51 protein-coding genes and 1 riboswitch (1 of these 52 running past the window's edge) are annotated in these 57671 nt (G+C 44.9%); of the genes, 36 read left to right on the top strand and 15 right to left on the bottom strand.

Going from position 1 to position 57671, the window contains the following annotated elements; genetic code table 11:
- The 3 genes from J7545_RS02490 to mutL form a co-directional block, all read right to left on the bottom strand.
- Positions 1 to 804, bottom strand: the 5' portion of a protein-coding gene (locus J7545_RS02490) for a serine/threonine-protein kinase (RefSeq protein ID WP_318700529.1). The gene continues 510 nt to the left of window position 1, outside the view; 804 of the gene's 1314 nt are visible here — the first part of the coding sequence; its start codon is at positions 802 to 804; its stop codon lies off the left edge, out of view.
- Positions 805 to 1121: 317 nt separating this feature from the next.
- Positions 1122 to 1904, bottom strand: a complete 783-nt coding sequence (locus J7545_RS02485; RefSeq protein ID WP_318719090.1) for a calcium-binding protein — start codon at positions 1902 to 1904, stop codon at positions 1122 to 1124.
- 121 nt (positions 1905 to 2025) lie between these two features.
- Positions 2026 to 3705 (bottom strand): DNA mismatch repair endonuclease MutL, encoded by a 1680-nt coding sequence (gene mutL / locus J7545_RS02480; protein ID WP_413038677.1) that lies wholly within the window; start codon positions 3703 to 3705, stop codon positions 2026 to 2028.
- Positions 3706 to 3919: 214 nt separating this feature from the next.
- Here mutL and hisG point away from each other — a divergent pair, with 214 nt between their 5' ends.
- From hisG to J7545_RS02460, 4 genes are all read left to right on the top strand, one after another.
- On the top strand, positions 3920 to 4567 hold the full coding sequence (hisG, locus tag J7545_RS02475) for an ATP phosphoribosyltransferase (RefSeq protein ID WP_318700527.1): 648 nt from the start codon (positions 3920 to 3922) through the stop codon (positions 4565 to 4567).
- Between the two features lie 268 nt (positions 4568 to 4835).
- A complete protein-coding gene (locus tag J7545_RS02470) occupies positions 4836 to 6239 on the top strand; it encodes a BCD family MFS transporter (RefSeq protein ID WP_318700526.1) in 1404 nt (467 codons plus the stop codon).
- A gap of 108 nt (positions 6240 to 6347) precedes the next feature.
- Positions 6348 to 6575 (top strand): hypothetical protein, encoded by a 228-nt coding sequence (locus J7545_RS02465; RefSeq protein ID WP_318700525.1) that lies wholly within the window; start codon positions 6348 to 6350, stop codon positions 6573 to 6575.
- The gene (locus J7545_RS02460) at positions 6572 to 6844 is read left to right on the top strand and encodes a putative toxin-antitoxin system toxin component, PIN family (protein WP_318700524.1); all 273 of its coding nucleotides are present in this window, start codon (positions 6572 to 6574) and stop codon (positions 6842 to 6844) included. Before J7545_RS02465 ends, J7545_RS02460 begins: the two co-directional genes overlap by 4 nt.
- A 263-nt stretch (positions 6845 to 7107) precedes the next feature.
- Here the strand turns inward: J7545_RS02460 and J7545_RS02455 are convergent, their stop codons facing one another.
- Entirely contained in the window at positions 7108 to 7731 is a 624-nt protein-coding gene (locus tag J7545_RS02455) for a type I restriction enzyme HsdR N-terminal domain-containing protein (protein ID WP_318699147.1), read from the bottom strand.
- A gap of 194 nt (positions 7732 to 7925) precedes the next feature.
- On the opposite strand from J7545_RS02455, the gene pruA reads away from it, so the two are divergent.
- Complete coding sequence (gene pruA / locus J7545_RS02450; protein ID WP_318719088.1) at positions 7926 to 10913, top strand: L-glutamate gamma-semialdehyde dehydrogenase; 2988 nt, start codon at positions 7926 to 7928, stop codon at positions 10911 to 10913.
- A 111-nt stretch (positions 10914 to 11024) separates the two neighbouring features.
- Here the strand turns inward: pruA and J7545_RS02445 are convergent, their stop codons facing one another.
- Positions 11025 to 12656 carry a DUF6930 domain-containing protein gene (locus J7545_RS02445; protein WP_318699149.1) on the bottom strand — a complete coding sequence of 544 codons (1632 nt, stop codon included), beginning with the start codon at positions 12654 to 12656 and terminating at the stop codon, positions 11025 to 11027.
- Positions 12657 to 12853: 197 nt separating this feature from the next.
- On the opposite strand from J7545_RS02445, the gene J7545_RS02440 reads away from it, so the two are divergent.
- The 3 genes from J7545_RS02440 to J7545_RS02430 all read left to right on the top strand — a co-directional run bounded on the left by J7545_RS02440 (position 12854) and on the right by J7545_RS02430 (position 14145).
- Positions 12854 to 13210 carry an iron-sulfur cluster assembly accessory protein gene (locus tag J7545_RS02440; RefSeq protein ID WP_318719087.1) on the top strand — a complete coding sequence of 119 codons (357 nt, stop codon included), beginning with the start codon at positions 12854 to 12856 and terminating at the stop codon, positions 13208 to 13210.
- Between the two features lie 100 nt (positions 13211 to 13310).
- Positions 13311 to 13733, top strand: coding sequence for a tetratricopeptide repeat protein (locus J7545_RS02435; RefSeq protein WP_318719086.1), 423 nt, complete (start codon positions 13311 to 13313; stop codon positions 13731 to 13733).
- Positions 13734 to 13947: 214 nt separating this feature from the next.
- A complete protein-coding gene (locus tag J7545_RS02430; RefSeq protein WP_271936591.1) occupies positions 13948 to 14145 on the top strand; it encodes a hypothetical protein in 198 nt (65 codons plus the stop codon).
- 169 nt (positions 14146 to 14314) lie between these two features.
- On the opposite strand, the gene J7545_RS02425 is transcribed toward J7545_RS02430, so the two are convergent.
- The gene (locus J7545_RS02425; protein ID WP_318719085.1) at positions 14315 to 14638 is read right to left on the bottom strand and encodes a GIY-YIG nuclease family protein; all 324 of its coding nucleotides are present in this window, start codon (positions 14636 to 14638) and stop codon (positions 14315 to 14317) included.
- Between the two features lie 249 nt (positions 14639 to 14887).
- On the opposite strand from J7545_RS02425, the gene J7545_RS02420 reads away from it, so the two are divergent.
- The 5 genes from J7545_RS02420 to J7545_RS02400 all read left to right on the top strand — a co-directional run bounded on the left by J7545_RS02420 (position 14888) and on the right by J7545_RS02400 (position 21007).
- Positions 14888 to 18088, top strand: a complete 3201-nt coding sequence (locus tag J7545_RS02420; protein ID WP_318719084.1) for an NACHT domain-containing protein — start codon at positions 14888 to 14890, stop codon at positions 18086 to 18088.
- 33 nt (positions 18089 to 18121) lie between these two features.
- A complete protein-coding gene (locus J7545_RS02415) occupies positions 18122 to 18349 on the top strand; it encodes a hypothetical protein (RefSeq protein ID WP_318719083.1) in 228 nt (75 codons plus the stop codon).
- A gap of 135 nt (positions 18350 to 18484) precedes the next feature.
- Positions 18485 to 18736, top strand: a complete 252-nt coding sequence (locus J7545_RS02410; protein ID WP_318719082.1) for a hypothetical protein — start codon at positions 18485 to 18487, stop codon at positions 18734 to 18736.
- 3 nt (positions 18737 to 18739) lie between these two features.
- A complete protein-coding gene (gene cobA / locus J7545_RS02405) occupies positions 18740 to 20242 on the top strand; it encodes a uroporphyrinogen-III C-methyltransferase (RefSeq protein ID WP_318719081.1) in 1503 nt (500 codons plus the stop codon).
- A 108-nt stretch (positions 20243 to 20350) separates the two neighbouring features.
- Complete coding sequence (locus J7545_RS02400) at positions 20351 to 21007, top strand: hypothetical protein (RefSeq protein ID WP_318702264.1); 657 nt, start codon at positions 20351 to 20353, stop codon at positions 21005 to 21007.
- A gap of 307 nt (positions 21008 to 21314) precedes the next feature.
- On the opposite strand, the gene J7545_RS02395 is transcribed toward J7545_RS02400, so the two are convergent.
- Together J7545_RS02395 and J7545_RS02390 are read right to left on the bottom strand one after the other, a co-directional pair.
- Positions 21315 to 21647 carry a DUF86 domain-containing protein gene (locus tag J7545_RS02395; protein ID WP_318702266.1) on the bottom strand — a complete coding sequence of 111 codons (333 nt, stop codon included), beginning with the start codon at positions 21645 to 21647 and terminating at the stop codon, positions 21315 to 21317.
- 165 nt (positions 21648 to 21812) lie between these two features.
- On the bottom strand, positions 21813 to 22193 hold the full coding sequence (locus J7545_RS02390; RefSeq protein WP_318702268.1) for a nucleotidyltransferase family protein: 381 nt from the start codon (positions 22191 to 22193) through the stop codon (positions 21813 to 21815).
- A 172-nt stretch (positions 22194 to 22365) separates the two neighbouring features.
- Here J7545_RS02390 and J7545_RS02385 point away from each other — a divergent pair, with 172 nt between their 5' ends.
- From J7545_RS02385 to J7545_RS02370, 4 genes are all read left to right on the top strand, one after another.
- A complete protein-coding gene (locus tag J7545_RS02385; protein ID WP_318719080.1) occupies positions 22366 to 23844 on the top strand; it encodes a TldD/PmbA family protein in 1479 nt (492 codons plus the stop codon).
- Positions 23845 to 23983: 139 nt separating this feature from the next.
- Positions 23984 to 25324 (top strand): TldD/PmbA family protein, encoded by a 1341-nt coding sequence (locus J7545_RS02380; RefSeq protein ID WP_318719079.1) that lies wholly within the window; start codon positions 23984 to 23986, stop codon positions 25322 to 25324.
- A 222-nt stretch (positions 25325 to 25546) separates the two neighbouring features.
- On the top strand, positions 25547 to 26341 hold the full coding sequence (locus J7545_RS02375; RefSeq protein WP_318702273.1) for an alpha/beta hydrolase: 795 nt from the start codon (positions 25547 to 25549) through the stop codon (positions 26339 to 26341).
- A 31-nt stretch (positions 26342 to 26372) separates the two neighbouring features.
- A complete protein-coding gene (locus J7545_RS02370) occupies positions 26373 to 27005 on the top strand; it encodes an alpha/beta hydrolase (RefSeq protein WP_318702275.1) in 633 nt (210 codons plus the stop codon).
- A gap of 149 nt (positions 27006 to 27154) precedes the next feature.
- Here J7545_RS02370 and J7545_RS02365 read toward each other — a convergent pair whose 3' ends face one another.
- Positions 27155 to 27523, bottom strand: coding sequence for a hypothetical protein (locus J7545_RS02365; protein WP_318702276.1), 369 nt, complete (start codon positions 27521 to 27523; stop codon positions 27155 to 27157).
- A 316-nt stretch (positions 27524 to 27839) separates the two neighbouring features.
- Between J7545_RS02365 and J7545_RS02360 the strand changes: the two genes are divergently transcribed.
- The 6 genes from J7545_RS02360 (at position 27840) to J7545_RS02335 (ending at position 34837) form a co-directional block, all read left to right on the top strand.
- Positions 27840 to 29030: a tetratricopeptide repeat protein gene (locus tag J7545_RS02360; RefSeq protein WP_318702277.1), complete on the top strand. Its 1191-nt coding sequence runs from the start codon at positions 27840 to 27842 to the stop codon at positions 29028 to 29030.
- A gap of 108 nt (positions 29031 to 29138) precedes the next feature.
- Positions 29139 to 30353 carry an ABC transporter substrate-binding protein gene (locus J7545_RS02355; RefSeq protein ID WP_318702279.1) on the top strand — a complete coding sequence of 405 codons (1215 nt, stop codon included), beginning with the start codon at positions 29139 to 29141 and terminating at the stop codon, positions 30351 to 30353.
- 14 nt (positions 30354 to 30367) lie between these two features.
- Positions 30368 to 32410, top strand: a complete 2043-nt coding sequence (locus J7545_RS02350) for an ATP-binding protein (RefSeq protein ID WP_318702281.1) — start codon at positions 30368 to 30370, stop codon at positions 32408 to 32410.
- A 95-nt stretch (positions 32411 to 32505) separates the two neighbouring features.
- A complete protein-coding gene (psbP, locus tag J7545_RS02345; protein WP_318702283.1) occupies positions 32506 to 33048 on the top strand; it encodes a photosystem II reaction center PsbP in 543 nt (180 codons plus the stop codon).
- 2 nt (positions 33049 to 33050) lie between these two features.
- Positions 33051 to 33668 carry a Maf family protein gene (locus J7545_RS02340; protein WP_318719078.1) on the top strand — a complete coding sequence of 206 codons (618 nt, stop codon included), beginning with the start codon at positions 33051 to 33053 and terminating at the stop codon, positions 33666 to 33668.
- 77 nt (positions 33669 to 33745) lie between these two features.
- Positions 33746 to 34837 carry a serine/threonine-protein kinase gene (locus J7545_RS02335; RefSeq protein ID WP_318702286.1) on the top strand — a complete coding sequence of 364 codons (1092 nt, stop codon included), beginning with the start codon at positions 33746 to 33748 and terminating at the stop codon, positions 34835 to 34837.
- A 246-nt stretch (positions 34838 to 35083) separates the two neighbouring features.
- On the opposite strand, the gene J7545_RS02330 is transcribed toward J7545_RS02335, so the two are convergent.
- Together J7545_RS02330 and J7545_RS02325 are read right to left on the bottom strand one after the other, a co-directional pair.
- Positions 35084 to 35500 carry a DUF4278 domain-containing protein gene (locus tag J7545_RS02330; RefSeq protein WP_318702287.1) on the bottom strand — a complete coding sequence of 139 codons (417 nt, stop codon included), beginning with the start codon at positions 35498 to 35500 and terminating at the stop codon, positions 35084 to 35086.
- A 244-nt stretch (positions 35501 to 35744) separates the two neighbouring features.
- Complete coding sequence (locus J7545_RS02325; RefSeq protein WP_318719077.1) at positions 35745 to 38354, bottom strand: M1 family metallopeptidase; 2610 nt, start codon at positions 38352 to 38354, stop codon at positions 35745 to 35747.
- A gap of 1111 nt (positions 38355 to 39465) precedes the next feature.
- Between J7545_RS02325 and J7545_RS02320 the strand changes: the two genes are divergently transcribed.
- Both J7545_RS02320 and J7545_RS02315 read left to right on the top strand, forming a co-directional pair.
- Positions 39466 to 41550, top strand: a complete 2085-nt coding sequence (locus J7545_RS02320; RefSeq protein WP_318719076.1) for an Rne/Rng family ribonuclease — start codon at positions 39466 to 39468, stop codon at positions 41548 to 41550.
- A 12-nt stretch (positions 41551 to 41562) separates the two neighbouring features.
- The gene (locus J7545_RS02315; RefSeq protein WP_318702293.1) at positions 41563 to 42150 is read left to right on the top strand and encodes a ribonuclease HII; all 588 of its coding nucleotides are present in this window, start codon (positions 41563 to 41565) and stop codon (positions 42148 to 42150) included.
- 102 nt (positions 42151 to 42252) lie between these two features.
- On the opposite strand, the gene J7545_RS02310 is transcribed toward J7545_RS02315, so the two are convergent.
- Together J7545_RS02310 and metE are read right to left on the bottom strand one after the other, a co-directional pair.
- Positions 42253 to 42690 carry a hypothetical protein gene (locus J7545_RS02310; protein WP_318702295.1) on the bottom strand — a complete coding sequence of 146 codons (438 nt, stop codon included), beginning with the start codon at positions 42688 to 42690 and terminating at the stop codon, positions 42253 to 42255.
- A 161-nt stretch (positions 42691 to 42851) separates the two neighbouring features.
- Entirely contained in the window at positions 42852 to 45098 is a 2247-nt protein-coding gene (gene metE, locus J7545_RS02305) for a 5-methyltetrahydropteroyltriglutamate--homocysteine S-methyltransferase (protein WP_318702297.1), read from the bottom strand.
- 351 nt (positions 45099 to 45449) lie between these two features.
- Here metE and J7545_RS02300 point away from each other — a divergent pair, with 351 nt between their 5' ends.
- The 5 genes from J7545_RS02300 to J7545_RS02280 all read left to right on the top strand — a co-directional run bounded on the left by J7545_RS02300 (position 45450) and on the right by J7545_RS02280 (position 50636).
- Entirely contained in the window at positions 45450 to 45620 is a 171-nt protein-coding gene (locus J7545_RS02300) for a hypothetical protein (RefSeq protein WP_318719075.1), read from the top strand.
- Positions 45620 to 45767, bottom strand: a riboswitch (cobalamin riboswitch). It overlaps the preceding gene by 1 nt.
- A 285-nt stretch (positions 45768 to 46052) precedes the next feature.
- Positions 46053 to 47552 (top strand): hypothetical protein, encoded by a 1500-nt coding sequence (locus J7545_RS02295; protein WP_318702299.1) that lies wholly within the window; start codon positions 46053 to 46055, stop codon positions 47550 to 47552.
- Between the two features lie 315 nt (positions 47553 to 47867).
- Positions 47868 to 48260, top strand: coding sequence for a PhnD/SsuA/transferrin family substrate-binding protein (locus J7545_RS02290; protein ID WP_318702301.1), 393 nt, complete (start codon positions 47868 to 47870; stop codon positions 48258 to 48260).
- 156 nt (positions 48261 to 48416) lie between these two features.
- A complete protein-coding gene (locus J7545_RS02285) occupies positions 48417 to 50090 on the top strand; it encodes an ATP-binding protein (RefSeq protein ID WP_318702303.1) in 1674 nt (557 codons plus the stop codon).
- A gap of 66 nt (positions 50091 to 50156) precedes the next feature.
- Complete coding sequence (locus J7545_RS02280; RefSeq protein WP_318702305.1) at positions 50157 to 50636, top strand: DUF1824 family protein; 480 nt, start codon at positions 50157 to 50159, stop codon at positions 50634 to 50636.
- 130 nt (positions 50637 to 50766) lie between these two features.
- Here the strand turns inward: J7545_RS02280 and J7545_RS02275 are convergent, their stop codons facing one another.
- Positions 50767 to 50913 carry a hypothetical protein gene (locus J7545_RS02275; RefSeq protein ID WP_318702307.1) on the bottom strand — a complete coding sequence of 49 codons (147 nt, stop codon included), beginning with the start codon at positions 50911 to 50913 and terminating at the stop codon, positions 50767 to 50769.
- Positions 50914 to 51347: 434 nt separating this feature from the next.
- On the opposite strand from J7545_RS02275, the gene J7545_RS02270 reads away from it, so the two are divergent.
- The 6 genes from J7545_RS02270 to J7545_RS02245 all read left to right on the top strand — a co-directional run bounded on the left by J7545_RS02270 (position 51348) and on the right by J7545_RS02245 (position 57348).
- Positions 51348 to 52691 (top strand): nicotinate phosphoribosyltransferase, encoded by a 1344-nt coding sequence (locus J7545_RS02270; protein WP_413038692.1) that lies wholly within the window; start codon positions 51348 to 51350, stop codon positions 52689 to 52691.
- 55 nt (positions 52692 to 52746) lie between these two features.
- Positions 52747 to 53355: a nicotinate-nucleotide adenylyltransferase gene (locus J7545_RS02265; RefSeq protein WP_318719073.1), complete on the top strand. Its 609-nt coding sequence runs from the start codon at positions 52747 to 52749 to the stop codon at positions 53353 to 53355.
- On the top strand, positions 53309 to 54043 hold the full coding sequence (locus J7545_RS02260) for an NUDIX hydrolase (protein ID WP_318702313.1): 735 nt from the start codon (positions 53309 to 53311) through the stop codon (positions 54041 to 54043). Before J7545_RS02265 ends, J7545_RS02260 begins: the two co-directional genes overlap by 47 nt.
- Before the next feature lie 13 nt (positions 54044 to 54056).
- The gene (locus tag J7545_RS02255) at positions 54057 to 54785 is read left to right on the top strand and encodes a hypothetical protein (protein WP_318702315.1); all 729 of its coding nucleotides are present in this window, start codon (positions 54057 to 54059) and stop codon (positions 54783 to 54785) included.
- 105 nt (positions 54786 to 54890) lie between these two features.
- On the top strand, positions 54891 to 56588 hold the full coding sequence (locus tag J7545_RS02250; protein ID WP_318702317.1) for an NAD+ synthase: 1698 nt from the start codon (positions 54891 to 54893) through the stop codon (positions 56586 to 56588).
- Between the two features lie 34 nt (positions 56589 to 56622).
- The gene (locus tag J7545_RS02245) at positions 56623 to 57348 is read left to right on the top strand and encodes a Uma2 family endonuclease (protein ID WP_318719072.1); all 726 of its coding nucleotides are present in this window, start codon (positions 56623 to 56625) and stop codon (positions 57346 to 57348) included.
- Between the two features lie 15 nt (positions 57349 to 57363).
- Here the strand turns inward: J7545_RS02245 and J7545_RS02240 are convergent, their stop codons facing one another.
- Positions 57364 to 57528 (bottom strand): hypothetical protein, encoded by a 165-nt coding sequence (locus J7545_RS02240; protein ID WP_318702320.1) that lies wholly within the window; start codon positions 57526 to 57528, stop codon positions 57364 to 57366.
- Positions 57529 to 57671 lie beyond the last annotated feature (143 nt).

The following is a 57671-nucleotide window of genomic DNA, read 5'->3' as shown; positions in this document are numbered from 1 at the left end:
TTGTTCGATGGACTGGGGCCGGTCTTCGGGTTCGAGGGCCATGCCGGCTAAGATAGCGGTATTGATGCGATCGCTAATTACTGGGTTAATGTCCTGGGGAGGAATGAGGGGATCGCTTTGCTTGCGAGCCACGCGGCGATCGCGGTTAGTTGCCGACTCTGGCACTTCTTCGGTTAACAGTGCATAGAGGGTCGCTGCTAACGCGTAGACATCGGTGTAAGGGCCTCGAAAGGATTGCCAGTCATACTGTTCGATGGGCGCAAAGCCTCGGCTCACATAGGTGGTATGACCTTGAACTAAATTAGGCATAAATTTACGAGCCATGCCAAAGTCGATCAGTGTGGTTGAAGCTTCACCCTTGCGCCGTAAAATATTTAGCGGTTTAATATCCCGATGCAAAAACCCTTGATGATGGACGGTATTGAGAGCATCCCCAATTTGTTGGATATAGTGGAGGGCTTCGGCTTCAGGTAAGGCTCCTTCGGTATCTACTAGAGTACCCAAATTGGTTCCTTCAATGTACTCTAGTACGATACACCATAAGCGATCTTCCTGGATCAACTCTTCAACGCGAACAATATGGGGATGGGACGATTTGGCAATCCATAGAGCTTCATTGAGAAAGTCTTGTTGACATTTCTCGAAGTTTTTGTGATTGCGGATCTTCTCGTTGAGCGTTTTAATCACTACATTTTCGCCGGTTTGAGTTTGGGCGAGATAGGTGATCCCAAATCCACCTTCACCGAGTTTTCTCGCGATCGTATATTGACCATCTTGGAGTTGATGTCCCGTTTGCCACACCATATTGTTTGTTTCTTCCAGACCAACACAGAGGTTTGATTTTGGTATTATTTTAGTCGATTGGCGTTGGTAATTTGGAGGGGAGAATAAGAGCATACATACACCTAGCTAGTCGCGTTTAACGGGACATCACTTTAAGTTATGTCGATACCCCTCCTACAACTTCACTTTTTGGGATTACGGATTTTATTAAAAAACTTCAAATCAGGCGATATAAATTTCCGATTTGAGTGGTTCAAATCGGTAGATCGTAGAAAATCAGACCAGTGAATTTTCTTTGATCAAAGAATTTTATTGTGAACTCTACCTTTTTAGAACTATCAAGTCAATCCCACATCCACTTCTAGAAATCTTACTTGGTTGTTGAAGATTAAACTCGACTCGATACCATAGATTGAAGCAATCACTGCACCGGTGCTAATTCGATCGATTCTGGCTTCAAAACGACCGGTTCGGGTGACTGAAACATCATTAGCACTAATTCCTGCTAAACCAATGATATCATTTTCTTCATAGCCAAAAATTAGGGGTATATTTCTTGGGTCAGTTGCTAGAGAAGCCCGTAAAATATAAACATCAGCACCTGGCCCCCCACTCAAAATTCCGCCACCGCGATCGCCACTGAGGGTATCATTCCCTTCTCCTCCATCAATCATATCGTTGACTATACTTTGTCCACCCCAGATAAAATCATTACCTGCACCTCCGGTTAGCGAATCATCTCCTTGACCCCCTAAAATCAAATCATTCCCATCACCCCCTTGAATAGTATCGTTCCCTTCACCGCCAAAAAAGTAATCATTGCCGCGATCGCCATTTAGGATATCATTGCCCAAATCTCCATAGAGAAAATCATTTCCATCATTGCCACTGATAAGATCATCATTTTGTCCGCCATAACAGAGATCGTTACCCTCACCACCTATAATCGAATCATTACCCGTATTACCACTGAGTAAATCTCGTCCCCCTGCACCAGTTAAACAATCATTTCCTTCTAAACCAAACAAGTAGTCATTTCCTTCTTTTCCTAGGATTTCATCATTGTCTGCCGTTCCCAATAAGATGGCATCTCGGTCATCGGGTGCAATAATCGCTACCATGATCGGTTCTCCTTTTTTGTAGGGATTCTCAGTTAAAACTGTTGCGTTATGGACTATGGTAGGCCATTTTGCCTAAAAATAGAGGAATTCCAGTGCGATCGCCTCAATTTTAGTGTAATTCTTAACACTCTTGAATGCCATGACTTTTACCAATCACCCAATGGCGGCGGAAAAATCGGGCTAGGGAGGTTTCCTCTAGAGAGAGGTATATGGGACGACCATGGGGGCAGGTGTGGGGGTTGCGGGTTCGTTGCCACCGATCTAATATATCTTGCATTTCAGGTATCGTCAGAGGTGTACCGTTGCGTATGGCACTGCGGCAGGCTGTAGCAACTTGAGCGGTTTCTAGGTCTCCTCCGGCGGCAAGTTCTCGTAGAGCTTCGGCGCAATCCTCCCGTTGCTGGAGGAGTTGGGGAGCGTTGCGAATGGCGTGCAGACCTTCGCCAAAGGGGTCTACGTCTAAACCGATACGGATGAGTTGTTCGACTTCTTTGGGGGTGAGGTGGTTGAGGATGATGGGGGGATCGAGGGGAACGAGTTGCCAGCGATCGCACAATTCCTCGTATAAAATCCGCTCGTGGGCAATATGTTGCTCGACTAACCATAATCCCCCTGGATGCTCGGCGACGATATAGGTTTGGCGGATTTGGGCAACTGCCTTGAGTTCTAGGGGCGTGGGGGCATTGTTTTTGGGGGAAACTTGATAGGAACCCGACTTTTCCGAGGCTTTAAGCAGTTGACCGACGCGCTCTTGGTGGACGGCTTGAGGCAGGGTAATATCACTGAGTTTCAGAGCATCAGAAATGGCTTGCTGCACGGCTTCTTGGAGCGGTTTGAGGGGGTGCAGATAGATTTGAGATTTAGCGGGATGACGGTTCCAGTCGATGCGATCGCAGGATAGGTGCAAATGGAGAAAGAACACGGGGTAGCGTTTGTTGGGTACGGTGCGACTCATGGCGGCGATCGCCGTATTTTCCAGTTCCGGACATTGCACCAAACGCCCATTGACGGCAATTTTAACCCAATCGGGTTTACCGCGATGACAGCGATCGGGTAAGCCTAAGACTAATTCTAAGTTATCTGATTCTGGGTTCAATCCCTCCTGCTCTAGGGCAAGTTGCCGAAAGCAGAGATCGTTCACCTGTACATCCCGCAGCAGTTGGGGCAGAATGGATTGGGCATTCTTTCCTGGACTAATGGTAAACCAGGGGCGCGAGTCTTGGCTGACTTTCCAGGTAATGTCGGGATGACAGAGGGCGATATCTTGAATTAGGGTTTGAATGGCTCGCAGTTGTTGAGGAGGGGAGGGAAACCCTTGACGACGCAGTGCCCAAGTTTCAAACAGATGGGAAACTTCTACGATTGTACCCGAGGCGATCGCCACGGCATCAATGATATCCAGTTCCCCCAAAGCATTATACTTTACCCGCCATCCTTCCCCTGCACTGCCCCGACTCCAGATTTCCAGTTGCGAAAGTTGGGCTAAACTATGGAGCGCTTCGCCGCGAAAGCCTAAACTGGTAATGCGATCCAGGTCAGTGATGGTATGAATTTTACTGGTAGTATGCGATCGCGCCGCTTGAATGAGATCTTCTCGATTCATTCCCTCACCATTATCAGCTACTCTGACACGCCATTGTTGCGGCCAAATCTCGATTTCCAGACGCGTTGCACCCGCATCGAGGGCATTTTCCGCTAATTCTCGAACCACGGCGGCGATCGAGTCAATCACCTCACCCGCAGCGATCCGATGTACCACATCTGGCGGTAAGGATTGGATGGTAGAGACAGGAGAATCGATAATGGATCGGGAAATCTAAACACCTTCCCTATTTTCGCATATGGCGCTACAGGCTGGAATCAAGGGTGAGGCGATCGCTCGTTCTTATAGAGTTTAATCCCTAGGCTTCTAGCGTGTGTAGGATAGATGGTAAACTGCTGAGGCACAGAAAGAGACAGGGAGAATAGGCAATAGAGTCTTATCCTCCCATTCCCCCACTCCCCCAAACCCAACCATGCTTACCGTTGCCATCCCCAAAGGGGCATTACTCAAAGAAACGATTCAACTGCTCCAGCAAGTGGGCCTCGATTTTAGTGCCTTTCTGGACTCCAGTAACCGTCAACTGCAAATTGTCGATCCGACGGGAACGATGAAAGGGCTATTGGTTCGTGCCCAAGATGTGCCTGTTTATGTCGAATATGGGCAAGCCCAATTGGGCATTGTGGGCTATGATGTGCTGCGCGAAAAGAAATCAGCCGTTGCCCAACTTGCCGATCTCGGTTTTGGCTATTGCCGCATGTCTGTGGCAGTGAAACAGTCGAGTCCCTATCAAGATGTACTCGATTTACCTGCCCATTGCCGAGTTGCGTCTAAATCGGTTAATTGTGCCAAGGAATATTTCCATGGCTTAGACTTACCTGTAGAGATCATCCCGTTATATGGTTCAGTAGAATTGGGCCCGATTACTGATATGTCAGAGGCAATCGTCGATTTAGTCTCTACGGGCAAAACTTTAAAGGAAAACGGGTTAGTGGAAATTAAGAAGTTATTTGATAGTACGGCTTATCTAATTGCCCATCCCCTTAGTTATCGCCTGAATGTAGAAGATATCGATCGTTGGATGACCCAATTACGGGGCACGGCAATGAATACTTATAATTAAACGATTCTAATTAAGCGATTCGGGGTGCGGGTTGATAAAGGTGATGGCTTGATCTGCTGATGGGTTGCAGAACTTGCCCCCACATCAACTCCCCAGTCAATTGCTGATCATAGGGAATCGTCTGGAGAACAAAAGGCATCGCACAGTGCCGAAATTCTGTATCCTAAGCATAGGAGAACTAGTCTAAGTGTCCATTGGCGCTCATTGGCATAGCTTCTCATATATTTGTGCCCGATTGAAAGTCTTAAGGTTTAAAAGGTCAACCCGTATGATGGCAACAGGTGAGTCCAAATCCCAAATTAATCTATTGACCATGTTCCGCTTGGGACTCTTTCAAATGGGTTTAGGGATTATGTCCCTGCTCACGTTGGGTGTGATTAATCGGGTGATGATTGATGAGCTGAAAGTGCCCGCTTTGATTGCATCAGGGGCGATCGCCGCCCATCAGTTTGTTTCTCCTGCACGCATCTGGTTTGGCCAACTTTCGGATGCGAAACCGATCGCCGGTTACCATCGTACGGGCTATGTTTGGATGGGCACTCTACTGTTTACCACGACTTCATTTATTGCCCTGCAAGTGGTTTGGCAACTGGGCAATAGTGCCGCTACCCTGGGATGGACTCTCCCTACCTACACTTGGGCGGCTTTGTTGGCGCTCGTCTTTGTTTTCTATGGATTAGCCTTAAGTGCCAGTTCTACGCCGTTTGCGGCACTCTTATTTGATGTTTCTGATGACCGGAATCGATCGAAATTAGTCAGTATTGTCTGGTCTATGTTAATGGTGGGGATTGTCGTTGGGGCGATCATTAGTAGTAGTTTATTAAAACAGTTAGGCTTAGATGCTCCTCCGGAAGACCTGCAAGCATCGATTAATCGTCTGTTTATTATTGTGCCAGCTTTGGTGTGCTTTCTGACCGTTGTCGGAACCCTAGGAATCGAGAAAAAATACTCGCTTTATGGCGATCGCTCCAGCGCCGCGAACCGAGAAGATCAAATTACCTTGGGCAATGCCTTAAAAATCCTGACTGCCAGTCGCCAAACCGGGATTTTCTTCACCTTTCTCCTGTTCATGAGCATTAGCTTGTTTATGCAAGATCCCGTCTTGGAACCCTACGGCGGGGAAGTCTTCCAGATGCCCATCTCAGAAACCGCTCGACTCAATGCCTTTTTTGGTATGGGAACTTTGATTGGTATTGCTTCAACCGGTTTTTTAATTACCCCTCACTTAGGCAAACAACGCACCTGTTTTAGCGGCTGTGTGGCAACAGCATTTTGTTCGGGATTCCTCTTATTTTCTGGGTTTACCGGCAATCCTCAAGCCCTAATGTTGAGCCTATTTCTATTTGGCTTAAGCTCTGGAGTCTTAACAGCCGGAGCAGTCGGTTTAATGCTCGATTTAACTGCTGCGGAAACTGCCGGAACGTTTATTGGCGCTTGGGGGTTAGCCCAGGCAATGGCACGAGGAGGCGCAACCGTGTTAGGAGGAGCCGTATTAGATCTGGGAAAAGCCCTGTTTTCTGAGCCGGTATTGTCCTACGGTTTGGTGTTTGTAGTGCAAGCGGGGGGCTTGATTGCCGCCACCTGGCTCTTGAACCGGGTGAATATCCGCGAGTTCCAGGAAAATACGAAGGAGGCGATCGCTCTAGTCATGGAAGGAGATTTAGACGGATAGTAGCGCTCAAAACATCATTGTAAGTTGTATTAACCATAGCAATTGTTGGATCGAATACGCTAGTCTTGCAACGCTCAAGTCCCGTTTCAGGTTAGGAAACTCTCAAAAATGCCCAATAAGTTTTGGTCGGATGTCAATAGCTTTGCCAAGGTTATTCCTGGTTATGCTAAAGTCGAAGGCATGGTAGATGAGCATCTACGTGCCCATGTTCAGCCCATACGCGGTTCCATATTTGACGAAGAGATGGTCATGACATCGAATACCTATCAACTCCCTTTAACGTTTGAACAAATAGTCATTTTAGTTCAACAACTGAAGGACGAGAAGATTTCTTGAGAGTTGTCAAATCCCATAGTCACTTTGTCAAGGTGGAATCTCAAGTTGAAATTTGTCGAGATGTCGATGACAATAAATTTTTAGAATTAGCGATTGATTCTAGCGCCGTATTTCTGATTACTGGAGATCGAGATTTATTATCCTTAAAAGCTCAGATTGAATATCAAGAAATAATTGTTACTCCTAGAGATTTTTTGGAGATGATGGCGATGAGGGGCCGAAAAATGTACCCATACAGAGCTTCGCGCTGCTATGAGGTGCATTGTTGATCATAGATGTGAGTTGTCATTGCGACCGCAGGGAAGCAATCGCCAAGATTGGGGGATTTTGCGATTGCTTCATTCCACTTCGTTCCATTCGCAATGACTGATCTCAATGAGACTGTATTCCGTTACAGCGCTTTGCGCTGTATCTTAGAGCTGCTCTGAATTGTATTGTGATTGTATTGGCTCGACAAGCTTAAGAGCGTAGGGTGGGCAAGGTGTAGTGTAGAAATTGAGGTTTTCACCAAGATGCTTGCCTACACCTACAGCTAAAAAACTTGGCTTAAACGCTTCAGAATGGCTAAAACATCATACAGTTCATTGTCGGGATTAATTAAGGAGAACAGTTTAGAGGTTCTGTACTGGACTGTGGGAGTATGAGAGGCTTTGAGAAAGAGAAATTCATTGCCATTGGTAATCATGCCAAATGTGGGGTGTTGCAGTTCCGGGTTGCCTAACAGATAGCTTAAGGTTTGAGGAATGGCACGGGTAACGGCAAAATCACTGCGTTTGGATTCAATTACAACGAGCCACAATCGGTTTTTAACGACGAGGATATCTATTCTGCCTCGAATCATGAGTCCTTCGTCTTCTAGTTCAATTTCGATGCTGGTTTCTGTTTCGATGCGAAAAGGACGACGGTAAAATCCAGCACAATCGAGCAAGGGAGCGAGGATGACCATTTTAACGGTGTTTTCCAGTAACGGGGGGTCGTCCATCAAGTCTTGAAAATTGGCTTTCACGCGATCGAGCGTTTGTTGTTCAATCTCCGTTAAAGAAGGAAGGGGTTCTGACCATTCGGTAAAAAATTCGCTATCTTTAGCGACTTGCAGTCCCAAGGTTTGTTTGAGAGTTCCCAGGGTAATGTTTTGTGCAGAAAGAGTTTGAGCCATAATCAGTCATGAATAATGAGTCATTTGACTTACTCAGTGATGACACGCCAAATCGTATTACGAGAACTAATATTTTGGAGTTTAAACAAAACTATTATAGTACCGTATTTTCGAGATATATTGGAAAAATACACAAAAAATCAAGATAAAACCTCGATGTATATCAACCCATTTATATGGAGGGGGGAAAATCCGTGGTAGCACAAGTCGAAAATCCAACGTATGAGAGCCAAACCCAGGCGATCGCCAAACAACTTCTCGCAGCGCAAGGGGAAAAACGCTCCATCTTTGCCCAGATGCGAGACCAAATGCGCTGGGATGATAAGCTTCTAGACTGGGCCATGAGTAACCCAGGGCTGCGGGTGCAATTGTTCCGGTTTATTGATTGTTTACCTGCATTGCGCTCTAAGGCAGAAGTGGCGCGGCATTTGCAGGAATATATGACAACTGAGGCGGTCGAATTACCTGGCGCATTGAAGGGGATTCTTAATTTTACCAATGCTGATTCGATGCCGGGACAAGTGGCAGCAACAACTGTATCGACTGCGGTAGAAACCTTGGCGCGGAAATACATTGCTGGGGAAACTGCGGGGCAGGTGCTGAAAACTGTAGAAAATCTTCGCAAAGAGAAGATGGCATTTACCCTAGATTTACTGGGGGAAGCGGTGATTACGGAAACGGAAGCCAAAGCCTATCTGCAAGGCTATATCGATCTGATCGATCGCCTCACGGAAGCTGCGGCACGCTGGAAAACAATCCCCGAAATTGATGAAGCAGATGGGGAACCCTTGCCCAAGGTGCAAGTTTCCGTGAAGCTGACAGCGTTTTATTCTCAGTTCGATCCCTTGGATGCTGAGGGGTCTAAGCAACGGGTTATGGAGCGTATTCGCACCCTCCTGCGCCATGCCCAAGAAAAGGAGGCTGCTATCCATTTCGATATGGAGCAGTATGTCTATAAAGATATTACCCTGGCGATTCTTAAGGAACTGTTACTCGAAGAGGAATTTAAAACCCGTACTGATATCGGGGTAACGCTACAAGCTTATCTACGCGAGTCAGAAGCAGACTTAAACGATCTGATTGCTTGGGCTAAACAACGGGGAAATCCGATTACCATTCGCTTGGTGAAAGGGGCATATTGGGATCAGGAAACCATTCAAGCGGTGCAACATAACTGGCCGCAACCCGTGTTTGATGATAAAGTTGCTACCGATGCTAACTTTGAATTGCTCACGCGCCTGCTGTTGGAAAACCATGAAGTTCTCAATGCTGCCATTGGTTCCCATAATGTGCGATCGCAAGCTAGGGCGATCGCCATTGCCGAAACCCTGAACATTCCTCGCCGTCGCATTGAATACCAAGTGCTGTATGGAATGGGCGATCGCCTCGCTAAAGCAATGGTTAACCGAGGGTTGCGAGTGCGGATGTATGCTCCCTACGGCAGTCTCCTCCCCGGTATGGCGTATTTGATTCGCCGCTTACTGGAAAATACCGCAAACAGTTCCTTCTTACGGCAAAGTCAAGAAGACCGCCCCATTGAAGAATTAATCGCGCCTCCAGTGGTTCAAACTACGGGATCTCGACCCCAGAAAACCACAGTGTTTAAGAATGCGGCAGATACGGACTACGCCCAAGTTGCTAACCGGGAACGGGCACAAGCCGCTTTAAACACGGTACGTCCGCAGCTCGGAAAAACCATTCTGCCTTATATTAATGGCGAGTTTGTCCAAACAGCAGAGAGTGTTAATTCTGTCAATCCCTCTGACCCCACGGAGTTAGTGGCCAAAATTGGTTTGGCTTCCGTGGAACAAGCGGAAGCAGCACTTAATGCCGCTAAAGCAGCGTTTCCCGGTTGGAAAGCGACTCCCGCAGCAGAACGGGCGCGAATTCTGCGAAAAGCAGCCGATCTGATGGAAGAGCGCCGCGCAGAACTGTCGGTTTGGGTGATGCTGGAAGTGGGAAAAGCGCTGCAACAGGTGGATGCAGAGGTTTCCGAGGCGATCGATTTTTGTCGCTATTATGCTGATGAAATGGAACGGCTCGATCGCGGCCATAATTATGATATTGCTGGGGAAAATAACCGCCTGACGTATCAACCGCGAGGCATCGCCCTAGTGATTTCCCCCTGGAATTTCCCGATCGCCATTACCACAGGGATGACAGTAGCAGCGCTGGTAACGGGTAACTGCGTGATTCTCAAGCCTGCGGAGGTGAGTAGCGCGATCGCCGCCCAACTGATGGAAGCTCTAATTGAAGCCGGAATTCCCAAAGGAGTATTTCAATTTTTACCTGCCAAAGGCTCAACGGTTGGGGCACATTTGGTCAAACACAAGGATGTGCATATGATTGCCTTTACCGGTTCCCAGGAAGTCGGCTGTAAAATCTATGCCGATGCTGCCCTTCTGCAACCGGGACAAAAACACATGAAGCGTGTCATTGCCGAGATGGGCGGTAAGAATGCCGTTATTGTCGATGAGAGTTGTGATTTAGACCAAGCCGTGCAAGGGGTAGTGGATTCTGCCTTTGGCTATAGCGGTCAAAAATGTTCGGCTTGTTCGCGGGCGATCGTTCTGGAACCGGTGTATGATACCTTCTTAGAGCGGTTTGTAGAAGCGACCAAATCCTTGAATGTAGGGCCAGCCCACTATCCGGGTACGAAGGTGGGCCCCGTAGTCGATGAAACCTCGATGAAGCGGATTCAGGAATATATTGCCATTGGCAAACAAGAAGCCAAAGTTGCCCTAGAAATGCTCGCGCCCAATGTTTCCAATGCCAAAGAGGGCTATTATGTCGGCCCCACGATCTTCCAGGATGTGTCCCCGACGGCTAGAATTGCCCAGGAAGAGATTTTTGGCCCCGTAGTTGCGGTGATTAAGGCTAAAACCTTCCAGGACGCTCTAGACATTGCCAATAATACCAATTTTGCCCTTACGGGAGGTCTCTATTCCCGTACGCCAAGCCATATTGACCAAGCCATGGCCGAGTTTGAAGTGGGCAACTTGTATATTAACCGCAATACGACCGGGGCGATCGTTTCCCGGCAACCCTTTGGCGGCTTCAAGCTCTCCGGAGTCGGTTCTAAAGCGGGTGGCCCGGATTACCTGATCCAGTTCTTAGAACCCCGCGCAATTACGGAAAACGTGCAGCGTCAAGGGTTCGCCCCCATCGAAGGAAACGAGTAAGTTACTGAATAATTAATAATTCCGGTTAAAAACCTGCTCTTTAGCACCAACCCTCTCTCTAAAAGGGAGAGGTAATTATTGATTATTAATGGTTAATTGCTGAAGCGATTTCTAGAAGGAAAATCGAGTTTTTTGCAAAATTCCCAATTTCAAATCCTCAATCGACAAAAATTTTGCCTCAAACAAGGCTAACATATCTTTAGGCTTAGGATTACCACGGGATTCTCCCCTCATTCCCATGGCAATCAGTAAAGCACAATAGCCTTGAGTTTTACGACACTGATCGTCCCAGTTTTGCCGATTTTTCTGGTATGTAGAAGTGACTTCAAATTCATCAAACAAGTATAAGTCTCCATCTCCAGTTTGAATAATTCCCAGATCAAATGTTGTTTCTGTATAGGGATCTTCTCCCACATGAAATCCAATTCCCTCCAATCCATCAAAAGCTTCTAAATCTCGGATTAAGGTCTTGGCATTCCGTTTACTGGTTTGAACGATCGCCACCGGTAATCCAGCTCCAACCCCTCGGATATCTTCCGGTGCAGCCGGGTAAAATTGAACCTGTTCGCGAATCTGTTCCCAAGTTGCCCAACTGAGAATATCGAGGCGACAGAGGGCATTGTCAGGAATCAAATCATAGTGGAGAAAGGGGCCATCAAGATCTTCCTCCTCTTCTTCATCTTCTTCTAAACCATTCATCATGGCATCAAGTTCTAGGGAAACTTCTGGCAGGGTTTCTACTTTAACCAAAAGGGAAGATTTTGATTCTTCAGCCGTTTTGGGCAAAGAAATACGGTAGCGTTGGCTAAGGCTTTCAAAAGACTCTGTATCGAGAGAGTTACGAGTGGATTTGAAAAATCGATGTAACGCTTCTAACGCTACCATCATGGCTACTGGTTCTCGATCGTATAAGGTAGTGCGTAAGCCTTCGAGGGGATGAATTACGCCGAAAGAGGCTTCAATTTCTGACCAAGGGAGCAGCTCAAGGATACATTCTTCTTCAGCTAGATCGCTTAAGGGAGAATCGGGTTTTAGCTCGAAGGTCAGAAAAAAACAGTCTTGATGGAAGAGGGCACTTTCAATATCTTCCATGGTGGTATGGTCGAGCAAAGCTTGACGAAATTGTTTGAGAGAGTCTAGGGAACGGTAGAGCAAAATTCCATATTCTTCACCGAGCATTCCTAGAATAGAGACATAAAATTTCTCAATGTCCCATTGATTTAATTGCACGGAAATAATTTGATGTTCAGCTAGATTTTGCCACGGTTGAACTTGCCAAATTTTTTCAGCACTTTTAGATAGGAATGTGAGATATTTGGGCGCAACATGAGGCGTTTGTTGGATTACTTCTTCGGCCATTTGTTGAAAGAGATGCTCGATGAGGGGTAACTGGGGCCGATATTCAATATCAATGTCTAGGTCTTGTAATACCCCTCGCAGATAAAATTGAATTTCGCGATCGCACACTACAATTTTTTTGGGCCGACTCGGTTGACTTGGAGCAGGCGGCGCTTCCATTGCCTTGAGGAGCGCTCGGACAAGGGCCTCCGGGCCAGTTTGAGGATTCACCATTTCCATCGATCGCACCACCCCTTCTGAGCCATCTACCCATAAAATACATTCAGGCTGAAATCCTTCCTTTAGGGCGATCGGTATGATTCTTCGGTCTGCTTCCCAAATACTCTCTCCTGGTTGAGGTAGCTGTTGAAGACGGCGACAGGTGGAGGGGGTTAGGGTGATCATAGGATTGTGTCTAGCAATAGTATCAGTTCCAGGGTCTACATGGACTCTAGATCCTGATTTTAATCGCGATCGCGTGGCTCCTGGCCATTAAGTTTATGATTACCAGTGTAGCTTTCTCTGCTGCAAGGGGAGTTGACTCGATACAATAAGGATTAAGTTAAGGATTAAGTTGACATCAGGAGTTCAGGTATACAGCTATGACCCAAACTATGGAGAGTTCTAAACGCGGCATCATGATGACCGATGCTGCTCTCGAGCAGGTGCAATCTTTACGAGAAAAGCAAGGCAACGATCTCTGCTTGCGTGTGGGGGTTCGCCAAGGGGGATGCTCCGGTCTGTCTTATACGATGGATTTTGAAACCGTCGATCGGATTAAAGACAATGATGAGGTCTTTGATTATGATGGCTTTAAGGTGATTTGCGATCCCAAGAGTATGCTCTATCTCTATGGATTGGTTCTCGATTACAGTAATGCTCTGATTGGGGGCGGGTTTCAGTTTACCAATCCCAATGCCACTCAATCCTGTGGTTGTGGTAGCTCTTTTTCTGCCTAGAGTTTAAGTGCCCATTTTCTGTTAAACTGTGTGGTTGGTCAAATTCAGGTGCAGTTAAGCCTGAATTTGACCCAATTAATGTTTTGCACCTAAGCCGGTTATGACTCAGACAGCAGAAGACTTGTTTAATGAAGGGATTGAACGCTACAAGAAGGGAGAAAGTCCCGCCACGTTGATTCCCTTATTTAAGGATATTTGCGATCGCTCCCCCAAACAAAGTACCGCCTGGACTTGTTTGGCTTGGTTATACTTACTCGAAGATAAACCCAAATCGGCTTATAAAGCAGCTCAAAAAGCGGTTAAACTCAATCCTGAAGACCCCCAAGCGAGAGTAAATATGGCAGCCGCGATGCTGGAAACGAATAAAAGTGGAGTCCGCGAACATATTGATATAGCCCAGCGTTTGATTATGGCAGTCTCGGAATATCGCCAGGAAATTGAAGAGAATTGTAAAGAAGGATTAAATAGAAAACCCGACTGGCAAAACCTCCAGAGAATATATGATTGGCTATTTTTGAGTTAAATCAAGGCTTGTGGGATTTATCAACAGCAATGATTAGGTAATTATTCTGATTGAATAATCGTATAAAACTTCATGATTATATACAGAATTTAACCCAATTTCCCGATTTCTAATGATAAGATTTGATGAACTCAGACATAAGGTTAATATATAAACCAGTCTGAGGGCGTATATTTTTTAACATGAAGTCAATTAAGAAAGGAGTCAGGATATTATGCCAGTTGATAGTAAAGTAGCCATTAAACCCGAAACCCGTAACCACAAAGGGTTCTTTGTCCAAGAAGCTGAATATAAGCTGATGGGAATTGCTGATTCTGGATGGGCACTTATTTGTCTGGATGATGCCGTTTGTCATTATGTTGACCCCGATGATTTACAAGCCCTCATCGATGCGAATGGTGGATTAGAATAAGCTCATTCTCTGTTTTGTGAGTATCGAATAGTCAGGATGACTGTACTGCTGAATGAGTGCAGTCTATTTTTTTGTTTCTCGTGGTTTCAAAACTGCTGATTTCCACTGCTGGTTTCGACTCCGCTCAACCAGCAGTGGAAACCAGCAGCAGAAGCGATCGAGTACGATCCTAACTCTCCCTTTCGTTCTCGATCGCCAAATTCTGGTAATGCGAATCATTTTGACACTCAGCTAAAATATGGAGTCGATCCCAATCACTATTGATCAAAGCCATTTTTTTAGCTCGACTCCATCCCTGAACTTGCTTTTCTCGATAAAAAGCATCATCCACACGGTCATAATGTTGGGCATAGACAAGTTTTACAGGTAAACGCTTACTGGTATAGTTTGCCCCTAAACCATTTTCATGTTCCCAAAGACGCAGAGGTAAGTTGTTGGTACTTCCTGTGTAGAAAGAATTATCACAACATTCCAGAATATATACATAAGCCATAGATTTAGATAGTGGATAAAAGTTCATGAGTTCCCTTCGACTCCGCTCAGGGAACTTGCCTGTGCAAATATATCAGGGTTATAGCTGTACTCCATAGAAGAGAGAAGCACAAGTAATAAAATCCAGAAGTGTTGAATCTGGATATAAAATTTTACATTTAACCGAACAAGGTTTCCAGAGAACTCTGTTTGGCCATCTGGGCGGAATTGGCGATTACAATGAAGTGGCCGTGACTTTCCTCCTGTACTCATGAGTGCGGAACCTGCTTCCGAAAATCCTCCAGCAAAGACACCACCATCTAATCCCGAAAATCTTATCCAGAAAAGAACCGAAGAACTGGCTGTATTTGGGCGGTGGGTGGCAGAATTAATCCGTAACCGGAATTGGTTTACTCTGCTTCTGTTAGCTGAGGTGGTACTGCTCGCCTTTTGCCGTCCGGACGGGGGTGTTGCTACAGCACTGCAAGGGATTTTGACTCTTCCGGGCTGGTATGCCAATGCATTCTGGTTCGCTGTCAGTGTTATTCCTCTGGCTGCGGTGGGAGTTGCGGTGGTGACGATGCCTCGCAGTTTACCGCAACAAGAGAGCGAGGAAGCGGTTAAGGAACATCGGGCGATTAAAGGGTTGCGTCCGTTTACCAAAGAGGATGCGGAAATCTTTCGGCGGTTGGAGCGCCAGCAGGACTTACAGCGATGTTGCGAAGCGTTGGAGAGCCAGAGTTTTCGGTTTGGGCATTTGGTGGGAGAGTCGGGATGCGGCAAAACCTCGTTTCTGCAAGCGGGATTGGTTCCGTTGTGGCAAGAGCGCGGTAAGCGAGCGGTATACGTGCGCTTCAGTAACCAAAATCCTTTGGAAGCTGTCCAGAAAGCGATCGTTAAGCAACTGTCATTAACCGCATCGCCGCCTGTTGCACCAGAACCGAGAGCATTGATTGGGTTGCTCAAGCATGTGATGCAAGAGAACCAGACTCCTCTGGTTTTATTATTCGACCAGTTCGAGCAGTTTTTCGTGCAAGCCAAATCGGACGCAGAACGGAAACCGTTTCGGGAAGTTCTGGAAGTTTGGTATGCCAGAGAGGACTTGCACGGGATTAAGATTCTGTTTAGCGTGCGCGCCGACTTGTCCTATCACTTGTATGAGATTGAGGAATGGTTGAATTATGCGCCGAGTCCCCTGGAGGTCTCGCGGTTGCGCTGTTTTCAACCGAAAGAAGCCGCACGAGTGCTATCGGTGATTGCGGAAACGGAAAAGTTAGCTTTTGACCGTCCGTTTGTGGAGCGGTTGATGGCGGAGGAGTTGGGCAACCGCGATAATGGGTTAATTTCTCCGGTGGATTTGCAGATTTTGGCATCGATGTTAAATCGGGAAAGCGTTGCCGAGCTGCGGGGGTTTAACGAGCGAACGTTGCAGAAGTTGGGCGGGATTGAGGGCTTGTTGCGGCGCTATTTAGAGGAGGTTATCGCCAGCAAAACTACGGCGCGCCAACGGGAAATTTTGGTGAAAGTCTTGTTAGCGCTGACGGATATGGAGCGACAAGTGCGCGGCGAGGTGCTAACCATTGCCCAATTGCAGCAGAAACTAAAAGATACGGCAAAACCGAGGGAAGTTTACAACGCAACGATTTGGTTAGCGCGAGCTGATGTGCGCTTGCTTTCTCCGGTGGAGCAAGAGGGAAGTCAGGGCTACGAGTTGGCCCACGAGCGCACGATTCCGGCTTTGTTGCAACTGTCGGGAACACAGCTCACGGAAGCTGATAAAGCCAATCGCTTATTGGATAAGCGGGTGAATGAATGGTTGGGAAGCAGTCGCCATCCTCGCTATTTATTCGATCTTGGAGAGTTATTTCTGTTGCGGCGACAGAAGGCTTATTTAATTTGGGGAGGGAAACAACGAGATAAACGGAAGCTGATTGGTAAAAGCTGGCAACGGTTGTATCGCTGGATGGCAGTGGTTATCTTAGCTGGGGTATTGGCTCTGGGAACTTGGGGTGGATTGGAATACACCAAAGCCGGACAACTTTGGCAGATGCGGCGAGATATTGTTCGGTTTAGCGAAGGTAGCGATAGTAAAACAGCAATAGCAGCCGAAGTATTGGCAGCCAATGGACACTTTAAACAAGGCTTACAACTGGCTGATTCGATAGATTTCCCTGCATCTAAAACTTATGCTTTATGGGCAATAGCTAAAGTTTATAGCGATCGTCAGAACTGGACAAGAACGACAGAACTATTGCAAGAAAGTTTTACTATTATTGATAGAATTGAGTATTCTCCCTATAGAGCTAAATCATTACAAGCAATTATTCAGTTGACTGGTAAGTTGAATCTCCCTGAGAAAGAATCCCAACTTTTACAATCAGAATTTGAATGGGTAAAAACCATTGATAACTCCTTAGATAAATCTTACCTTTTAACAACTATTGCACAGGCTTATATAAAACAAGGGCAACCCCAAAAATCTGCCCAAATGTTGGAAGAAGCCTTGAACTATGCTAGCCAGATTGAAGTCAAATCAAATAAATCAACTTTATTATCAGAATTTGTATCTAATAAGTCATATATTTTGAATAAAGTTGCTCAGACCTATATTCAAATCAATGAGTTTGAGAAGGTCAATCAGCTACTGGAACAAGCTATCCAATCAGCTCAAGATCTTGAACATTCAGCAGATAAATTATATGTTTTAAACTCTATTGCTCGGACTTATGGCACGATCGAGAAAATTGACAAAGCCAACCAACTACTAGAAGCTTCTATTGATTTAGCTCAGAGCATTGAACATTTAGGAGATAAATCATTTAGCTTAAATGATATTGCTCGATCCTATTTCGATGTTGAGTATTTTGAAAAAGCAACTCAATTACTAGAGCAAGCTGTTGAATCGGCTCAAAGTATTGATAATTTAGAAGATAGATCGGATTTCCTGATTGCTATGTCTAAAGGATTTATGGAAATCGAAAAAACAGATAGAGTAGAGAAAACATTACAAAATGCCCTAACTAGCATAAACAGGATTGAAGATGCTGATTATTATCCTCACAAATTAGTTGATGTTGTCCGAGTTTACAGTGAAATAAATAATTTTGAAAAAGCGCAAAAAATAATCAAACAAGCTCACCGCTCTGTTAAGAATATGAATTATCCTGACATCAAAGCTGAGGTCTTGATTGCAATTGCCCAATTTTACGGAGATCTCGAACAATTTGGTACAGCAGAAGAATTATTGTGGAAAGCTCTAGACTCTGCAAAAAAGCTTGGGAGTCATAACTCCAGGACTGATGCACTAACTAATGTTGCTGAAGCTACAGCTCGGCTAGAGCAGTGGCGATTAGCACTTACAACAACTAGACAATGCACGAGTAACGAGTGTCGAGTTGATTCTCTAGAAGCTGTGCTCAGGGTTCATGCAGAGAAGTATGTTACTGGCAGTAAGATGAAGGAAGGAGAGTAGGAGCAAGTCAAAATTCAAAAAGGGTTTCAAGAATTGGTTAACAGTAGTAAAAGGGTTGTAGTGCAAGAGCGCGATCGCACCTGTAATGCGATCGAATTGCCGGGCGATGGAATTTGGCTAGAGAAGGTTTACCACCCGACGAACCTTCGGATGAGATTATTCAGAAAGCGTGGATGCGGGAGTATTACGGCGATCGTGTCCAAAAAGTTTAAGAAGGTAGAGACATGGTGGGGGAGGGCGGGTTTCCGCAAGCGGACATGAATACAAAAATAGTTGTCAGTCTACAAGATTTGGGTATAACCCGCCCCTACAGACACCTGAGATAATAAAGGCTCTGGCTATAGACAATGGTAAGTTTTTAATTTTTAATCTTTAAAGATCGCGAAATCACAGTGTATGAAAGACAAACTCTTAAACGGACTCAACACCGTTTTAACCCTCAACTTATTTTTCGTCTTATTTAGCTTTGGGTGGTTTGCGATCGCCCTTTTGGGTCGCTCCCTGGATATTCCCCTAGGCTTCGATCTCTGGTATAAATTGTGGGAACCGGTGTTTACTCCGGCGATCGGCATTCTCATGGCTGGATCGATTGCCAGTGGTGTCATCAGTTGGGTTAACCGCCGATTGAATCCGGAATCCAAATCTTAACCCATGGTCGGTAAAGTCTATTTAGTGGGCGCAGGATTAGGTCGTCTCGACACGCTCACTCTACGAGCTTATACTCTGCTTAAACAAGCCGATGTTGTTATTTATGATGCTCTGGTCGATCCGCATCTATTTGCCGAAGTGCGATCGCACTGTTTGCTCCTCGACATGGGAAAACGGGGAGGTAAACCCAGTGCCTCCCAAAGTAGCATTAATCAAGCGCTAATCTATTACTGTCAACAGGGAAACCAGGTGGTACGCCTCAAAAGTGGCGATCCCTTGATTTTTGGTCGCAGTGGTTCGGAACTGCAAGCGCTTCTGAGTCAAAACTGCCCGGTAGAAATTGTTCCCGGACTTTCTTCAGCTATTGCTGCACCGACTTTAGCCGGTATTGCACTCACCGATCCGATTTTAAGTCAAGGCTTTACAGTTGTCACAGCTCACGATCCGAGTCTGTTAAATTGGCTGGTTTTAGCGCAGATGAAAACCCTGGTTATTCTGATGGGAACCCGTCAACTTGCGGAAATTATCCGTCAACTTGGTAACCATGGTAAACATCCAGATACCCCAATTGCGATTATTCGTTGGGCGGGATTTCCAGAGCAACAGATCTGGCAAGGCAGATTACAAAATATTATTGAACTCACCGCAGGTCAAAGTCTGTCCCCAGCAGTGATTATTATAGGAAACGTCGTTGAGGCATTATCGCCTAATTTGGTTCATTTTCCCTGTCCTATGCCCCTATCCCACCACACCATTTTAGTCACCCGTTCGGCGGGTCAGTCCAGTGAATTTACGCAACAGTTGCAACAACAGGAAGCTAGAGTGATTGAAATGCCTGCCTTAGAGATTGTACCGCCTTCGAGTTGGGAAGGGTTAGATGGGGCGATCGCCAATTTATCGACCTTTAACTGGCTCATCCTCACCTCCAGTAACGCTGTTGACTACTTCTTTCAACGCCTCCAACACCATCATCTCGATAGTCGCGCCCTCGCTGGCATTAAAATCGCTGTAGTCGGCAAAAAAACTGCCGCCAGTTTGCGCCAACAGGGACTCGAACCCGATTATATTCCCCCCAAATTTATTGCCGATACCCTCGTCGAGCATTTCCCCGAACCCTTATCTGGAAAAAGCCTCCTCTTTCCCCGCGTCGAAACGGGAGGGCGAGAAGTCCTCGTTCAAGAATGCACCGCTCAAGGCGCTCGTGTCACGGAAGTTGCCGCCTATCAATCCCAATGTCCTCAAACCATTCCCCCAGAAGCCCTAAACGCTCTGCAAAACGGACAAGTAACGGTGATTACCTTCGCCAGTTCCAAAACCGTTAAAAACACAGTTCAAATCCTCAATCAAACCGGTAAAATTTCCTTAAATTCCGTTTGTATCGCCTCTATCGGTCCCCAAACCTCCAAAACCTGTCAAGATCTTCTAGGACGCGTTGATATTGAAGCCAAAGAATATACTTTAGACGGCTTAACGGAGGCGATCGTACAATGGGCCAAAAATCATTAACCGTTGAATCTCTGTAGAGGCAGGTTATACCTAAATTTAGAACCCCCAAAAATCAATAACGTAAACTCGCCCTTTGTATCTTAAAAGAGTCATGGTTTCCAATCAAAAATGAAATTACCTGAAGTTTTACTTAAGGATATTCACAAGGCAGTCGATCAAATCGAACAAACTCGTTCTCGAATCTCCGATGAGCGAAGTTTACTCGTTGCCATTAGTGGTATTGACGGCTCAGGCAAGGGTGTCATCAGCAACGAAATCTTGAAGGTGTTGAAAACCCGATACCTCAACATTGCCTTAATTGGACTCGATGCTTGGCATCATCCCCAAAATATTCGATTTAATCGAGACAATCCAGCCCAACATTTTTATGACAATGCCTTTCGTTGGCAAGAACTGTTTAACTCCTTGATTCTCCCCCTGAAGCAGAACCAATCAATTGACTTACAAGCAAAATCTCTCGATCTGAAAACCGATCGATTTTACGACTCTACTTATGACTTCAAAGATATAGATATCATCCTCTTTGAAGGGATTTTTATCTTCAAGAAACCCTGGATGGATGAATACGATCTGAAGATTTGGGTCGATTGTAACTTTGACACCGCCTTGAACCGAGCCTTATCCAGAGGACAAGAAGGTTTAGGAAAAGAAGAAACCATTCGCGATTATCAAACCATCTATTTTCCGGCTCAGAGGATTCATTTTGAGCGAGATAATCCTACCGCATCTGCTTCATTAATTATCCATAATGATTTGATGAACTAATTAATCTGAGTGATTTTGTCGCAATTCCCAAAAACTCAGATTAAAATAGAAGTGCGATATAGCGCTTTGCGCTAGGGAATAGGTAATAGGGAATAGGGAATAGGGTTGTGGTATATGGCTTTAAGGATTCAATATTGTCCCTCATAGCAGCGCAAAGCGCTGTAAAAGCAGCGCAAGGTAAATTCTGATGCTACAGGCTCCTTCCCAACCTAAACAGCTTCTACCGCTTTATCATGAAGATTATTGGCAATAGTTTATTAGCGATTCTATCACCGTTTACCAGGGTTTGAAATAATTAATCTGAGTTTTAATCGCTTGCCACCAAAGGTTCAATATAGTTGAGAAGTTCGGGTAAGTTTATAGAAATAACCTTCCAAACTTCATCCATATCAACTTCATCATAATCATGCGTAATCACATCTCGCATTCCTGCCATCTCTTTCCAGGGGATAGCAGAGTGCTGGTTTCTAAATTCTTTTGATAATCTTTTTGTTGCCTCGCCAATGATGGTGATACGACGTAAAATTGCATCCTGTTTTTCAATATTCTCCGCTAAAGTTTTGGCATCCAAACCTTGCGTATATTGGAAAATACAGCGCAAAGCGCTGTAACGGAGTACAGTCTCATTGAGATCAGTCATTGCGAATGGAACGAAGTGGAATGAAGCAATCGCAAAATCCCCCAATCTTGGCGATTGCTTGCCTGCGGTCGCAATGACAACTCACATCTACGATCAACAATGTACCTCATAGCAGCGCGAATCGCTGTAAGTTTTATCGCAGTGATGATATCAACCAAATGTTCTTTATCTCGCGACATAAATAACCTCAGCAGACTCCAGGATGTTCTTGCGCCGAATCCAATTTTGACTGAGTTCGATCGCTCTCTTGCTAATTAAATCGACTGGGCGATCGCACAAGGTTTCTAACTCCTCTTTCATGTGCATCTTTTCAATCAATCCTCTTTGGGCAGTCGGCTGATACGAAACTAGAACATCAATATCGCTACCTGCATGAAAATCATCCCGGAGAATTGAACCAAACACTGCCAGTTCAGCCACTTGCCAGCGATCGCAAAAATCAGCCAGTTGTTCTGGAGTGATTCCTAGGCGATCGTAAAGATTGCGATCGCCTGAATCACATAATTCAACGATTTGAGCATAAATTTCTGGTTCTAGTTCTTGCATAAAATTTTCACTCTTAATCTATAAAAGAAGGCGATCGGTAAATTTGATACTTATTGACCCCTCATTTTAGAACTGAACTCAATTTTAGCTACAAGACGGCGGCAAGAGGAGCGTAAGTGTGACACACTAGAGGATATTATTCTTCAACAACCCTATCACCACAAGCGACTTTATGACTCTTGTAATTCAAGCGCCGATCGCCAATGACCTATCCGCTAGAGCTTATCACGCCACCAAACATCGGTTTGATGAAAGCTGGGAAGTGATGCTATCGAGTCTCCTGGGATGGGGACGCGCAGCAGGTGCAGACTTTATCGAATTCTTCCTAGAGCGGATCAACTATATCAGTTGTATGGGCGAAGAGGATACCATCACCAGTATTTCCCCGCGCTTGTCTACCGGTGCAGGGGTGCGGGTATTTCGCGGCAAAGCAGACTGTTATGTGAGTACCAACGATTTATCCTTTACCGGACTCAAAGCTGCTCTGGAAAAAGGGTTGCTCATTCTCGGCTTTAACCTCCCTTCTGCCAACTCCTATATTCCTGAAGTCAACCTCGAACCCCTGCGCGACTATGCCAGCACCAAGGGAAAGCAGCTCTGGTTAGAGAACTGTAGCTCCATGCAAGAGATGGGAGATATTCTATTACAAGCGAGCGATCGCCTCAACCAAAAAGCCTCCCATATCCAATCTCGCCGCGCCATCTACTTCCGCGACTGGCAAGAAGTCCTCGTAGCTGCCAGTGATGGCACATTTGCCCGCGATATTCGCCTCACCCAGTCCGTCGGTTGCAGTCTCCTCTGTGCCGATGGCAGCCATCGCACCTCCATCGGCAAACGGCTCGGCAGCACCAGCAAGCCTGATTTTTTACGCAGTTGGGATAGTGATACTACGGCTTTTGAATTAGCAGAAGCAGCGGGTAAAATGCTCTATGCCGACTATGTAGAATCGGGAAATTATCCGATTGTAATGGCCAATCAATTTGGTGGCGTAATTTTCCACGAAGCGTGCGGCCACCTGTTAGAAACCACACAAATTGAGCGGAAAACCACCCCCTTTATGGATCAGAAAGGCGAAAAAATTGCCCATGAAAATCTCACCGCTTGGGATGAAGGACGCTCAGAAGGAGAGTTTGGCACTATTGATATGGATGATGAAGGAATGCCGACTCAGAAAACCTTGTTAATTGAAAATGGTATTCTGAAAAACTTTATCTCCGATCGCGCCGGTTCCATGCGGACAGGGCATCCCAGAACCGGAAGTGGTCGCCGTCAGTCCTACACCTACGCCGCCGCTTCTCGGATGCGGAATACCTACATTGCCCCAGGAGCCTATTCTTTAGATGACATTTTTTCCTCCATTGATAAGGGCATTTATTGTAAGAAAATGGGCGGCGGCAGTGTCGGACCAACCGGTGAATTTAACTTTGCGGTTGATGAAGCCTATTTAATTGAAAAAGGAAAGGTTACCAAACCCTTAAAAGGTGCAACCTTAATCGGGGAAGCCAAGGAAATTATGCAGAAAATTTCCATGAGTTCCCAAGATTTAGGCTTGGCGGCTGGATTCTGTGGTTCTGTCAGTGGCAGCGTTTATGTTACCGTCGGCCAACCCCATATTAAGGTGGATTCTATCACCGTCGGGGGGCGATCGTAGAGCGCGAAGCGCTAGGGAATAGGGAATGGGGAATAGGGAATGGGGAATAGGGAATAGAAAAAAACAGATTTTACCTATTACCCATTACCCATTACCCATTACTCATTACTCATTACTCATTACTCATTACTCATTACCAATGGTACAAACAATCGATTCATTAACCAGCTCTGCAAAAGAGAGTGCCCAAAAACTGGGTATTCAAAAGTTTGATATTTATGGTTCTGCTGTCGAAGAAACCAGCGTGCAAGTCGATAGCGGCGAACCGGATCAGGTGAAAGCATCTCAGCGTTCTAGTATTACCGTCAGGGTATGGAACGAAGAAAATCGCATGGGCATTACCAGCACCACTGAACTCGATTCAGAGGGGCTAGAATTGGCGCTAAAAACGGCCTATGAAGCCAGTTTTTTCGGCATGAAAGAGCATGTGCCTGATTTTAGTCCGGAAGCGACTTCACCCCTGGAAAGTCCAGTAGATAAAGTGCCTCAAGCATCGGTAGACATCTTGATTGAGAAATTAGTGGATGTAGAGAAACAATTACTCGACTCCCATGAGGCGATCGCCGGAGTTCCCTATAATGGATTAGCACAACGGGATGTTGAGCGCTTTTATGTCAACAGTGCCGGGGCTGCTCGTCATGAGGGCGGTTCGTATGCCTCCATTTATCTGTACACCAAAACCGAACAGGAAGGCAAAAAACCGCGCAGCGCCGGTTCAGTCAAATTTGGCAAAGGGTTCGAGAAACTAGATATCGAAGGCTGCTTAAAAGAAGCCACCGAAAAAACCATCAGTCACCTGAATTATCAGAAAGTGAAATCGGGGAAATATTTGGTGGTGTTTTCACCTGTGGCATTTCTAAGTCTGTTGGATTCCTTTACCAATATCTTTAATGCCCAAAATATCTTAGATCGTCAAAGTTTATCCACTCCAGAATCTTTAGGAACACCCATTGCCTCTCCCCTGCTGTCGTTTTGTGATGATGCTTTGCATCCCGAAAATATTGCTAAAACTACATTTGACGGAGAAGGAACGCCGACACGCCGAGTGCCCATTATCACCGAGGGCGTGTTAACCCATTTCTTGCATAGTGCAGGAACGGCTAAACGCATGAATGCTCAACCCACAGGACATGCCAACATTGGCGCAAAAGTCACGGTTAGTCCCCACTATTATCATGTTTTTCCCGGACAAAAGAGCGATTCTACCTTTAGCCTAGATGCAGCCGAAAACGTGATTTTCATCGACGAACTGAATGCCCTCCATGCTGGAGTCCAATCCTTACAAGGGTCATTTTCCCTTCCCTTTGACGGTTGGCTTGTCAATAAAGGGGAGCAGATTTCCATCGATTCTGCCACCGTAGCTGGTGATATTTTAGAAGTGCTAAAATCCATCGTCTATGTGGAACCCGAACCAGAAATTACTCCCGATGGTGTTTGTCCTCGCATCTGGATTGAAGGATTATCCATCACCGGAGAATAGGAGAGTTGATGGATAATTAATTGCAGAGGCAGGTTCACTCAATATCTCCTAATTCTCACCAATAACTCTTGTGAACCTGCCCAATCGAAGGGTTATAGCGCTAGGCAATAGGCAATAGGTAAAAATTGCCTAGCGCCCACCACCATAACTCTTTAGATCGATTTTATATTCAACCAGGGCAAATCATGCTTATATAGAGTCACATCTGTTGAGGAGAATGCGATGGATAGAGTTAGCATCAATGCCCTAGGTCGTTTTCGCCAAAGCGCGATCGCCACTCTTTTGGGAACTGCAGCCAGTGCAGCCAGTATCGTCTGTTTCGCTCCCACTGCCCAGGCTGCTGATACGATCATTTTCAAATATAAATCTGAGCAAATCACCCTTGAAGTTCGTGAACTGAGAGACTTTGCCCGCACCGGCGAGATTCCTTCTGACTTACGGCGCTTCTTAGACGATACAGATCAAGTGCCATCGGAAGTCCAAGATGTCCTCAATTTGTCGATTCGGGTTAATCCTAACTTCCTCCGAGACCTGATCGACACCTCCACAGGGGAATTTGTGGTTCTGAAATTAGATGAGGCGATCGCCTCCTCCGCCAGTCGCCAAGACTTAGACGCGGTTAAAAATACTCTCCTAGAAGCGGTAGAAGACGATGGGGAACTCTCCATTATTGGCTTACTCGAACGTTATCCCATCGAAACAATTACCGTAGATATCACCAATTTAGAGCCAGTTTATTTACAAGCCAAAGCTCTGATCGAGCGCATTATTCCTGCTTTAGAAGTGGCCAAACGCTTCCTTCAGGATATCGTCTGTGAATGCGAAGAAACCAGTAATCTGCCCACAACTGAAGGACTTTCTGCTTCTGCATCCTCCAGCAATAGCTGCAAACCCAGCACCTATACAGCAGAAGTTACAGAAGAAGGTATCGTCATTAAAGATATTGCCGATGACTCCATTGTGTTAGAGTCAGTCAGCTTTACAAACCTTTCTCGTCTCAGCGCCAGCGTTGAGTAATCTGGTTGATTAGTTTTGAGACTCAATGCTTATGTCTACAGTTATACAGTCCATTCAACAACAGGTTTCTCAGTGGATGGTTCGCGCCTGTCCCCTTGTGTGCGCGGGTGTAGCGAGTCTGTGTTTAGGAAATTCAGCAGCTCTCGGTGCTGAACGGGTCGTGTTAAAGTATGGCCCCGTTTCTCGGTCAGTTCCTGTTGAAGATCTAGTTGAGTTTGTGGAAACGGGAGAGGAATCCCCGATTATCCGATTTATTCTGGATGTGTCCAATGCCGATCCAGAGCAGATACGCGAGTTATTAACCTATAACATAGGGGTTAATGTATTATTCGTGGATCGGGTATTTTACTCCTTACCCGGAGAGTATGTACTCTTTGAATTAGGCTTCTTATTTAGTACCCGGTCGGGAAAAGCCAATATTCAAGCCTTGCGCTCTGCAATTACCCTATCTGCCAGTGATGATGGCCAGATTTCTCTGTTAGAGTTCTTGCAGAACTATCCCACGGAAGGCCTCTATGTGGATGGACAGCGAGTGCAACGAGTGGCGAATGATGCGATCGCCTTTGTGGAGCGCATTGGAGTAAGGTTAGAGTTACCGATCGCCATTGTCAAGGATTTTCTCAGTAGTGTTGTCTGCGACTGCGAAGAATTCGAGAGTCCCTGAACCATCATTATTCATGATTTAGGCTGTGGGATGAAACACTCGGTTTCTTAAAACAGAAGCCGGGTTTCTGGTAGATTAATTGAGTAATAGAGTCATCCTGTATCCCTATTCCCTATTCCATTCCCTATTCTCTGACTTCTGCAATAAGTCTAATTTTGTGCTTCAAAATCATCTTCTCGCAATTTTGCTGTTCCATCAGCTTGTAAGACCCAAAGTTCCTTATGAATAACACCACTAGCTTTATTCATTTTCCATTGGGAAGTTAATATTGCACTGGTTTCATCAACGATGTCGATTTTGGGTTCGATATATTCCACCTCAGAAAACCCATCTTCAATGAGCTTTTGCCAAAATTGTTGGATTTCTTCGCGACCTGTAAATGTACCAAATGGTCTGGCATACATCACTGCTGTTTCCTCATATTCATTAGCACAGCCTGCTGCCTTCCCTGAATTAAACGATGATTGCCACCGTTTGCTGGCTTCATTGACTATTTTAAGTAGATTTTCTTCCTCCATATCCTATTCCCTCACTTTTAGTTAATTTGCTACCATATAACGGTCAGTTCAATTTTGTATGACTGATTCAGTCTCTTAATTATCACAGATTTTATTTCCTGTCAAGAATTTTCAGAATCCCTAATCAGGGATACCGAGGTATTGTGTTACTAGACCTCTGGCATAGGTCAGCAGAAAATGAATAGTAATGCAGTAATCATATATTCTTATAATTATTGCCTTGTGCCTTGTGCCTGACTTCTGCAAGAAGTCTCATGACTCCCCTTGACAAGTAAGTTACAGTGTTAACTTGTTCCCCTTAAATGACTCATTACCTATGACATTAAGCTTGTGCATTATTGTTAAAAATGAAGAGCAGAATCTTCCCGCTTGTCTGAAAAGTGTAAAAGATGTGGTCGATCAAATGGTGGTGTTGGATACCGGCTCAATCGATCGCACCGTGGACATCGCCAAGCAATGGGGGGCACAGGTTGAATACTTTGAATGGTGCAATGATTTTGCGATCGCCCGTAATGAGTCCCTCAAATATGCACAGGGAGACTGGATTTTAGTCTTAGATGCCGACGAACACTTGAATCCTAGCGCAATTAACCCCCTAAAACAGGCCATAACCTCTGAAGAGCATTTAGTCATTAACCTCATTCGTCATGAAATTGGAGCGACTCAATCTCCCTATTCTCTGGTTTCTCGTCTGTTTCGCAATCATCCCCAAGTGCAATTTACCCGCCCCTATCATGCGATTGTGGATGATTCCGTCGAAGCACTGTTAAAAACAGAACCCCATTGGAAAATTGGAAATTTACCCACGATCGCGATCGATCATTATGGCTATCAACCGAGTATTATTGCCGCTCAAAACAAGGCAGAGCGCGCAAAACTCGCCATGGAAGCCTATTTAAGCGAACACCCGCGAGACCCCTACACTTGCAGCAAATTAGGCGCACTCTACAGCCAAATGGGAGAGGTAAAACGGGGAATTGAAGTATTGAAAAGTGCCCTTTCTCAGGAAACCACCCATTTAGTCCGCTTTGAACTCTATTATCATTTGGCACTAGCCTACACTCGCCTGGAAAATAGTCCCAAAGCCATCAAATATTATCAACAGGCGATCGCCCTAGATATTTTTCCCCCCTTAAAACTGGGTGCTTATAATAACTTGGGAAACTTGCTCCAGGCTCAAGGAAACCTGGGGAATGCCCTATTAATGTACCAGAAAACCGTAGAAATCGATCCCACGTTTGCGAAGGGTTACTTTAACCGAGGGATGGCATTTAAGACTTTAGGAAAACTCGACAGTGCGATCGCTGCCTATCGCAAAGCCATACAATATAATCCCCAATATGCCCAAGCCTATCAGAACCTGGGAGTTGCCTATCTCAAAGGTGGAAACGTTCCTGAAAGCTTAAAAGCATTTAAAGAAGCGATCGCTCTTTACAAAGGCATCAATCCCAAAGAGGGGGAGAGACTTCAACAAGAACTCGCCACCATGGGATTTACAGACCTGTAATCGTGCAATCCGAAGCATCGGAAATCACTCGGAATCCTTTTTTGCTCGCAATTCTTAATCAGAAGTCATCAAAAATACCTATTCTGGCCATGAGTTGCCCTCACGAACATGTTAGAATTAAAGCCTAATTTGGAGATCAATCGCCGTCAGTTTCTGATATTAACCCGTTTGTTTTCGACATCAATCGGTATGTCAATCGCCGTATCGAGTTGCGATCGCCTATTGAATCCCCGAGCCTCCCAACCATCAGACAATCATCTGGTTAACATTGGTTACATTCCCATTACGGACGCGGCTCCATTACTAGCTGCCTACGACAAAGGCTTTTATCGTTCTGAAGGTCTGGAAGTCTCCCCTCCCCAAAAGTATCATTCTTGGGATACTCTCTCTCACGCCTTTATCAACGGCGACGTGAACGTTATTCACTTATTAATGCCCACAACAGTATGGATACGCTATGGTCTCAACATTCCCGGAAAAGTTGTTGCTTGGAACCATACAAATGGTTCGGCGATTACCGTCTTGCCCAACATCGATCGCCCCAGCCAGTTAGGGGGGCAAACCATTGCCATTCCCTCTTGGTATTCTATCCACAATATTGTCCTGCAACTTCTCTTGCGTCAATATGGTTTAGAGCCTATAGTGAAACCGACTCATGTAAACTTGAAACCTAATCAGGTACAGTTGGCAGTCTTCCCTCCTCCAGATATGCTTTTAGCTCTCTCTAAGGGGGATATTTCTGGGTATATTGTGGCAGAACCGTACAACGTGGCGGCGGAGACAACAGGAACTGGCAAAGTGTTACGCCTTACCGGAGATATTTGGAAAGATCATGCCTGCTGTGTAGTCTTTATGCATGAAGATGACATTCGAGATCGCCCTGAATGGACACAAAAAGTGGTTAATGCTATTGTGAAATCACAACAATGGTCTCGGTCAAATCGTTTAGAATTGGCACATCTTCTTTCTCTCGATGGAAGTAAATATATGCCCTATCCTGTATCCGTTCTAGAACGAGTCTTGAGCTCCTACGATAGCGATTACTACACTCGCACAGGAGCGATGATTCATCCGGAGTGGCGATCGCAGCGGATTGATTTTCAACCTTACCCCTTTCCATCGTATACGCGATCGTTGCTCGAGCAGCTTAAACAAATATTGATTCAAGATAACATTTCTTTTCTAGAACAATTGTCTGCTGATTTCGTTGTCGAAGATCTAGTCGATGATTCTTTCGTTAAGCAAGCCTTAATGAAAGTAGGCGGCCCGCAAGTCTTTGGTCTATCTTTAGATTTATCTCGTACTGAAGAAGTCCATATTTAATATAGCAACCCATAATGGATAGGTTTAGGTTACTGAAAGATTACATTCAGTCAAAATTTAGTGCTATATGGCGAACCATTGCTATTGAGCATTTGCTTCGCTACAGCTTGATTACATTAGTAACCCTCAATTTAGTAATTGTTGGAGTGATTGCCATCGAATTGACTCGACAAACTCAGGAACAACGAATTAGCGAGCTACAAGAAGAACGCTCCCTATCTGTAGCGAATAAAGTCAGAAGTCGATTAGACGATCTACAAAAAGAATTAAGCTATCTACAAAAAATACGCAGTTTAACTGAGATCGATCCAACCATTCAACATCGTCTGTTGGAAGGGTTGACACGGCAAAATGATGCCTATGAAATGATCGCTATTATTAATGAAAAGGGTAATGTATTAACCGCAATTGCACCCTATTCATCGGCAGATCCCATAGATGTTGTACGATCTTCAATCGCCAAGCAGGAAATTACTACGGCAATACAAAAACAAACGCTATATTCTCAGCGCATCACATTTGATGAAGATTTGCATGTTCCGGTCATGACCTTAGTTCTTCCCTTGCAAAATCTTAATGGACAACCTCAAGGCATTTTAGTGGCAACGATTAATCTCAATTTTCTCGTTTTTATTGTCGCACAAGTCCAGATTGGACAAACGGGTTATGTTTATATCTTGGACGAAGACAATCGAGTGATAGTCAAACAACTGACAGCAGAGGAAGCTTACAAAGAAATGAAGTTAGCTCCTCTCAACAACCCGTCCTTAATTACAACCTTAAATACCCAAATAGCCGGTTCAGTTACTATTTATCAAGGATTTCGTAACCTCCCCGTATTTGGAAGTAGTGCTTTTGTTTATGGTGTGAATTGGCGTGTAATTGTTGAATTACCGACCTCAGAAGTTTATGCTCCCCTTCGTCGTTTAGTTGTCGTTATCTTGCTGGTACTAGTGATAGCCATATTTATTTCTACTTTATTGAGTATTAAAATCGCTCAAATCCTCGTCTCTCCTCTGGAAATATTAACTCAGGCAGCTAATGAAATTAGTAATGGTAGCTTTTGTACTCGATTGACTTTCAAGCAAGACAATGAATGGGGAGTCTTGGCCAATGCATTTAATTCAATGAACGATGAAATACAGTTCTCTTTCCAAAAAATGGAAGTTAAAAATGCAGAACTTTCTGATGCATTATCCAAGCTACAAAATACTCAACTACAACTTGTTCACAATGAAAAAATGTCCAGCCTCGGCCAATTGGTAGCTGGAATTGCTCATGAGATCAATAATCCTATTAGTTTTATTTATGGAAATCTGATTTATACAGAGAGTTATGCAGAAAACTTGCTGGATGCCATTGCGATGTATGAATCCGCTTATCCAGATCCCGATAGGGCAATTGCAGAGAAATTAGAAGAGATTGATATTGATTTTATCAAGAAAGATTTTCCTAAACTCCTAAAATCAATCAAAATGGGGTCTAATCGTGTCCGTGATATTGTTGATTCTCTCCGCAATTTTTCCCGTCTTGATGAAGCGAATATGAAGGAATCTAATATTCATGAAGGAATTGATAATACCCTGGTTATTCTGCAAAACCAGATAAAATATAGTGGCGATCGAAAAGCGATTGAGATTGTCAAGAATTATGAAGATTTACCCTTGATTGAATGTTATCCAGCACAACTCAATCAAGTCTTTATGAATCTCCTGAATAATGCGATTGATGCCCTGGAACCATTCCGTCATTCAGGAGGCGAGCGATCGCCTCAAATTTTTATTTCTACATCCCAGGAAGAACTGGGAAATATTGTCATTCGTATTGCTGATAATGGTTCTGGGATTCCTGATGAGATAAAACAACGGATTTTTGACCCGTTTTTTACAACTAAACCGATTGGGCAAGGCACAGGATTGGGGTTATCCATCAGCTATCAAATTATTACCCAAACCCATAACGGAACGCTCAAATGCGATTCAAATGTAGGTGAAGGCACAGAATTTAAAATTACTATCCCCGATCGCATCGTACAGGCGGGTGAGAATATGGGCTAGGCCATCAACATGAATAGGGACTACAGCTAAGGATAGAACTCAGAGTTAACGCTATATGATACCCTTATTCCTACAGCGGATTGAGGAATAAGCGGATGTTCAAACGCCTAGCGATCGCCACTCTGATGGCATTAACGTTTATGTTGACCAGTTGTGTTGGAGCCACGAGTGGACTGCAACAGTATGTCAATGCCACCAAAGGATATGAATTTTTATACCCCAATGGTTGGGTTGCGGTGAAAGTGAGTGGGGGGCCGGATGTGGTCTTTCACGATCTTGTGGAGAGAACGGAAAATTTATCGATCATTATTAATCCGGTGGAGGGAAACCAAGGATTAAGCGATTTAGGAACACCGACAGAAGTGGGATATGACCTCTCAAAAACGGCGATCGCCCCTGAAAGAACAGGACGCAGTGCAGAACTGGTGAATGCCGGTTCTAAGACTCTTGGCGATCAGCTCTATTACTTATTAGAATACGAAGTCAATATTCCCGATCAACCCATGCGCCATAATCTCACCAGTGTGGCGGTGAGTCGCGGAAAATTGCTCACGTTTAGTTTATCAACGACCGAAAAACGTTGGCAAAAACTCCATACTCTCTTTGAACAAGTCGTTCAATCATTTAACGTTTATTAATCATGACCATTCCTCCCTTGGTCTTAGCTTCTGCGTCCCCAGCTCGGTTGCGCTTACTCCAACAAGCGGGAATTTTTCCCCAAGTGCATCCGAGCCATTTTGATGAGTCCCAAGTGCAAAGCTCAGACCCAGAAACCTTGGTAAAAGCCTTAGCCCAACGCAAGGCAGAAACGATCGCCCCAGAGTATGAAAAAGGCGATCGCCTGCCCCTAATTTTAGGCTGTGATTCTGTCTTAGCCATCAACAATCAAATCTATGGCAAACCCGCGAGTGCAGCCGAAGCGATGACTCGCTGGCAGGAAATGCGCGGTCAACAAGGATCTTTATATACGGGCTATGCTCTGTTAGACTTGCAGCAAAAAAACTCTGTAATTACCGCAGAAGTGACCACAGTTCACTTTGCTTGGGTGAGCGATCGCGCTTTAAGAGCCTATATTGCCACCAAAGAACCCCTTAACTGTGCCGGAGCATTCGCCATTGAAGGTAAAGGGGGTTTATTTGTCGAGCGTATAGAAGGCTGTCATATGAACGTCATTGGCCTGAGCTTACCTTGCTTGCGATCGATGGTCGATCGATTGGGCTACGACATCACCCAATGGTGGGAACCATCAACCCATTAAACCTGTAATCCTCTAAGCTTGCTACACTAAAAAAAGAACCAGCAATCGACAATACTCGGCAAACGTTGGGAATCAATATGGCGAATGAACAAGCCTCCAATAAATTAGTCCAGTTTCCCAAAACTGTGACCTGGGAAACCGACCTGGCGCGTCTATGTGGAGAAGATGAGTTATTTCGCGATCGCTATCAACTCTATAAACTCCTGGGAAGAGGTGGCTTTGGAGTCACTTTTTTAGCCAAAGATTTAGGTGCAACCCAACAGCCCTGGTGTGTGATTAAACAACTTTGTCCTAAAGTAAAACACCCTAAAGGACTCGAACGGGCCCGTCGTTGCTTTCGCCGAGAAGCTAGAATTCTCAGCCAATTAGGTAACCATCCCCAAATTCCACAAATGTTCGATTATTTTGAGGAAAATGGAGAGTTTTATCTCGTTCAAGAATACATTCAGGGGCGAACTCTTTCCCGTGAGATTCGACATCGAGGGCCATATTCTGAAGCCTTAGTGAAATCTTTTTTGCTGGAAATTTTACCCCTATTGAAGTTTATTCATGAGCAAGGAGTCGTCCATCGCGATATTAAACCCCCTAATATTATTCGCCGACACAGTAGATCGGAAGCCTCCCCAGGAGAGTTGGTTTTAATCGATTTTGGAGCAGTCAAAGAGTTAATCCGAGAAACCGAATCGAATCATACAATAACGGCTACTGCTTCTACTGCTTTTGTAGGAACTTTTGGCTTTTCTCCCCCCGAACAGTTAGCCTTACGCCCCACCTACGCCAGCGATCTTTATGCCCTAGGAATTACTTGTGTTTATATGCTAACAGGGAAATTTTCCGCTGATGATGAACTGCCCCATTTTCGTCCTAAACAATGGTGGCGTAATCAAGTAGAAGTTAGCGATCTTTTAGCCGATGTTGTTGATAAAATGTTGGCGGTGGATCTCAAGGAGCGATATAGTTCAGCCCAAGAGGTTCTTACCGCTATTGATCTAGCCCCCCATCTAGAACATTTGAATGAATGTCTCACCCATCAAGCCCAACCCGAAGAACCGGAATCTGAGGAATATGTATCTCCAGCCCAGCGCCGCGCTCAAGAAATTCGAGCGCGTATGGAACGTTTGCAAAAACGGCAAAAGTTGGGGAATCACCATTTCCCCAAGCATTGGTAGCTTAAATTTGGTAAACAATCTGGCATTGGGGTTCTTGTGTAGAAACTTCAATGCTGTTTCTACATCATTTTTATCAATATTGACTGATAAAACTGAAAATCCCCTGGTCGCTTTTACCAGGGGATCTTAGAGGTGGAGATAGAGGCAAGTAATTAAATCTCTTGCATAGGGGTCAGAAAACGAATCGTAATAGACTCATCGTCTATTCTGATGACGATTGCCTATTGCCCAACTTCTGCAAGAAGTCTATTGAAATCCCAATGAGCAAAACCCACCGTTATAGAGTTCGTTGCGTTCGCGTTCCAATTGGGAAACTAGGGTACGATCGCCTTTATCTTGGGCTACTTGCAAACGGTGTTCCAGACTTTTGAGTATATTCTGACAATGGGCAGCAGCCAGTTCAATGGTCAATTCTGATTGAGCGGACTGGAGCTGACGCGTTGGGCGTTGTAAACCGGGATAAGTGGGTTCGTCGCATTGGTGGGTTTTATACTCGATCCCACGGTATCTTAAATCCATCGGCGATTGAGGGATAGGAAGGTGTCTGGGATAGCGATTTACCCGATAGGTACGACCCCGATATTTGGCCATCAAATCTTCTTCTTCTATGTCGATTGGTAGGGGCTTACGGTTGTATTCTATACCGCGATAAAAGAGTTTCATGAGTCTTTCCTTTTCTTAGTTTTGAATGAATCAGAGAATTTTGAAATCGTTTTTTTATTTCTGTATCTATCATGACATTTCAGGATGAAGTTTGGGTGTGATTTAAATTAAGATTAAGTTAAAAATTATAAAGTTAATCTAAAGTCTTTGGAGATGAGTGAAAATCGGGACAACAACAACCAAAAACATAGACTTTTAGAAGTTATCTGTTCTGGCTGTTGTTTATTTTCTACTGCAATCGGAGCTAAGATTCTTTAGCTTCTAAGGCTTCGACCCGACTTTTTAAGGTTTGATTGGTTTTCTTCAACTGCTCGATTTCTTGCCGTAAGGTGTCCATCGCGCTATTCGAGCCGATCGCCTTCTGCACTTTTTGCAGGGCTTCTTCTGCTCGACGCTGCACCCGCCCATCTGCGGTAGAAGAGGCGATCGCCTGTAAAATCCCCATCGCTTTTGCTGTTTTCATCCCTCCCAAAGCCTGGATCGCTGCCATTTGGGTTAAGAAAAACGATTCAGACGATAGAGCATCCAACCGTGCTAACACCTCTTCTACCTGAGCTTCATCTTGACCGGAGGATGCCACACCTAAGGCACGAATGGCACTTAAACGTAGAGGTTGGGGAATACCGAGGTGGGTATACTCTAGAATCACCTCCAAAGCTGCTTTAGAGCGATTCATTTGGCTTAATCCGGCGATCGCCCCACTGCGAACCACCTCATTCCAACCCGCTTTCGTTTCCAAAACTGTCTTGAGTAGTTTAATCACCTTACGGGGCTTAGGCATCTCTCGATCCTTGAGAGCAGCGATCGCCCCCAAAACCTTAACCACAGAAGCTTCCACTTGATAAGACGGATCGCCATTAACCAAAACCGACTTCAGCACCTTATAACTCGCCTTAGTTTTGATCGTCCCTAACGCTTCAATAATCGCCTTACGGACTCTAGCATCCCCATCTTGCAAGCCCACTAACAGAGCCTCAAATACCTGATCCAGGCGAATTTTACCCAAACCTCTGGCTATTTCCACTCGCACTCCCCAAAAGTCCTCCGTTTTTAATGCTTCAGCTAAAGCCTGAACTACGGGTAAGGTTCCTTTCTTCACTAAAGCGTTAATAGCATAAATGCGAGAAATCGGATCGGGATCGCAAGCCAACTGAGCCTTTAATTCAACCACAGGATAGTCCAAAACCACCGTTTTCAAATAGCGATTCCCCACATCAAAACTGATAAACTTAGGCCTCTCATCTAAGGGGAAATAAAAACTCTCTTCCACTTGATGAATTCTCACCGTATGGGAATTAACGAAAATTTCAGGCGCTTCACCTTCCTGTTCTGAAGGATTGACATAGCCAAAACCAATAGGGATTTTCAAATCAAAGAGAGACTTTTCATCCTCTTTAGCTTGGGTTTGGACTACCGTTACCTTCGCCAGCTTACGATCTATATCCCAACTGTAGCTGACCTTAAAATCGGGATGTCCCCCGCGATAGACATATTGATCGAATAAAAACAGGAGATTGCGCCCTGTAGCTTCTTCAATGGCTCGCAGTACATCCACTGTTTCTACCGTACTATGGGCATGATTGCGAACAAAGGTTTGTATAGCTTTGAAAAATAAATCATCGCCCAATTCTGCCCGCATCATATGGTAGACACAGGCTCCTTTTTCGTACAAATGGCGATCGTAGAGTTCAATCGGCTCCCGATAGATATGAGTGACCATGGGGCGACGATAGCGGGTTTTATCTTCTTGTAAATAGCTTCGTGCTTCTCTGAGGTAATAATAGGCAGCATCTTCTGCTCCATATTCTTGTTCGGTCCACAGCACTTCACAATAGGAAGCCATCCCTTCTTTAATCCAAGCGTGAGACCAATGTTTAATCACCACTAAGTCCCCAAACCATTGGTGGGCAAGTTCGTGGGCGACTAAACTTTCGGTAAAGGGATGATCGAGTAGAGATCGTTTATCCAGTAGACAGCGATCTGTTAAGAGTGTTGTCGAGGTATTTTCCATGCCGCCAAAGATAAAATCAGCGACACAAACTTGGGCATATTTGGGATAGGGATAGGGATAATCAAAGATGTTACTAAAGAAGTCGATCATGCGTGGCGTTTTGCCCATACTTCTCTGGGCATCATTTTTACGGTCTTTTTCCACATAGTAAAGGACGGGGGTGTTTTGCCACTTGTCTTTGATTTCTACAAATTCGCCTATGGCTAAAGTCATCAAATAGGTCGGATGAATTTCTTTTTGAAACCAATGATAAATTTTGGTCTTGCCTTCAGTTTTTGTGTCAATCAGTTCCCCATTGGAGATCGCCATATATTTGGCGGGGACTTGAACTCGAATTTCTGAAGTAGAAAGTTGTCCGGGGTAGTCTAGACAAGGGAACCAGTAGCGGGAGTCTTCATCTTCGCCTTGAGTCCAAACTTGGGTCGGTTTGCCAGGATAATCAGTATCAGGATGAATGAAATAGAGTCCTCTTTGGGGACGATCGACTCGATAGACAATGTTAATTTCTAGGATTTGTTCCGCTTGAGTGGGGAGATCTAGGTGGATGTGGAGTTTTTGCCCATCGTAGTCAAAGGATTGGGATTTGTGGTTAATTTTGACATTCTCGATGATTAAGTCTACTGCGTCTAGGGAGAGGGTTTCAATACCTGTGCGAATGGGTTTGAGATGGAGAGTACAGGAACCACTATATCGAGAGTGAGGAATGTCTAAGACTAAATCTAAAAAAATATGTTCGATTTGTCCGGGGCGATCGGGGGTATAGTGAGGATAGGAACCGGGAAGTTGAAAGGATTTACGTTTGGGTTTTTCGGTATCGAGGAAGGATTTTAACAGTTCAGACATGCACTTAGAGTTGAGATTAGGAGTAACCTTTTAGTTTAATACAGTTTTTAGGGTTTGGAACACGCAACTGGGGACTACTAATCTAAGATGCCGGTTAAGATTTCTAGCAAAAGAGTTAATTCTTCTGGTACAAGATAGCGCTTTGCCCTAGCGAATAGGATTGTGGTACATGGCTTTGAGGATTTAATAGTATACTCCATAACAGCACAAAGTGTGTATCTTATACGGAACAAGAGGAAACATGGCAAGACCACTTTACCGATCGCTCTTCTCTTCGGGTTTTTCCTTTATTCTTTCTTTATACATAGGCTCTAAGACAATATCCAGGGGTTTACGACTGGAATGACTTGAGCGCTCTTGGTCATAAATTTGTTCGAGAATTGGACGAAATTAGTCCCTTGGGACTAATTCATTGAGTTGAGACAGAAACGGCTTTTTATTTTTTCCTGGCGATTTTCCCCGTCCCAAAGACTTGTTTGACCCATGATCTTTTTTGATTATATCTTTTTGATTATCTCATAAATTTAGGCTATAGTCAATTAATAGCAGTGCCCTTATTATTTCCCGTTTTTAATCACTCAGGTCATTCGGATATGCGGGGCACTTTAGGTTGGCAATTCGGGGGAATTGACTGATAATCAAGTTTCCTTAACTTCCCAAGCTTACTATAAATCCTGCTTATGTTGCTTCACTTCTCCTCTTTACTTTTTCTTTAGGAATCAGCTCTAATAACTAAAAATTAATCATTCTCGATCGCTGCGTCTGCACTCCCTTCAACTCCCCGTGTTCTCCCATTCCTCCATCCGCCCATTCCCTCACTCTCCAAAGTTTGATACAATAGTTAGTTATGACCTTACGATGGGGTCACAGTTTTTGGCGATCGCACATGAGAGACAAAGAACCCCTAACGTAATGGGGTATCGTATTTCAGTCCCATAACCGAGGGTTCAGGCTAAAGCATAGAACTTGGCCGTCGGTTGTGCAGTAAACGAGGGTCACGCTCTTTTCCCCCTGCGATCGGCTGGCGGCGAGCAACCCAGAACACCAGCGAGACAAATTGAATGTGTAAGCTGCTTACCTATTACTGACATGCATAATTTGAGGAAATTGGATGCCAAAGCAAATTATTATCGCCGAGCAGCATAGATTAGCTGCTGTTTTTGAAGAAGATCAAATCCAAGAACTTGTAGTCGCCACAGGAAGTCATCAAGTCGGAGACATTTATCTCGGTAGCGTAGAGAACGTCTTACCAGGTATTGATGCAGCCTTTGTGAATATTGGCGATGCCCAAAGAAATGGATTTATTCATGTGACAGATCTGGGCCCTCTGAGGCTCAAACGAGGCTCAGGGTCAATTACGGAGCTACTGGTTCCCCAACAAAAGGTATTGGTGCAGGTGATGAAAGAACCCACGGGTTCTAAGGGGCCGCGCTTAACCGGTAACATTACCATGCCCGGTCGTTATTTGGTGCTGATGCCCTATGGACGAGGGGTGAACCTATCTCGGCGAATAATGGGGTCTCAGGAGCGATCGCGCCTACGTGCCTTAGCCATTCTGATTAAACCGACGGGGATGGGCTTGCTGGTGCGCACCGAAGCCCAAGGCATGGCTGAAGAAGCCATTATGGAAGACCTGGAAGAATTACTCAGCCGCTGGGAATCGATTTTAGCCGAAGCGAGTTCCGCCGTTCCCCCAGCCTTATTGGGTCGAGATGATGATTTTATTGTCCGCGTCCTTCGGGATATGTACACCAATGATGTCAATCGCATTGTGGTGGACTCCCATACCGGTCTCAAGCGGGTGAAACAACAAATTATTAACTGGAATGCCGGTAAAATTCCGCCGGGTATCTTGATTGACCATCACCGGGAAAAGAACTCGATTTTGGAATATTTCCGGGTGAATGCAGCCATTCGAGAAGCCCTCAAACCCAGGGTGGACTTACCTTCCGGAGGCTATGTGATTATTGAGCCAACGGAAGCCTTAACGGTGATTGATGTGAACTCTGGCTCCTTTACCAGTTCAGCCACTGCCCGTGAAACCGTACTGTGGACAAACTGCGAAGCGGCCACCGAAATCGCCCGTCAACTGCGTCTGCGCAATATTGCCGGTGTGATTATTGTCGATTTTATTGACATGGACTCCCGCAAAGACCAGTTAAAGGTACTGCAACATTTTGAAGAAGCGCTCTTAGCAGATAAGGCTCGCCCCCAAGTGGCTCAACTTTCAGAGTTGGGTTTAGTTGAATTAACTCGTAAACGCCAAGGGCAAAATATTTATGAGCTATTTGGCCATACCTGCAAAGTTTGTAATGGTTTAGGGCATTTAGCTACTCTGCCAGGAGAAATCGAAGACTCCCCCTCTGCTTTACCCGATCGCTCCTATACCGTAGGACGGGAAACGCCAACTCCAGAGCGCTTTTCTGAAACTCCGGCTCCCACGCTTAAGCCAGACTTTTCTAATGATTTTGGCTCTAGCTCTGAGTCCAGCTCCAGTTATGGAGAACCGTCATCCCTGCGAAGTTCTGCGGGTATGGATGAGATGGGAGAAGGCTTTGCAGTCGATGAGGAGGCGATCGCCAGACGGACTCGCCGCCGCCGACCCGATACCAAAGATTCGGGGGGATATGGGTATCAGGAGCCGTCCTATCGCAGTGGAGCTGATTTGTCAGTGACCACCACCCTCCATGAAGGATCGCGGCCTTCTGATGTTCGTTTCTCCTCTCGCAAAGATTATTGGGATAAACCCACTAATCCCCGTAAACGTATCGGGGGAAGATCGATCGATGCTCCTCCAGAGGTAGTCAAGGTTCCCATGACCAGTGAAGAGCAAAATGTCTATGCTTTAATGGGCATTTCCCCTCTGGTGTTGTTGCCTGATGGAGAAAACAAAAACCCAAAATCAACCATTGTCCAGGTTAGTTCAGTAGATGCCCATGATTCTGAGGGTTCGACTGCAACCCTGGTGGCTACCCCAGAGACTCGGGAAGAGATCGCCCCAGATTCAGAGGAAACCGCTAAAGAAGAAGGCAATTGGGGATGGATGTCTCCGACTCTGGAACAGAAAGACCTGAGTAGCCCAACTTTACAGGAAGAAGCGCTCGATGAGGGAAGCGTTGCAGAAGAGGAGACAGATGAGGAAGTCCTAGAACCTCGTCGCCGTCGTCGCCGTCGCTCTTCTGCGGATTCAGAATAATTCATCATTATTTTGGATCGAGTCATTCGAGTGGCAGGGATTGATGAGGTGGGCCGAGGTTCGCTCTTCGGCCCAGTGGTGGCTGCTGCTGTGATGATCTCACCAGAGGTAGAGCGTCAATTGCAAGATTTGGGAGTCAGAGATAGTAAGACATTGAGCCACCGAAAGCGACAGGCCTTATTAGGAGCCATTGAAGAATTGCCTCTTGATTGTCAATTGGGTGTTGCATCGGTGGCGGAAATCGATCGATTTAATATTTTACAGGCATCGTTGTTGGCGATGAAGCGAGCGGTGCTGAAACTAGGGGAAATTCCTGGAGTGTGCTTGGTGGATGGACTCCATGAGATTCCCCAGTTAGACAGGGTTCAGAGGACAGTGGTTAAGGGAGATCGGACGGAGGTGGCGATCGCCGCCGCCAGTATTGTGGCTAAGGTCTGGCGCGATGAATTAATCGCTCGCTTAGATCCGTTGTTTCCCCACTACGATCTGAGGGCGAATAAGGGCTATGGCACGAAGAAACACCGACTAGCGATCGCCCAGTTTGGCCCGTCTTGCTTGCACCGGCGATCGTTTAAACTCAAGTCATTCCAAGCTCAATAAATAGGTTTTATAGCAAGGGAAAGGAGAGCTAAGACTTTCTGTTCCCTATTGCCTATTGCCTATTGCCTCAAACCCTAACCTAACTCCTTCTCTGCTATATCTTCAAGAATTGACTTTCGAGAGAGAGGGGTGAAATTCGTCCCTCATTCTAGAGATGCGATCGTAGCCCTCTGGAGGGGTCAAGGGTAGATTTTTGAGGTAAAAGAATGTCACTTGATTCCCAGATTCTAATAAAAAAATCACTTCTGTTTCTGGACAGTAAGTATCGACTGCTTCCAAAATATGGGCGTTCATAAAATGATGGCGTACAATTCGGGTATCGGGAGTACTCAGCCAAGCATTGAGAAAAGGCGCGAGACGACAACGGGGAACAAAGGCAGCCGAAAACGTTTCACCAGTTATCCCCAGATGGGGATGATGGGTAGAGCAAATGACTACCCCGCGAGATGCACTCAAATAGCCAGCCCAAGCATTATAGGCGATCGCTATGAAATTCGTCGCAATAAATTCCTGTTCCCAGTTCAAGCGATCATTTTCCATAAGAAGTTGGGTTTGTGTAGACGTTCTCTATTCTCTCGGTGGTATATAGCAAGGAACTCGTTAAGTTAGGACAGCTCAATTGTGGTTTTAGGGAACAGGGAACGGAGAACAAAAAATGTCTTTACTCCCCCTTCCCTTGTTATAGGAGTCAAACGTTGAGTCTATTGAGAGCGAGAGGGGAGTTCGGCACGCAACACTTGTGCTGCTTTCACCAGATTTTTCAAGGCTGGAATCACTTCTTCCCAACGGCGAGTTTTGAGTCCACAATCTGGATTAACCCAAATTTGTTCTGTCGGAAGGTTGGCAATACCCGACTTCAACTGTTCGACCAACTGCTCAGTAGTGGGTACGACAGGAGAGTGAATATCATAGACTCCATTACCAATTTGATGAGAATAACCTGCTTGCGTGACTTCTTGCAACGTGCGGTTATTACTGCGACTATTCTCAATAGAAATCACATCAGCATCAAGATTCTCGATATCGCGGATAATATCGCCGAACTCGCAGTAGCACATATGGGTATGAATTTGGGTTTCCGGCCGGGCGATCGCCGTTGATAGACGAAACGCATCGACCGCCCAAGACAGATATTCACTCCAACGCTCTGCCTTCAGGGGTAGTCCTTCCCGCAAAGCAGGTTCATCCACCTGAATCACCTGGGAACCCGCTGCCTCTAAATCTGCCACCTCTTGGCGCAAGGCTAACGCAATCTGAAAGGCTTGATCCGATCGGGAAATATCGGCACGGGGAAAAGACCAATTCAGGATTGTGATCGGCCCGGTGAGCATTCCTTTTACTGGTTTTTTCGTCAAAGCTTGAGCCACGTTAAACTCCCGCACCGTCATCGGTTGCGGACGAGAAACATCGCCATAAATAATCGGGGGACGGACGCAGCGACTGCCATAGCTTTGTACCCAACCCTGGACAGTGAAGGCAAATCCTTCTAATTTTTGTCCAAAGTATTCCACCATATCGGTGCGCTCAAATTCCCCATGCACCAAGACATCGAGGCCAATCTCTTCTTGAAGTTTGATACATTCAGCAATCTGGGCATCGATCGCCTCTTGATATTGTTCCTCACTCAACTCTCCCCGCTTGACCTTCACCCGCAGTTGCCGCACTTCCTTGGTTTGGGGGAAAGAGCCGATGGTGGTGGTAGGCAGAGGAGGCAATTGCACCTGTTTGGTCAACCGTAAAGGATGGTCAAGAGAGCGCTGAAAGTCCCGAACAGATAAGTTCTTTAAAGCAGCTTGCACTTCTGAGTTGGGCTGATTAAACTCCTCAAAGGCTTGCCAGGCTTGTTTATACGGTTGGGAGAAGGTTGCCGTATCTTTGGTATTCGCTGCATTTGCCAGTGCTACCAATTCCTCTAACTTTTGCCGAGCAAAACTGAGAACATTCCGCAGAGCCTCTGGAAGTTTGGTTTCTAACGTGGCATCGTAGGGGACAAATTGCAGGGAGGCTGAAGGCTGAATGCTGAAGTTGGAGGTAATGGCTTGAATGTCGAGTAAGGTAGAGAGGGCTGCTTCTGGGCGAATTTTCCAGATATTGCGAGCATCCACCAAACCGACACCGAGGCGTTTGTCACTAGGAAACCCTCGATCTTTCAATAATTCCAGATTTTTCCCCCGTGTAAAGTCTAGGCTAATGGCAGATACGGGCAATTGAGTCACCCAATCATAGGCTTCACCCAAGTCATCGAACGTGGTGACCAAGTTCACGGGTAATCCGACTTGAGCAAAACGACTGTAGAGGGATTGATACAGAGCGGGATAGGGGTCTGGTGTAGCCAGAACCAAGGCCGGTTCTTGAATTTGAACTTCCGATACACCGAGAGTTTTGAGTTCCTGAAGCAGGTGCAGATAGCGATCGCACAATAGAGCGGCTGTCTTTTTCAAGTCAAGCTCTAAGCGGCTTAAACGCAGGAGAGTCAAGGGTCCGAGGATAAGGGGAGTGGTTCTATCGCCCAGAATGCTTTGAGCGCGTTGGACAGTAGCAATATAGTCGCTAAAATCCGCATCTTGCAGGGGCTGAGTGATTTCTGGGACGAGATAGTGATAGTTGGTATCGAACCATTTAGTCATCTCCAGAGCCGGACTTCCATCTTTGCCTCGTGCCATGGCAAAATAGCGGTCTATTCCCGATAAGCTTTGGAAGCGTTCCGGAATAATCCCTAAACGGACGCTCCAGTCCAGAACCAGATCGTACAGACTTCCATCACCCACTCCGATGCGATCGATTCCTGCCTCTAACTGGGTTTTCCAGTTGTTCATCTCCACCTCCTCGACGGTTTGCCGCAAGGTTGCTTCATCAGATTTGCCTCTCCAAAAGGCTTCTTGAGCTTTTTTTACTTCCCGTTTTTTGCCAATCCGGGGATAACCTAGGGTTTGGGTTGTAATCGTCATAGTTAATCAAATAGCTCCTGATTTAAGGGAATTGAAGGTCAAGTCCTCTGCGATGTGTATAGAATTAGAGGGCAGCATAAAGTCTCGCTCAATCCACAGTAGGTTCGAGCTGATACACACAGATATAGTGCTAGGCAATAAGTAATAGTGCGGAGTAATTAGGTTGCAAAGCGCCCTAGTCACCCAGATAGTCAGTGTAACGATCGGGAGTAGGCAGTTTAACCCTTTCTTCAACACTTTAGCTCTTCCGAGATATGTTAAGATACCCCCTAACCTGACTTAAACAAAGGGGGGTAAGAAAGAGATCGAGTGCATCACATGTCGTAAAACTACTGTCTTCTCGCCTAACTTATGCCTTATTGCGCTATGTTGTCTTGCTTATGGATTTATGGGCAAGATAAGCGAACCCTTGCACTGATGGAGTGCAGGGTGCGATCGCACCACTGGTGCGGAGTATTATGTCCCTTTATTGATGGTAAAAATACTGAATCAACCATCATCCGTACCTCGCAGATGTTATAGAACATGGACTTGCGATCGGCGGGCATTCTGACTCGGAGGAGATGTATTCCTCCTTCACAGCTGCGGGACAGCGGCAGATTCTCACTGCACTTTCCCCGTTTCCTCTAGCGACTGATCCCCACTAGAACCGACCTGCAGATAACTATATCACACAATCTCGACTCTCACCATAGTTGGAGGATAGACCGACTTACAGAGCGTTTCACGCAAGCTTCGCTAACGCACTGCGTATCCATGTCCGCGAAGCGGATAAAGCAAGACTCGCGAGATAGGAAATATTCCTTCATTCCACTGCATTCCATTCGCAATGATCTATCCGCGTATTTGATTTCCAATCTTGCGATATCATCGAAACCAAACCCTATGTATACTCAGGAATTAGAGCTGCCTAACAGAATTAGGTAAAGTCCAAAAAAGAGAAGTCTAAAAACCGTGATTAATGGATTCCCAAAACTCTATAAGGTAACGTTGCGCCTGTTCGCGTATCACTTACAAACGGGAAGTTTAACCAACACCGATCGTATTCATCTGAGCCGTTCAGACATTCAAGCCTATTATGAAGTACTTTTAAGGGATTATCATGCCAGTGACTCCCAAGGTTCGCCGCTTCAGGTTCAGTGGCGCTCAGAACAGCCCCAAGCACAAGCCTTTGACCTGTTAGAGATTCAGGCAGATCGTAACCGCCAAATTCAACATTTTATTCTGGCGTGGCTGCCTCCTATTAAGGGTTTTTTCTATCCCCAATTGTTTGATGATAGTTATATTGGCTCGTTTACGTTCTATTTGCCTGACTTGAGCGGTAAAGATGGATTAACGCTTGCAGAATTACAGACTCTAAAACCTTCGATTCATTATTTTAGTGGTACAACGGTTAGCGCTAAGGATAATCTGGAGGAGCAAAAACGCTGCCAAGTCTTAAGAACATCCTTTTTGGGTAAAACCCTAATCCTCAGTGCCCAACTGAGGGAAGAGCCAGAAGACTTAACGGAATTTGCCCAAATCTGTTTACTGAGTTTTTTAGGTTTTCCTTCTGTGGAAGCTGCACCGCCGTTAAGAAATCGTTGGCGATGTTTTAAGGGTTATGTATATGAATTTTGTAGTCCAGAACCCGATGAGTATTATGGTAAAATTTGGTTGTTTCTGACCTTTCGTCAAGAAAGCATTACGAAATTAGACCGGACACAACTGGAATTAGCAGAATTGTTTTTCTACGATCATAAGAATTGGAGAAACCATGAAGACAGTCAGGGAGAGTATCAGAAAGGATTAGAAAATATCAACAAGATTGAACAGATCGTACAAGGATTTACGAGTGGTATTTATGATGATAAATCTGCTGATTTATGCCCAGTGAAGCTCGACCAGCTTAAGGGGAACTTGAAGATACTGCTGAATATTTCCCTCTCCTATTCGCAAAATTTGCGCAGCTTATCCGATTTCCACAAAATGATTGATTGGCATCGGGAGAATTATGAACAGAAAATCATCTATATTGAGAACATTACTGACAGTAATTTAACTTCAACACTGAAGTTAGCCGATCGCCAGTTTCGTAAGTTCCAACAGCAAATCACCGCTAACCTCACCTATCTCGCAGAAGGCGCGAGACTGTTGGATACTGCGATCGCCACTATTCGGGGTTTAGTCGAGATCGAGCAAGCAGAGAGCGATCGCAAGCTACAACAGCAAAATCAAGATCTACAAGACCACATTCAGGCGATCGGTACTGGAATCGGTGCCGGGGCGATCGCAGGCTCTAGTTCCACATTGATTTTTAAACAACAAGCGATGACGTTTCCGTTTTTCAGCAAACATCCCGGAGCATATCCCCATCCCTTTGTTATTGCCGTCTTACTCAGTTTTGGCTTTGCGATTATTTTTTGGGCAATGGCTAAATGGAGCTTACCCCGAATTCTACCTAAAAAGAGATAACAGTGCAAGTTGTCCCATTTTCAGGGTTCATTTTCCTCCGCTCTTGATCGAAGTTCAGAAAAGCGTTAACTCAAAAACATCTTAAGAAATAAGATAAATGGTATTGAGCCTTACTTCAAGAGTGCTGCTCTTCAGTTAGTGTCTCTTTCTTTAGAGAAGTCTCTGGTCAAAAATATAGGATTGAAGCTTTCTCTAGTTAATATCATAGTTGATTGTAATTTATATTACTATTTAAATTCTAAATTCCTCAAGTATAGATTGGCAGTTTCAATGATATAATCCAAGCCAGTTGAGCTGAGAAACCCTGTGTTGACTATGTTTTTTATACGAAACCGTGTTAATCGGATGTCCATTTGGGCGATCGCTTATGTGGGAAGTCATGATAAAAATACTACGGCGTTGGTGCAAGGGAAAGTGGATGCGATCGCTATTGAAGAAAAGATATACCAGAAAGCAATAGAATCAGGGGAATTATCCAGCGATCGCTATACCATCCTCTGGCAATCCGATCCTTTACCCAACTCCCCTCTGGTGATTCGCTCTACCCTCCCAGATAAGTTTAAGCTAAAGGTTCGTAAAGCATTGATTGAAGCACCTCCAGGTTTAGGACTGGTTGGAGGAGATCGAGCTTCTGGCTATACTTCAGTCCAAGATGAAGATTATGAACCCATTCGTCGCATTCAAGAAACCCTAGGATTAGACAACTAAGAGCTGATTCCTAAAGGAAATCTTAAAAAGGCTGGAATCCTTATATATCAATGGTTTTAGCCTTGATTGGGAACAACTTAGTATTTTAGTGAACCTCTTGCTGTTAGGCACTTTCAACGACTTCGGGAATCAGCTCTAAGGCTGATTGATGAATTTATGAAAATTTCTATCAAATTCCTTGCATCTTCAGTTGCTGTTATTGGGTCGATTGCAATCGGTATGGGGGGCAGTATTATTGTCGTGAATCAAGCTGAAGAATCAGTATCTCAACGTCGTCAGATTAACCGTCAATATCTTTCGGTAATGTTTGAATTACATCGTAATTTAGAAGAACAGGTTATTTCCCTCAAAGATTTTGTCATTCTGGATCAATCTCCAGCTAACTTCCAAAAATATGAAAAAGCTCACTCAAAGTTTCTTTTGCATTTGGATGAATTATCTCTTGGATTACCGAATTCTAGCGAAATTGAAATCTTACGTCGTCGTCACAATGATTTACATCAGTTAAGCAAAAGATTAACCCATTCCCAAGACATCACGAAGCAAAAACAAGATTTAAAATCCATTAATTGGTTTGCCGCAGATATTAATTTTTCTTTGAAGTCGTTAGTTGAATACGTTCATACTATAGAATTGCAAACAGAAGAGTCTGCGGCTCAACTCAAGAGAGATAACCCCATTTTTCAAGCTCTATTGATAATTGGATTATCTTTTGTTATTTTCTGGCAATGGAAGTGGATTATTTTACCGGTTATTCAATCCCTGGAAAAACTTCAGTATGGGACTAAAAAAATTGGAAAAGGAGAACTAAATTATCGCCTTAATATCATCACTGGTGACGAAATTGAGTCCGTAGCAAACACGTTCAATAATATGGCGGAGCAATTATCTAATTCTTACCAAATGATGGAACAAAAGGTCATTGATCGGACGGCCGAACTAGAAGAGAGTAATCGCCAGTTAAAGATAGTGCTAGCCGAGCTTAAAGAAACTCAATCTCAATTAATCCAAAATGAAAAAATGTCTAGCTTAGGACAAATGATTGCAGGGATTGCCCATGAAATCAATAATCCAGTTAACTTTGTTTATGGCAATCTTAATTATTGCGAACAATATATTAACGATCTTATCCATTTAATCAACCAGTATCAGAAGGATTACCCTCAGCCAAGTCAAGGCGTACAATCAGTCTTCGAGCAAATCGATCTGGAATTTTTGAAAAAAGATATTCAAGATATCTTGAATTCAATGAAAGCAGGGGCCATCCGAATTCGGGATATTGTTAAATCCTTACGGACGTTTTCGCGTCTTGATGAAGCAGAAAGAAAAGAAGTAGATATTCATGAAGGCCTTGAGAGTACTGTGATGATTTTGCAGCACCGTATCAAGCCTAACCCTGATTGTGAGGGAATTAAAATTGTTAAAGACTATGGAGATTTACCGAGAGTCGAATGTTATGCCAGTCAGTTAAATCAGGTGTTTATAAATGTATTAGCTAATGCAATTGATGCCTTAGAAGATCGAGTGGGTTCTGAACAGCCCGGTCAAATTACTATTGTGACTAAAGTGACGGAAAAGGGATTTCTTCAGATTCAGATTCGGGATAATGGTCCTGGTATTGAGGAAACGACTCAAAATCGCCTTTTTGATCCGTTTTTTACCACTAAACCAGTGGGTAAAGGAACCGGTTTAGGATTGTCTATTAGCTATCAAATTGTGGTGAATCAACATAAAGGACGGCTATATTATCAGTCTCAGTTGGGAGAAGGGACAGCCTTTATAATTGAGATTCCTGGTACACAACAGATGTTAATCAGTAATCAGTCATGAGGGATGAGTCATAAGTAGGAGTTCTTTCCCATCTCCCTATTCTCCTACCCTAGTGCAAAGCACTGTATGATATGGCTTGCAGTTCTATTATCCTTATCCATTGTGTCGTTATCTTTGAGTCTTGAAACCCAAGCTGCTCTGAAATATCTCCAGGTGTTTAGTGTGCAACCGGAGTCTGTGGATCTGAGTGTACCAGAGCAACGGCAGCAACTGCGATCGCAGTTAATCCAGATTACGAGTCTAGCCGATCATCATAATTTTGGGGTTTGTGCCGATCAGGGGACAGAAGGGTTTACGGCTCTTGCCCATTATTTGAGCGCTTTGGGCTATCCGGTTCCCTTTAATCTGGTGCAGCTACCGGCGATCGATGAACCCGTTTATATTAAATTCAATGGCCAGACCCTAGCCCATTATCACGATAGTTATACTGGAGATTATCGTGGCGTTTTGATTTCTTGTTTATCTTCTGACTACGATCAACTCAATGGAACCTTTGGATATTTCCCTTTAAATCTATTTGACGACCAGCAATTGATGGGTTCTTGAGAGACTAGTGGCTTAAGACCCTTGTTAAAACTGACATCAAAAACCCGGTAGTTTGTTGAGGAATAAACTACCGGGAAGGTCAACAGATACATAGAACTTAAGCGTTTCTCTCACAAAGTTTCAACACAGATTAGAACTCTATCCATTCAGACAAAGACTCACCATTAAACGGTTGTACGCCAACACTGGGATATTGATCGCGGTTGGGGCTAAAGATTTCGCCAATCGCATCAAACATATACATCACCATGTCGTTTATAGCAGAAAACATATTCATAACTGCCTCCTTTCTTGCAATTGAGATCATTGATTGATTTCTCTATATTTCAATTATAGCAATCCCCTAACAAGTGGGATTGCTGCGCTACTATTCTTTATATTCTGTTGCGTTTAGTCATATGAATAGTTGCAAAAATACATGAAGATTTTTTCATGTATTTAGATAAAGAAGATGGTGAGTGATTACTTCATAATAAGGAGGGAGACTCTAGATATGAGGATATGAAGATCGGAAACCGATAATATTGGTGTCATAGACTATAATGTATGGGCGTAGATAGCCATTTCTGCGATCGATAACACGAGAAAAAGCCAGATGATGTGTTGTTTTGGATGATGTGAATTCAAGTTTCTAAAAAAATGGTTGACACATTTATGGTCACATCCACTATAATAGGAAGGGAAGTAGCCTTAAAGGAGGCGATCGCCAAGATGGAAGACTCCTTACTCACCCTGAACCCAGAAGACAACAGCCTACTGACTGACCTCTATCAGCTCACGATGAACGCCTGTTACATCGGCGAAGGAATAGAGGAACATCGAGCCAGCTTTGAACTGTTCACGCGCCGTTTACCCCCAGGTTTCGGTTACCTGATCGCTATGGGAGTGCAACCTGCACTGGAGTATTTGCAAAACCTGGCATTTACGCCGGCTCAGATCGAAGCGCTACGAGCAACCGGCATTTTTAACCATGCGCCTGAAAAATTCTGGACAAAGTTAGCTCAATTTCAATTTACGGGTGATGTTTGGGCTGTACCTGAAGGAACCGCTATTTTTGCTAATCAACCCTTGTTGAGAATAGAAGCCCCCCTTTGGCAAGCTCAACTGGTAGAAACCTATTTACTCAATACCTTAAATTATCAAACCCTAATCGCGACCAAAGCTGCCCGAATGCGGGATATGGCTGGCGATCATGTCTCAATTCTAGAATTCGGCACCAGACGTGCCTTTAGTCCCCAGGGGGCAATGTGGGCAGCACGAGCAGCTCTAGCGGGGGGAATGGATGGTACATCTAATGTATTAGCCGCTCTGAAATTGGGCCGCAACCCAGTCGGAACAATGTCTCATTCTTTAGTCATGGCGATCGCTGCCTGCGAAGGCACAGAAGATGCTGCCTTTCAAGCCTTTTACCGCTATTTTCCCCGCGCTCCCCTACTGATCGACACCTATGATAGTCTGGCAGCAGCCGAACGGTTAGCCGAGCAGATGCAAGCAGGAACTCTAGATGTTGCCGGTATTCGTCTAGACTCGGGAGATCTGGTTTCCCTTTCCCAGAACATCCGCCAACAGTTACCTGGAGTTCCCATCTTTGTCAGTGGAGACATTGACGAATATGAAATGCAGCGCTTAAACCAAGGAGGGGCTTGTATTGACGGCTACGGAATAGGAACAAAATTAGTTACCGGTTCTCCAGTGAATGGAGTCTATAAACTGGTAGACATTAAACAGATACCCGTCATGAAACGCTCAACCGATAAAGTCAGTTATCCTGGACGCAAACAAATCTTTCGGCGATGTAGTGAGGGAAAATATAGTGGCGATCGCCTAGGTTTAATCAACGAATCCCCTAAACCCGAAGAAATCCCCCTTTTGCAACCCATGCTCAAAGCCGGACAACCCTTCGTCCCTCCCGACTCCCTCGATATTATCCAAGAGCGTACCCGCACCTGTGTCCTGAATCTCCCCCCCTCCTGTCGCGATTTAGAAGATCCTACTCCTCTGCCCATGGAAATTTCCGCTAAACTACAACAACTGATCGAACAGATACAGGGATAGGGGGATGGGGGAGATCTCCAATTACCCATTACCAATTACCCATTACCAATTACCCATGCTCAAAACTGTTGCCCTTTTTGGCACTAGCGCCGATCCACCCACTCAGGGACATCGAACGATTCTTGAATGGTTGAGCCAACACTATGATTATGTAGCAGTTTGGGCCTCAAATAATCCATTTAAGAATCACCAAACCCCTTTAGATCATCGTCTGGCGATGCTTGACCTATTGATCGAAAATCTCAAAGACCAATATCCTAATATTGGCTTGTATCCCCAACTGGGCTATTCGCGATCGCTAGAATCAGTAACCGAAGCCCGTCACCTCTGGCCTCAAGAACGGTTTATCCTTGTGGTGGGTTCCGATCTGATCGCCCAAATGCCCAAGTGGTATCAAATCAAAACTTTATTGGAAAACGTTGAAGTTTTGATTGTACCGAGATCGGGCTATGCCATCAAGTCGGAGCAAGTCCAAGCGCTCGTCGAGTTGGGAGCAGAAGTGGCGATCGCCGATTTTGATGTTCCACCTGTGTCCTCAACAGCGTATCGTGAAAGAAAGGAGACCCAAGTTATTACGCCTCCCATCCAGGATTACATCCATCGGGAGCAGTTGTATCATGCCAGAGAGCCATTCAAAACAAACTCACAAAGAGCCGTTAGCTGATTTTAAAGTGGGCGTAGATAACGTCATCTTTTCCGTTGATAGCGTCCTCAACCGACTCCTCGTCCTCTTAGTGATGCGTCATGAAGACCCCTATCTCAATCAATGGAGTTTACCCGGAACCCTCGTCCGTCGATCCGAATCCCTTGAACAAGCAGCCTATCGCATTCTCTCAGAAAAAATTCGCGTCCAAAATCTCTATCTGGAACAACTCTATAGCTTTGGTGACCCTGGACGCGATCCGAGGGAAGCTCCCGATCAATATGGAGTTCGGTATCTTTCGGTCAGTTATTTTGCCTTAGTACGTTTTGACGAAGCTCAACTGATTGCCGATGGAGTCAGTGGTATTGCTTGGTATCCCATTCATCAAGTGCCAGACCTAGCATTCGATCACAATCAGATCCTAGAATATGGCTACAGACGTTTACGCAACAAATTGGAATATAGTCCCGTGGCCTTCGATGTCCTACCGGAGATGTTCACCCTCAACGACTTGTATCAACTCTACACTACGGTGTTAGGGGAAAATTTTTCAGACTATTCTAACTTCCGCGCTCGGTTGCTGAAGTTGGGATTTCTCTATGACACAGGGGTGAAAGCATCACGGGGAGCGGGGAGACCTGCCAGCCTTTATCGATTTGATGCGGAAGCGTTCGATTTACTAAAAGATAAACCCATGGTGTTTATTTGATGAGTGCGATCGCATGACTAAAATCTACAATAACCCCGGACAAATCCATCAAGCCGAACGGATTGAAGTAACAATTCGTTATCAGTTTAATGAAAAAGAATATCTTTGGCAACTGCTGAAGTCAGGTCGAGTGTTAATGGAGGGCAAAGCTCTCGATGAATCAGGCGATCGCTTGCTATTTCTGGGAGAAGCGGTTTTACAGATGATTGCCGCTGATTGTTGTTATGAACGACCCAAAGCTTGGATTGAATTTCTAGAACCGAAAACCTCGGGACAGTTAGCCGATCAATTGGAAGTAACGAATTGGATACAAATTCGGGTCGATCATCCCGGAAGCTGGTCCGACGAACGGTTGATTCATTTAGGAGCGTTCCTAAAACTGCTCACGGGTCTCATTTACCTCGATTGTAATTTTTATCAGGTGCGGGATTGGTTTGTGGGGCAAGTCATTGGGATTGATAATCCCCTCATTCCCCCAAATTATCCGGGGAGTGGTTTACCCTATCGCGATTTCTCTCATTTGGGCAAATCTGCCTTAAACTTAATTGCCAGTGATTACTTATTTGCTCGATTTCCCGGAGTACCCAAAGAGGTCTTATGTCATATTCGAGAAGGGTGTAAGGAAAAAATGCTAGATCTGGGTGAATTCGAGGAAAAAACCTTGGGAAAACACTATGTAAAAGGTCGATTTATTTTTGTGAGAAATAAGTTAATTTCTTTAATTCAAAAAGCTGAAAAATAAGTAGCTTGTTTAAATTAAATCCTATTTTCTTGTCTTCAGGATATGGTGACAACTAGGGTTTCTTTGTACCCAATTCCTCATTACCAGCGCTTCGCGCTATAATTTATGAAAATTGCTATCGCTCAACTCAATCCCACTATTGGTGATTTAGAAAAAAATGCCCGAACGATCCTCAAATCAGCAGAAATTGCTGCTGCTCAGGGCGCTCTAGTCTTGCTTACTCCTGAATTATCTCTTTGTGGTTATCCTCCCCGTGATTTGTTAAATTATCCAGTTTTCATTGATAAAATGAATCACTTAATCGAAGATTTGGCTCGGAAAATCCCACCAGATTTGATAGTTTGTGTGGGGACGGTAAGTCGAAATTTAGCCGCAACTAAACAGGGAGGGAAAGAATTATTTAATAGTGTTGTAGCTCTCTATAAAGGAAAAGTTTTAGCTGAATTTCATAAACGATTGCTACCAACCTATGATGTTTTTGATGAAGACCGTTACTTTGAACCAGGCCATGAAAGTCAAGTATTAGCCATACATACGGATCGAGTCAATCTGAGGATTGGAGTAACCATTTGTGAGGATTTATGGAATGATGAACAATTTTGGGGAAAGCGGTCTTATCCCATTAATCCTTTGGCGGATTTAATGGATAAAAATGTCGATATTGTTGTTAATTTATCTGCTTCCCCGTATAGCTTAAATAAGCCAGTGTTAAGACGCTCAATGTTAAGCTATAGCGCCAGTCGATATCAAGTTCCGATTATTTATGTGAATCAGGTGGGTGGTAATGATGATTTGATTTTTGATGGTCATAGTTTGGCGGTCAATCAAACGGGAAAAGTTGTGGCTCAGTTACCAGGGTTTAAGTCTGATTTTCAAGTCCTCACTTTCGATCAAAAACAGCAGGATTTGCTGGGCGATTCTCAACCTCTTTCTGAGGATGAAAATTTGGAGATTTGGTCAGCTTTGGTATTAGGGGTTCGAGACTATGCTTGTAAATGTGGGTTTGGTCAAATTGTGTTGGGATTAAGTGGAGGAATTGATTCGGCTTTAGTTGCAGCGATCGCCGCAGAAGCGATCGGTCCGTCTGAAGTTCTCGGTGTCCTCATGCCTTCCCCGTATAGCTCAGAACACTCGATTACGGATGCTCTGCAATTAGCTCAAAACCTCGGTATTCAAACCCAAATCCTTGCCATTGGGGACTTAATGAGCAGTTTCGATTGCACCCTCGATCCCCTATTTGCTCAAACAAAACCCGGTGTAGCGGAAGAAAATATCCAATCTCGGATTCGAGGCAATCTGTTAATGGCGATCGCCAATAAATTTGGTCATCTACTTCTTTCTACCGGGAATAAGTCGGAGATGGCAGTCGGATATTGTACGCTCTACGGAGATATGGACGGCGGTTTAGCGGCGATCGCCGATGTTCCCAAAACCCGCGTTTATAGCCTCTGTCGTTGGCTCAACCAGCGCTCAGGAAAAGAGATTATCCCCGAACATATCTTAGTTAAACCCCCTAGTGCCGAACTCAAACCCGATCAATGCGATCGAGACTCTCTCCCCGATTATGATACCCTTGATGATATTCTCCATCGCCTCATCCACGATCATCAATCTCCGGAAACCATCGCCGATGCAGGTCACGATCCAGCCATCATCAATAAAGTGTTACACTTGGTCAAACGGGCTGAATTTAAGCGTCGCCAAGCACCTCCTGGCTTGAAAATCACCTCCAGAGCCTTCGGTACAGGATGGCGAATGCCGATCGCCGCCAAAGGTATTCCCAGTTTAAGGAGTCAAGAGTAAGAAATACGGAAAGCACGATCAGAGGTTTTAAGACATGATCCAGAGCGTGACTCAAAATCCCCAAAAGCTATTCACGTTTGAAGAATATCTCTTTTACGAAGGAGAACCCGATGTTCGTTATGAACTGGTTGGAGGAAAATTAGTACCCATGCCTCAACCGACGTTTTACCATGCTAAAATTTGTGACTTTTTAGCGTATCGATTACAACGCTATTTTTCTGAAGAACAACTCAGCTTAGTGGCTAAAAACTCGGCAGTTGGAGTGAGAACCGCCGAGTTTTACTCTCGGATTCCTGATGTAGCGGTATTCGATCTAAATCTCTGGCAAGAAAGTAGCGATCGCTCTGGATCGGCTATCCTCGATTTTAGTGAAAAGCCCCTTCTCGTCGTCGAAGTCGTTAGCACAAACCGTCGAGACGATTATTTAATTAAATTCAGCGAATATGCCATTGCTGAAATTCCCGAATATTGGATTGTCGATCCCAAAAAGAAAAGGGTAAGAATCTTAACCAATCCCAGCCGTGACGAAGGCTATACTTGGGTGAAATTTGTTGAAGGAGAAACAATTAATTCTCCCCAATTTAAGATCCTGAAATTATCCGTGTCGGAAATATTTAATCCTCCGGCTGTGGAGAATTTAATCAATCAGGAACGCTCCCAAAGTCAACAATTTCAACAACAGGCAGAAGCCGAGCGTGCGCGAGCAGAGAAACTCGCCCAAAAACTGAGGGAAATGGGAATTAATCCAGAAGAATTCTAGCAAGAGTAGAGGGCGTTATCCCTCTTCTGTCACTTTGGGAAAAAAGAGATTTAAACCCTGATTCTTTCCTTGGCGATAATGCTCCGCCTCGCGATCGCGGGCTGTAATGACTGAAATTTCCGCTTCGCGGACATGAAACGTCAGCATTTCCAAGAGTGACAGCAGAGAGATATACAGCACTTTTCGATGTTATGAGGTACAGCGATCGAAATTTTCCTTGAGAGTGCCTTCCCATGAAAAGCCGGAAGAATGGGCATTATAGCGTGAAAAATGGTTTTCCTATTACCTATTACCGCGCGAAGCGCTGTATTCTCCGCAATCAT

The sequence above is a fragment of the Roseofilum sp. SBFL genome (assembly GCF_017746885.1).
In the GTDB taxonomy this organism is placed as follows: domain Bacteria; phylum Cyanobacteriota; class Cyanobacteriia; order Cyanobacteriales; family Desertifilaceae; genus Roseofilum.
Note: the sequence above shows the minus strand (reverse complement) of the source record. Positions and strands in the feature narration are given on the sequence as shown.

What these genes read in the sequence shown, in the direction of transcription:
- J7545_RS02435 (WP_318719086.1), top strand. Translation starts at nt 13,311, where the DNA reads ATGACTCAGACAGCAGAAGACTTGTTTAATGAAGGGATTGAACGCTAC.
- J7545_RS02275 (WP_318702307.1), bottom strand. Translation starts at nt 50,913, where the DNA reads ATGAATATGTTTTCTGCTATAAACGACATGGTGATGTATATGTTTGAT.
- J7545_RS02300 (WP_318719075.1), top strand. Translation starts at nt 45,450, where the DNA reads ATGCCTTATTGCGCTATGTTGTCTTGCTTATGGATTTATGGGCAAGAT.
- J7545_RS02360 (WP_318702277.1), top strand. Translation starts at nt 27,840, where the DNA reads ATGACATTAAGCTTGTGCATTATTGTTAAAAATGAAGAGCAGAATCTT.
- psbP (WP_318702283.1), top strand. Translation starts at nt 32,506, where the DNA reads ATGTTCAAACGCCTAGCGATCGCCACTCTGATGGCATTAACGTTTATG.
- J7545_RS02485 (WP_318719090.1), bottom strand. Translation starts at nt 1,904, where the DNA reads ATGGTAGCGATTATTGCACCCGATGACCGAGATGCCATCTTATTGGGA.
- J7545_RS02325 (WP_318719077.1), bottom strand. Translation starts at nt 38,354, where the DNA reads ATGTCTGAACTGTTAAAATCCTTCCTCGATACCGAAAAACCCAAACGT.
- hisG (WP_318700527.1), top strand. Translation starts at nt 3,920, where the DNA reads ATGCTTACCGTTGCCATCCCCAAAGGGGCATTACTCAAAGAAACGATT.
- J7545_RS02395 (WP_318702266.1), bottom strand. Translation starts at nt 21,647, where the DNA reads ATGACTGATCTCAATGAGACTGTACTCCGTTACAGCGCTTTGCGCTGT.
- J7545_RS02370 (WP_318702275.1), top strand. Translation starts at nt 26,373, where the DNA reads ATGTCTACAGTTATACAGTCCATTCAACAACAGGTTTCTCAGTGGATG.
- J7545_RS02250 (WP_318702317.1), top strand. Translation starts at nt 54,891, where the DNA reads ATGAAAATTGCTATCGCTCAACTCAATCCCACTATTGGTGATTTAGAA.
- J7545_RS02380 (WP_318719079.1), top strand. Translation starts at nt 23,984, where the DNA reads ATGGTACAAACAATCGATTCATTAACCAGCTCTGCAAAAGAGAGTGCC.
- J7545_RS02400 (WP_318702264.1), top strand. Translation starts at nt 20,351, where the DNA reads ATGAAATTACCTGAAGTTTTACTTAAGGATATTCACAAGGCAGTCGAT.
- J7545_RS02320 (WP_318719076.1), top strand. Translation starts at nt 39,466, where the DNA reads ATGCCAAAGCAAATTATTATCGCCGAGCAGCATAGATTAGCTGCTGTT.
- J7545_RS02335 (WP_318702286.1), top strand. Translation starts at nt 33,746, where the DNA reads ATGGCGAATGAACAAGCCTCCAATAAATTAGTCCAGTTTCCCAAAACT.
- J7545_RS02410 (WP_318719082.1), top strand. Translation starts at nt 18,485, where the DNA reads ATGAAAGACAAACTCTTAAACGGACTCAACACCGTTTTAACCCTCAAC.
- cobA (WP_318719081.1), top strand. Translation starts at nt 18,740, where the DNA reads ATGGTCGGTAAAGTCTATTTAGTGGGCGCAGGATTAGGTCGTCTCGAC.
- J7545_RS02340 (WP_318719078.1), top strand. Translation starts at nt 33,051, where the DNA reads ATGACCATTCCTCCCTTGGTCTTAGCTTCTGCGTCCCCAGCTCGGTTG.
- J7545_RS02285 (WP_318702303.1), top strand. Translation starts at nt 48,417, where the DNA reads ATGAAAATTTCTATCAAATTCCTTGCATCTTCAGTTGCTGTTATTGGG.
- J7545_RS02255 (WP_318702315.1), top strand. Translation starts at nt 54,057, where the DNA reads ATGACTAAAATCTACAATAACCCCGGACAAATCCATCAAGCCGAACGG.
- J7545_RS02425 (WP_318719085.1), bottom strand. Translation starts at nt 14,638, where the DNA reads ATGGCTTATGTATATATTCTGGAATGTTGTGATAATTCTTTCTACACA.
- J7545_RS02290 (WP_318702301.1), top strand. Translation starts at nt 47,868, where the DNA reads ATGTTTTTTATACGAAACCGTGTTAATCGGATGTCCATTTGGGCGATC.
- J7545_RS02355 (WP_318702279.1), top strand. Translation starts at nt 29,139, where the DNA reads ATGTTAGAATTAAAGCCTAATTTGGAGATCAATCGCCGTCAGTTTCTG.
- J7545_RS02385 (WP_318719080.1), top strand. Translation starts at nt 22,366, where the DNA reads ATGACTCTTGTAATTCAAGCGCCGATCGCCAATGACCTATCCGCTAGA.
- J7545_RS02375 (WP_318702273.1), top strand. Translation starts at nt 25,547, where the DNA reads ATGGATAGAGTTAGCATCAATGCCCTAGGTCGTTTTCGCCAAAGCGCG.
- J7545_RS02420 (WP_318719084.1), top strand. Translation starts at nt 14,888, where the DNA reads ATGAGTGCGGAACCTGCTTCCGAAAATCCTCCAGCAAAGACACCACCA.
- J7545_RS02310 (WP_318702295.1), bottom strand. Translation starts at nt 42,690, where the DNA reads ATGGAAAATGATCGCTTGAACTGGGAACAGGAATTTATTGCGACGAAT.
- J7545_RS02270 (WP_413038692.1), top strand. Translation starts at nt 51,348, where the DNA reads ATGGAAGACTCCTTACTCACCCTGAACCCAGAAGACAACAGCCTACTG.
- J7545_RS02365 (WP_318702276.1), bottom strand. Translation starts at nt 27,523, where the DNA reads ATGGAGGAAGAAAATCTACTTAAAATAGTCAATGAAGCCAGCAAACGG.
- J7545_RS02265 (WP_318719073.1), top strand. Translation starts at nt 52,747, where the DNA reads ATGCTCAAAACTGTTGCCCTTTTTGGCACTAGCGCCGATCCACCCACT.
- metE (WP_318702297.1), bottom strand. Translation starts at nt 45,098, where the DNA reads ATGACGATTACAACCCAAACCCTAGGTTATCCCCGGATTGGCAAAAAA.
- J7545_RS02280 (WP_318702305.1), top strand. Translation starts at nt 50,157, where the DNA reads ATGATATGGCTTGCAGTTCTATTATCCTTATCCATTGTGTCGTTATCT.
- J7545_RS02465 (WP_318700525.1), top strand. Translation starts at nt 6,348, where the DNA reads ATGCCCAATAAGTTTTGGTCGGATGTCAATAGCTTTGCCAAGGTTATT.
- J7545_RS02445 (WP_318699149.1), bottom strand. Translation starts at nt 12,656, where the DNA reads ATGATCACCCTAACCCCCTCCACCTGTCGCCGTCTTCAACAGCTACCT.
- J7545_RS02390 (WP_318702268.1), bottom strand. Translation starts at nt 22,193, where the DNA reads ATGCAAGAACTAGAACCAGAAATTTATGCTCAAATCGTTGAATTATGT.
- J7545_RS02260 (WP_318702313.1), top strand. Translation starts at nt 53,309, where the DNA reads ATGCCAGAGAGCCATTCAAAACAAACTCACAAAGAGCCGTTAGCTGAT.
- J7545_RS02470 (WP_318700526.1), top strand. Translation starts at nt 4,836, where the DNA reads ATGATGGCAACAGGTGAGTCCAAATCCCAAATTAATCTATTGACCATG.
- J7545_RS02455 (WP_318699147.1), bottom strand. Translation starts at nt 7,731, where the DNA reads ATGGCTCAAACTCTTTCTGCACAAAACATTACCCTGGGAACTCTCAAA.
- J7545_RS02430 (WP_271936591.1), top strand. Translation starts at nt 13,948, where the DNA reads ATGCCAGTTGATAGTAAAGTAGCCATTAAACCCGAAACCCGTAACCAC.
- J7545_RS02245 (WP_318719072.1), top strand. Translation starts at nt 56,623, where the DNA reads ATGATCCAGAGCGTGACTCAAAATCCCCAAAAGCTATTCACGTTTGAA.
- J7545_RS02440 (WP_318719087.1), top strand. Translation starts at nt 12,854, where the DNA reads ATGACCCAAACTATGGAGAGTTCTAAACGCGGCATCATGATGACCGAT.
- J7545_RS02350 (WP_318702281.1), top strand. Translation starts at nt 30,368, where the DNA reads ATGGATAGGTTTAGGTTACTGAAAGATTACATTCAGTCAAAATTTAGT.
- J7545_RS02330 (WP_318702287.1), bottom strand. Translation starts at nt 35,500, where the DNA reads ATGAAACTCTTTTATCGCGGTATAGAATACAACCGTAAGCCCCTACCA.